This window comes from Methylobacterium planeticum (genome assembly GCF_008806345.1).
GTDB lineage: Bacteria > Pseudomonadota > Alphaproteobacteria > Rhizobiales > Beijerinckiaceae > Methylobacterium > Methylobacterium planeticum.
Genome location: NZ_VZZJ01000001.1, coordinates 222,129 through 279,468, shown reverse-complemented (window position 1 = coordinate 279,468; position 57,340 = coordinate 222,129). Strand labels below are relative to the sequence as shown.

General features: G+C 69.4%; 47 protein-coding genes, 1 tRNA gene and 1 pseudogene (2 of these 49 only partly in view). 25 read left to right on the top strand and 24 right to left on the bottom strand.

Features of this window, described 5'->3' with window-relative positions:
- Positions 1 to 2,016, bottom strand: partial view of a DNA mismatch repair protein MutS gene (gene mutS, locus F6X51_RS01315; RefSeq protein WP_150961211.1) — the 5' portion only. The gene continues 738 nt to the left of window position 1, outside the view; the window shows 2,016 of its 2,754 coding nt (coding positions 1–2,016); it begins with the start codon at positions 2,014 to 2,016; its stop codon lies off the left edge, out of view.
- A 184-nt stretch (positions 2,017 to 2,200) separates the two neighbouring features.
- On the opposite strand from mutS, the gene F6X51_RS01310 reads away from it, so the two are divergent.
- The gene (locus tag F6X51_RS01310; protein ID WP_150961209.1) at positions 2,201 to 4,495 is read left to right on the top strand and encodes an NADP-dependent malic enzyme; all 2,295 of its coding nucleotides are present in this window, start codon (positions 2,201 to 2,203) and stop codon (positions 4,493 to 4,495) included.
- 129 nt (positions 4,496 to 4,624) lie between these two features.
- Here the strand turns inward: F6X51_RS01310 and F6X51_RS01305 are convergent, their stop codons facing one another.
- Positions 4,625 to 4,912, bottom strand: a complete 288-nt coding sequence (locus F6X51_RS01305) for a hypothetical protein (protein ID WP_150961207.1) — start codon at positions 4,910 to 4,912, stop codon at positions 4,625 to 4,627.
- Positions 4,913 to 5,109: 197 nt separating this feature from the next.
- Between F6X51_RS01305 and hrpB the strand changes: the two genes are divergently transcribed.
- Positions 5,110 to 7,620, top strand: coding sequence for an ATP-dependent helicase HrpB (hrpB, locus tag F6X51_RS01300; RefSeq protein WP_150961205.1), 2,511 nt, complete (start codon positions 5,110 to 5,112; stop codon positions 7,618 to 7,620).
- Positions 7,621 to 7,662: 42 nt separating this feature from the next.
- Here hrpB and cmk read toward each other — a convergent pair whose 3' ends face one another.
- Both cmk and aroA read right to left on the bottom strand, forming a co-directional pair.
- Positions 7,663 to 8,289 (bottom strand): (d)CMP kinase, encoded by a 627-nt coding sequence (gene cmk, locus F6X51_RS01295; protein ID WP_150961451.1) that lies wholly within the window; start codon positions 8,287 to 8,289, stop codon positions 7,663 to 7,665.
- A gap of 8 nt (positions 8,290 to 8,297) precedes the next feature.
- The gene (aroA, locus tag F6X51_RS01290; protein ID WP_150961204.1) at positions 8,298 to 9,647 is read right to left on the bottom strand and encodes a 3-phosphoshikimate 1-carboxyvinyltransferase; all 1,350 of its coding nucleotides are present in this window, start codon (positions 9,645 to 9,647) and stop codon (positions 8,298 to 8,300) included.
- 265 nt (positions 9,648 to 9,912) lie between these two features.
- Here aroA and F6X51_RS01285 point away from each other — a divergent pair, with 265 nt between their 5' ends.
- Positions 9,913 to 10,299, top strand: a complete 387-nt coding sequence (locus F6X51_RS01285) for a TIGR02300 family protein (RefSeq protein ID WP_150961202.1) — start codon at positions 9,913 to 9,915, stop codon at positions 10,297 to 10,299.
- Positions 10,300 to 10,518: 219 nt separating this feature from the next.
- Positions 10,519 to 10,594, top strand: a tRNA-Ala gene (locus tag F6X51_RS01280).
- 137 nt (positions 10,595 to 10,731) lie between these two features.
- On the opposite strand, the gene F6X51_RS01275 is transcribed toward F6X51_RS01280, so the two are convergent.
- Positions 10,732 to 11,451 carry an invasion associated locus B family protein gene (locus F6X51_RS01275; RefSeq protein WP_150961200.1) on the bottom strand — a complete coding sequence of 240 codons (720 nt, stop codon included), beginning with the start codon at positions 11,449 to 11,451 and terminating at the stop codon, positions 10,732 to 10,734.
- Positions 11,452 to 11,851: 400 nt separating this feature from the next.
- Between F6X51_RS01275 and F6X51_RS01270 the strand changes: the two genes are divergently transcribed.
- A complete protein-coding gene (locus F6X51_RS01270) occupies positions 11,852 to 12,382 on the top strand; it encodes a hypothetical protein (RefSeq protein WP_322098518.1) in 531 nt (176 codons plus the stop codon).
- A 161-nt stretch (positions 12,383 to 12,543) separates the two neighbouring features.
- Positions 12,544 to 12,969, top strand: a complete 426-nt coding sequence (locus tag F6X51_RS01265; protein ID WP_150961196.1) for a DUF2147 domain-containing protein — start codon at positions 12,544 to 12,546, stop codon at positions 12,967 to 12,969.
- Between the two features lie 40 nt (positions 12,970 to 13,009).
- On the opposite strand, the gene alaS is transcribed toward F6X51_RS01265, so the two are convergent.
- Complete coding sequence (gene alaS / locus F6X51_RS01260) at positions 13,010 to 15,697, bottom strand: alanine--tRNA ligase (RefSeq protein WP_150961194.1); 2,688 nt, start codon at positions 15,695 to 15,697, stop codon at positions 13,010 to 13,012.
- Between the two features lie 177 nt (positions 15,698 to 15,874).
- Between alaS and F6X51_RS01255 the strand changes: the two genes are divergently transcribed.
- Positions 15,875 to 16,291: an MAPEG family protein gene (locus tag F6X51_RS01255; protein WP_150961192.1), complete on the top strand. Its 417-nt coding sequence runs from the start codon at positions 15,875 to 15,877 to the stop codon at positions 16,289 to 16,291.
- 90 nt (positions 16,292 to 16,381) lie between these two features.
- Here the strand turns inward: F6X51_RS01255 and recA are convergent, their stop codons facing one another.
- From recA to flgB, 8 genes are all read right to left on the bottom strand, one after another.
- A complete protein-coding gene (gene recA / locus F6X51_RS01250) occupies positions 16,382 to 17,485 on the bottom strand; it encodes a recombinase RecA (protein WP_150961190.1) in 1,104 nt (367 codons plus the stop codon).
- Between the two features lie 149 nt (positions 17,486 to 17,634).
- The gene (gene cckA, locus F6X51_RS01245) at positions 17,635 to 20,334 is read right to left on the bottom strand and encodes a cell cycle histidine kinase CckA (protein WP_150961188.1); all 2,700 of its coding nucleotides are present in this window, start codon (positions 20,332 to 20,334) and stop codon (positions 17,635 to 17,637) included.
- 132 nt (positions 20,335 to 20,466) lie between these two features.
- The gene (flhB, locus tag F6X51_RS01240; protein ID WP_150961186.1) at positions 20,467 to 21,534 is read right to left on the bottom strand and encodes a flagellar biosynthesis protein FlhB; all 1,068 of its coding nucleotides are present in this window, start codon (positions 21,532 to 21,534) and stop codon (positions 20,467 to 20,469) included.
- A gap of 23 nt (positions 21,535 to 21,557) precedes the next feature.
- On the bottom strand, positions 21,558 to 22,322 hold the full coding sequence (gene fliR / locus F6X51_RS01235) for a flagellar biosynthetic protein FliR (protein ID WP_150961184.1): 765 nt from the start codon (positions 22,320 to 22,322) through the stop codon (positions 21,558 to 21,560).
- Between the two features lie 32 nt (positions 22,323 to 22,354).
- Complete coding sequence (gene fliQ, locus F6X51_RS01230; RefSeq protein ID WP_150961183.1) at positions 22,355 to 22,621, bottom strand: flagellar biosynthesis protein FliQ; 267 nt, start codon at positions 22,619 to 22,621, stop codon at positions 22,355 to 22,357.
- A 78-nt stretch (positions 22,622 to 22,699) separates the two neighbouring features.
- A complete protein-coding gene (gene fliE / locus F6X51_RS01225; protein WP_150961181.1) occupies positions 22,700 to 23,017 on the bottom strand; it encodes a flagellar hook-basal body complex protein FliE in 318 nt (105 codons plus the stop codon).
- 10 nt (positions 23,018 to 23,027) lie between these two features.
- Positions 23,028 to 23,435, bottom strand: a complete 408-nt coding sequence (gene flgC, locus F6X51_RS01220; RefSeq protein ID WP_150961179.1) for a flagellar basal body rod protein FlgC — start codon at positions 23,433 to 23,435, stop codon at positions 23,028 to 23,030.
- Positions 23,436 to 23,470: 35 nt separating this feature from the next.
- A complete protein-coding gene (gene flgB / locus F6X51_RS01215; RefSeq protein ID WP_150961177.1) occupies positions 23,471 to 23,884 on the bottom strand; it encodes a flagellar basal body rod protein FlgB in 414 nt (137 codons plus the stop codon).
- Positions 23,885 to 24,112: 228 nt separating this feature from the next.
- On the opposite strand from flgB, the gene F6X51_RS01210 reads away from it, so the two are divergent.
- A complete protein-coding gene (locus F6X51_RS01210; protein WP_150961175.1) occupies positions 24,113 to 25,462 on the top strand; it encodes a hypothetical protein in 1,350 nt (449 codons plus the stop codon).
- 34 nt (positions 25,463 to 25,496) lie between these two features.
- Here the strand turns inward: F6X51_RS01210 and F6X51_RS01205 are convergent, their stop codons facing one another.
- Positions 25,497 to 26,780 carry an MFS transporter gene (locus tag F6X51_RS01205; protein ID WP_150961173.1) on the bottom strand — a complete coding sequence of 428 codons (1,284 nt, stop codon included), beginning with the start codon at positions 26,778 to 26,780 and terminating at the stop codon, positions 25,497 to 25,499.
- 201 nt (positions 26,781 to 26,981) lie between these two features.
- Between F6X51_RS01205 and F6X51_RS01200 the strand changes: the two are divergent.
- From F6X51_RS01200 to F6X51_RS01180, 5 genes and pseudogenes are all read left to right on the top strand, one after another.
- Positions 26,982 to 27,236 (top strand): annotated as a pseudogene (locus F6X51_RS01200) (alcohol dehydrogenase catalytic domain-containing protein); the annotation flags it as partial.
- A 403-nt stretch (positions 27,237 to 27,639) separates the two neighbouring features.
- A complete protein-coding gene (locus F6X51_RS01195; protein WP_407658400.1) occupies positions 27,640 to 28,929 on the top strand; it encodes a CmpA/NrtA family ABC transporter substrate-binding protein in 1,290 nt (429 codons plus the stop codon).
- Positions 28,929 to 29,813, top strand: coding sequence for a nitrate ABC transporter permease (ntrB, locus tag F6X51_RS01190; RefSeq protein ID WP_407658406.1), 885 nt, complete (start codon positions 28,929 to 28,931; stop codon positions 29,811 to 29,813). The genes F6X51_RS01195 and ntrB overlap by 1 nt, the downstream gene beginning before the upstream one ends.
- Positions 29,814 to 29,824: 11 nt before the next feature.
- Positions 29,825 to 30,619, top strand: coding sequence for an ABC transporter ATP-binding protein (locus F6X51_RS01185; RefSeq protein WP_150961166.1), 795 nt, complete (start codon positions 29,825 to 29,827; stop codon positions 30,617 to 30,619).
- 22 nt (positions 30,620 to 30,641) lie between these two features.
- A complete protein-coding gene (locus tag F6X51_RS01180; protein ID WP_150961164.1) occupies positions 30,642 to 31,565 on the top strand; it encodes a GAF domain-containing protein in 924 nt (307 codons plus the stop codon).
- Positions 31,566 to 31,637: 72 nt separating this feature from the next.
- Here F6X51_RS01180 and F6X51_RS01175 read toward each other — a convergent pair whose 3' ends face one another.
- Positions 31,638 to 32,918 (bottom strand): O-acetylhomoserine aminocarboxypropyltransferase, encoded by a 1,281-nt coding sequence (locus tag F6X51_RS01175; RefSeq protein ID WP_150961162.1) that lies wholly within the window; start codon positions 32,916 to 32,918, stop codon positions 31,638 to 31,640.
- A 211-nt stretch (positions 32,919 to 33,129) separates the two neighbouring features.
- On the opposite strand from F6X51_RS01175, the gene F6X51_RS01170 reads away from it, so the two are divergent.
- From F6X51_RS01170 to F6X51_RS01160, 3 genes are all read left to right on the top strand, one after another.
- Positions 33,130 to 34,761, top strand: coding sequence for an ABC1 kinase family protein (locus F6X51_RS01170; protein ID WP_150961160.1), 1,632 nt, complete (start codon positions 33,130 to 33,132; stop codon positions 34,759 to 34,761).
- 444 nt (positions 34,762 to 35,205) lie between these two features.
- The gene (locus F6X51_RS01165; protein WP_150961158.1) at positions 35,206 to 35,592 is read left to right on the top strand and encodes a response regulator; all 387 of its coding nucleotides are present in this window, start codon (positions 35,206 to 35,208) and stop codon (positions 35,590 to 35,592) included.
- A 37-nt stretch (positions 35,593 to 35,629) separates the two neighbouring features.
- Positions 35,630 to 36,919, top strand: a complete 1,290-nt coding sequence (locus F6X51_RS01160; protein ID WP_150961156.1) for an O-acetylhomoserine aminocarboxypropyltransferase/cysteine synthase family protein — start codon at positions 35,630 to 35,632, stop codon at positions 36,917 to 36,919.
- Positions 36,920 to 36,934: 15 nt separating this feature from the next.
- On the opposite strand, the gene F6X51_RS28840 is transcribed toward F6X51_RS01160, so the two are convergent.
- Together F6X51_RS28840 and F6X51_RS01150 are read right to left on the bottom strand one after the other, a co-directional pair.
- Positions 36,935 to 39,280, bottom strand: coding sequence for a putative bifunctional diguanylate cyclase/phosphodiesterase (locus F6X51_RS28840; protein ID WP_150961154.1), 2,346 nt, complete (start codon positions 39,278 to 39,280; stop codon positions 36,935 to 36,937).
- Between the two features lie 70 nt (positions 39,281 to 39,350).
- Positions 39,351 to 40,109, bottom strand: a complete 759-nt coding sequence (locus F6X51_RS01150; protein WP_150961152.1) for an RNA methyltransferase — start codon at positions 40,107 to 40,109, stop codon at positions 39,351 to 39,353.
- Between the two features lie 379 nt (positions 40,110 to 40,488).
- On the opposite strand from F6X51_RS01150, the gene F6X51_RS01145 reads away from it, so the two are divergent.
- The 8 genes from F6X51_RS01145 (at position 40,489) to F6X51_RS01110 (ending at position 47,342) form a co-directional block, all read left to right on the top strand.
- Entirely contained in the window at positions 40,489 to 41,703 is a 1,215-nt protein-coding gene (locus F6X51_RS01145; RefSeq protein ID WP_150961150.1) for an NADP-dependent isocitrate dehydrogenase, read from the top strand.
- A 204-nt stretch (positions 41,704 to 41,907) separates the two neighbouring features.
- Positions 41,908 to 42,702: an inositol monophosphatase family protein gene (locus F6X51_RS01140; RefSeq protein ID WP_150961148.1), complete on the top strand. Its 795-nt coding sequence runs from the start codon at positions 41,908 to 41,910 to the stop codon at positions 42,700 to 42,702.
- 208 nt (positions 42,703 to 42,910) lie between these two features.
- A complete protein-coding gene (locus tag F6X51_RS01135) occupies positions 42,911 to 43,456 on the top strand; it encodes an adenine phosphoribosyltransferase (protein WP_150961146.1) in 546 nt (181 codons plus the stop codon).
- 188 nt (positions 43,457 to 43,644) lie between these two features.
- On the top strand, positions 43,645 to 43,779 hold the full coding sequence (gene rpmH / locus F6X51_RS01130) for a 50S ribosomal protein L34 (protein WP_012253788.1): 135 nt from the start codon (positions 43,645 to 43,647) through the stop codon (positions 43,777 to 43,779).
- A 74-nt stretch (positions 43,780 to 43,853) separates the two neighbouring features.
- Positions 43,854 to 44,426, top strand: coding sequence for a ribonuclease P protein component (gene rnpA / locus F6X51_RS01125; protein WP_150961144.1), 573 nt, complete (start codon positions 43,854 to 43,856; stop codon positions 44,424 to 44,426).
- Entirely contained in the window at positions 44,416 to 46,257 is a 1,842-nt protein-coding gene (gene yidC, locus F6X51_RS01120) for a membrane protein insertase YidC (RefSeq protein WP_150961142.1), read from the top strand. The genes rnpA and yidC overlap by 11 nt, the downstream gene beginning before the upstream one ends.
- Positions 46,258 to 46,311: 54 nt before the next feature.
- Positions 46,312 to 46,965: a ribosome biogenesis GTP-binding protein YihA/YsxC gene (yihA, locus tag F6X51_RS01115; RefSeq protein WP_150961140.1), complete on the top strand. Its 654-nt coding sequence runs from the start codon at positions 46,312 to 46,314 to the stop codon at positions 46,963 to 46,965.
- Entirely contained in the window at positions 46,962 to 47,342 is a 381-nt protein-coding gene (locus F6X51_RS01110) for a DUF423 domain-containing protein (RefSeq protein WP_407658397.1), read from the top strand. Before yihA ends, F6X51_RS01110 begins: the two co-directional genes overlap by 4 nt.
- Before the next feature lie 13 nt (positions 47,343 to 47,355).
- Here the strand turns inward: F6X51_RS01110 and F6X51_RS01105 are convergent, their stop codons facing one another.
- The 5 genes from F6X51_RS01105 to clpB all read right to left on the bottom strand — a co-directional run bounded on the left by F6X51_RS01105 (position 47,356) and on the right by clpB (position 56,129).
- Complete coding sequence (locus tag F6X51_RS01105) at positions 47,356 to 49,320, bottom strand: putative bifunctional diguanylate cyclase/phosphodiesterase (protein ID WP_150961138.1); 1,965 nt, start codon at positions 49,318 to 49,320, stop codon at positions 47,356 to 47,358.
- A 415-nt stretch (positions 49,321 to 49,735) separates the two neighbouring features.
- Positions 49,736 to 51,208: a short-chain fatty acid transporter gene (locus F6X51_RS01100; RefSeq protein ID WP_150961136.1), complete on the bottom strand. Its 1,473-nt coding sequence runs from the start codon at positions 51,206 to 51,208 to the stop codon at positions 49,736 to 49,738.
- Positions 51,209 to 51,389: 181 nt separating this feature from the next.
- A complete protein-coding gene (locus F6X51_RS01095; RefSeq protein WP_150961134.1) occupies positions 51,390 to 52,520 on the bottom strand; it encodes an endo alpha-1,4 polygalactosaminidase in 1,131 nt (376 codons plus the stop codon).
- A 210-nt stretch (positions 52,521 to 52,730) separates the two neighbouring features.
- A complete protein-coding gene (locus tag F6X51_RS01090) occupies positions 52,731 to 53,414 on the bottom strand; it encodes a metallophosphoesterase family protein (RefSeq protein ID WP_150961132.1) in 684 nt (227 codons plus the stop codon).
- Between the two features lie 84 nt (positions 53,415 to 53,498).
- Complete coding sequence (gene clpB / locus F6X51_RS01085; RefSeq protein ID WP_150961130.1) at positions 53,499 to 56,129, bottom strand: ATP-dependent chaperone ClpB; 2,631 nt, start codon at positions 56,127 to 56,129, stop codon at positions 53,499 to 53,501.
- Between the two features lie 202 nt (positions 56,130 to 56,331).
- Here clpB and F6X51_RS01080 point away from each other — a divergent pair, with 202 nt between their 5' ends.
- Entirely contained in the window at positions 56,332 to 57,111 is a 780-nt protein-coding gene (locus tag F6X51_RS01080; RefSeq protein ID WP_150961128.1) for an MOSC domain-containing protein, read from the top strand.
- A gap of 54 nt (positions 57,112 to 57,165) precedes the next feature.
- Here F6X51_RS01080 and F6X51_RS01075 read toward each other — a convergent pair whose 3' ends face one another.
- Positions 57,166 to 57,340, bottom strand: the 3' portion of a protein-coding gene (locus F6X51_RS01075) for a hypothetical protein (protein ID WP_150961126.1). It continues 74 nt past the right edge of the window; the window shows 175 of its 249 coding nt (coding positions 75–249); its start codon lies beyond the right edge, outside the window; it ends in the stop codon at positions 57,166 to 57,168.

Here is a 57,340-nt window from a genome sequence, read left to right as displayed (position 1 = left end):
GGTCGACTTGCCGCCCATGTTCGGACCGGTGATCAACCGGATCCGGCCGCGACCCTCGCCGGACAGATCGCACTCGTTGGCGATGAACGGCTCGCCAGAGCGCCGCAGCGCCGCCTCGACGACCGGATGGCGCCCGCCTTCCACCTGAAAGGCGAGGCCGTCGTCGACCCGGGGGCGCGTCCAGTTCTGCTCCACCGCGAGCTCGGCATGGCTGCCCGCGACGTCGAGCCCGGCGAGCGCCTCGGCCACGGACGCCACGGTCTCCGTCTGTGCCAGGACCTGGGCGGCGAGATCATCGAAAACCGCTGTCTCGAGGGCGAGGGCCCGGTCCGAGGCGCCGGAGATCTTCGTCTCCAGCTCGCCGAGCTCGACGCTCGTGAAGCGCATCGCGTCGACCATGGTCTGGCGATGTACGAAGGTCTCGCGCATGATCCCCTTGAGGCAGGCCTCGCCGACGGCCTGCGGCACCTCGATATAATAGCCGAGCAGGTTGTTGTGCTTGATGCGCAGCGTCCGGCAGCCGGTCTCCTCCGCGTAGCGGGCCTGAAGGGCCGCGATGACCTTGCGCGAATCCTGGCCGAGGAGGCGCGCCTCGTCGATCCCGGGATGATGGCCCGCACGCACGAACCCGCCGTCGCGACGGCTCAACGGAAGGTCGTCGGCGAGCGCCGCCCGCAGGCTCTCGACGAGGGCGGGGTCGGCCGCGCGCAGATGCTCGCCGAGGATCTCCAGATTGGCCGGCAGAGCCTCGGCGCCAGCGAGCAGGTCCGAGATCGCCGCCGCGGCATCGAGCCCATCGCGGATCGCCGCGAGGTCGCGCGGGCCGGACCGGCCGAGCCCGATCCGGGACAGCGCCCGCGCCAGATCCGGGGCCCGCGCCAGCGCGTCGCGCAGGGCCCGCCGAAGCCCATGGTCGTCGGCCAGCCACGTGACCGCATCCTGGCGGTGTCCGATGGCCGTCAGGTCCATCAGCGGTCCGGACAGGTGCTCGGCCAGCAGGCGGGCGCCGCTCGCCGAGACCGTCCGGTCGATCGTGTCGAGGAGGCTTCCGGTGCGCCCCCCGGAGAGGGTGCGGGTGAGTTCGAGGTTGGCCCGCGTCGCCGCATCGATCGCGAGCGTCGCGCCGTTCGCCTCGCGGGTCGGCGGATTCAGCGGCGGACGCGCGCCGATCTGCGTGCGCTCGATATAGAGGAGGACCGCGCCGGCGGCGGCGACTTCCGCGCGGGTGAAGCTTCCGAAGCCTTCGAGGGTCGCGACGCCGAACTGCTCCTTGATGCGTCGCTCGGCCGCGTGCGGCTCCAGTTCGGCCTGCGCCAGGGGCGTCACCGGGGCGGTGACGTCCTGCCAGACGCGGGCCAGCGCCGGATCCGCGTGGATCGCCTCGGAGAGGACGATCTCGCGCGGATCGTGCCGGGCGATCGCGCCGCCGAGTTCCACCCCCGGCACCTCGCTCAAGGAGAAGCGGCCCGTCGAGATGTCGACGGCGGCGAGCCCGTAGGCGAAAGCCTCCTCCGACAGCTTGCGCCGGCCGATGGCCAGCAGCAGGTTCGCCCGGCCCGGCTCGAGCAGGCGATCCTCCGTGATGGTGCCGGGGGTGACGAGGCGCACAACCTCGCGGCGCACCACCGATTTCGGGCCGCGCCGCTTGGCCTCGGCCGGATCCTCGGTCTGCTCGCAGACGGCGACCCGATGCCCGAGAGCGATCAGACGGTTGAGGTAGTCGTCGGAGCGCTCCACCGGGACGCCGCACATGGCGATGTCGGCGCCCGCGTGCTTGCCGCGCTTCGTCAGGACGATGCCGAGCGCCCGAGAGGCGATCTCCGCGTCGCCGAAGAACAGCTCGTAGAAGTCGCCCATCCGGTAGAACAGGAGGCAATCCGGATTGGCGGCCTTGATCTCGATGTACTGCGCCATCATCGGCGTCGCGCCGGACCGGTCGAGCGCGGGCGAACTCACGCTGTCGGCGGCCGGCTTCGGATTGGCTTTCGCGACGGAACGAGCAGGGGCATGGGCCATCCCGGCTTCATAGCAGAGCCGCCGCGCCGAATCAGGCTGGCGCCCGGACTCGCTTGGGGAGAAGCTTCACCCGCATGGTCGGACGGAGCTGACGCCTTGTAACCGGACCGCCGGTCCGGTGGTGGCCACGGCCTTGAGTGTTTTGTGCACAATCGATAGGCGGCGAGCGGGAGAGGAGCACGCCATGACCGACCCGACGAATTCCCCGCGCCGCGCCAAGCGCCCGACCTTCACCGACGCGGAGGCGCTGCAATTCCACGCGCAGGGCCGACCCGGCAAGCTCGAGGTGGTGGCCACCAAGCCGATGGCGACGCAGCGCGACCTCTCCCTCGCCTACTCGCCGGGCGTCGCCGTGCCGGTCCTGGCCATCGCGGAGGATCCTGGCAAGGCCTACGACTACACGGCGAAGGGGAACCTCGTCGCGGTCATCTCGAACGGCACCGCCATCCTCGGCCTGGGGAATCGCGGCGCGCTCGCCTCGAAGCCCGTGATGGAGGGCAAGGCGGTGCTGTTCAAGCGCTTCGCCGACATCGATTCCTTCGATCTCGAGGTCGGCACCGAGGACCCCGAGGCCTTCATCAACTGCGTGCGCTACCTCGGGCCGACCTTCGGCGGCATCAACCTCGAGGACATCAAGGCGCCCGAGTGCTTCATCATCGAGGATCGTTTGCGGGAGCTGATGGACATCCCGGTCTTCCATGACGATCAGCACGGCACCGCCATCATCGCCACCGCCGCCCTGATCAACGCGCTGCATCTCACCGGCCGCCATATCCAGGAGGCCAAGCTCGTCGTGAACGGCGCCGGCGCGGCCGGCATCGCCTGCATCGAGCTCCTGAAGGCGCTCGGGTTCCGCTCGGTGAACGTGATCCTGTGCGACACGAAGGGGGTGGTCTACGAGGGCCGTCAGGATGGCATGAACCAGTGGAAGTCCGCGCACGCGGTGCGCACGGACAAGCGCACCCTGGCGGAGGCCATGGCGGGGGCGGACATCGTCTACGGTCTCTCCGTCAAGGGTGCCTTCTCGGCCGAGATGATCCGCTCGATGGCTCCGAACCCGATCATCTTCGCGATGGCCAATCCCGATCCCGAGATCACCGTCGAGGAGGTCGGGCAGATCCGCACCGACGCCATCGTGGCGACCGGCCGTTCGGATTATCCGAACCAGGTCAACAACGTGCTGGGGTTTCCCTACATCTTCCGCGGTGCCCTCGACGTGCGCGCGACGACGATCAACATGGAAATGAAGATCGCGGCGGCCGAGGCCCTGGCGCACCTCGCCCGCGAGGACGTGCCGGACGAGGTCGCGGCGGCCTACCAGGGCGAGCGCCCGCGCTTCGGACGCGACTACATCATCCCGGTTCCCTTCGATCCGCGCCTGATCCACACGGTGCCGCCCGCGGTCGCCAAGGCCGCGATGGAGACGGGCGTGGCCCGCGCGCCCATCACCGACATGGCGGCCTACCGAGACCGTCTCTCGGCCCGGCGCGATCCCGTGGCCGGCATCCTCAACCGGGTCTTCGAGGAGGTTCGCCAGGCGCCGAAGCGCGTCGTCTTCGCCGAGGGCGAGGAGGAAATCGTCATCCGGGCGGCCGTCACCTTCGCGAACCAGGGGCTCGGCACCGCGATTCTGGTCGGGCGGGAGGACCGGGTCGCGCAGAACGCCAGCGCCATGGGCATCGATCTCGCGAAGCGCGACAACATCGAGATCCACAATGCCGCGCTCTCGCATCGCAACGCCGAGTACGCCCAGTACCTGTATGAGCGGATGCAGCGGCAAGGCTACCTGTTCCGCGATTGCCAGCGCCTGATCAATCAGGACCGCAACCACTTCGCCGCCACCATGGTCGCCCTGGGCGATGCCGACGCCATGGTGACCGGCGTGACCCGCAGCTACTCGATCGCGCTCGAGGATGTCCGGCGCGTCATCGACGAGCGGCCCGGTCACCGGGTCATCGGTCTGTCGGTCTGCGTCGCCCGTGACCGGACGGTGCTCGTCGCGGATACGGCCATCACCGAGATGCCCTCGGCGCAGGAGCTTGCGGGGATCGCCATCGAGGCGGCCGGCGCGGCGCGGCGCCTCGGGACGGAGCCTCGGGTGGCGCTGCTCTCCTTCTCGACCTTCGGGCATCCGCGCGGCGAGCGCATGGAGAAGGTGCGCGAGGCCGTGCGCCTCCTCGATGCCATGCAGGTCGATTTCGCCTACGAGGGCGAGATGGCGGCCGACGTCGCCCTCGATAAGGATCTGATGGCGCAGTACCCCTTCAGCCGCCTGAAGGAACCGGCCAATGTCCTCGTCATGCCGGCGTTCCATTCGGCGGCCATCTCTACCAAGATGCTGCAGGAACTCGGCGGCGCCATGGTGCTGGGGCCCCTCCTCTGCGGTCTCGGAAAGGCGGTGCAGATCGTGCCGCTCGGCGCCACGGACGCCGATCTCGTCAACATGGCGGCCCTCGCGGCCTTCGACATCGGGGCCTGAGACCCGGGATGCCGGCATGAAAAGGTCCCCTCGCCCGTCCGGGCGTGGGGACCCGTCGAGGATCGCGCTGTCAGGTCGTCTCGGACGATCGCCGAGCCCGCTTCATGGGGAAGCCGTCGGGGCTCGTGCTCAGTAGCGCGGCCCGCCCGAGGTGTTGCCCTTCTGCTGCGCGTAACCGGGCATGGCGGGGTTGCGGGCGTTCGGATCCCCGTGGCGCATCCGGTTGCGCATGTGGTGACGGCGCCAGGACCGGTGATGGTGGATCGACCGGTGGTGCTTGCGGTAAGCCACCTGGATGGGCGCAGCATCGGCGGCGACGAGCGCGACGGAGGGCATGGCGGGCGCAGCCGAGGCGGCAGTGAGGCCGAAGCCTCCGAGCATCACGCCGGCCGCGAGAGTGAGAGCTAACTTCGTCATTCGGTCCATCCGTTCGGGCACGCCCTCGGCGCGCCGACCCGACAAGCCGCCGAAAGCCTTTATGTTCCGCAGGATAGACTGAATTTCTGTGCCTTTCCCGGCGAACAGGACTTGGGATTTTTTTGGTTCGATGAACGTACTCGATCAAATTCTTGTGATCGACAGAATGAGATCATGCAAATTCGATTTAAAGTTGCATGCCTGTGATCGGGACCGGTCGGGGGCCGCCCGTGCCTGAGGCTGGCCGTCACGCACCGTCCGGATTGCCCATCGACGCGGTGCTGCCGTCGCTGGAGCAGGCCCTCGCTCGCGGGTCATCCGCGGTGCTGGTTGCGCCGCCGGGCGCCGGCAAGACCACCCGGGTGCCGCTCGCGCTCCTCGATGCGGGCTGGCTCGAGAACCGCAAGATCCTCGTGCTCGAACCGCGCCGGCTCGCCGCCCGGGGAGCTGCCGAGCGCATGGCGCAGATCCTCCGCGAGCGTGTCGGCGAGACGGTCGGACTGCGCGTCCGCCTCGGCTCGAAGGTCTCGGGCCGGACCCGGATCGAGGTCGTCACCGAGGGGGTGTTCACCCGCATGATCCTCGACGATCCCGAATTGTCGGGGGTCGGCGCGGTCCTGTTCGACGAGTTTCACGAGCGCTCCCTCGACGCCGATCTGGGGCTCGCTCTCGCGCTGGACGCGCAGGGAGCGCTGCGCGAGGACCTGCGCCTCCTCGTGATGTCGGCGACCCTCGACGGTGCCCGCGTCGCCCGCCTCCTCGGCGACGCGCCCGTCATCGCATCGGAGGGACGCGCCTTCCCGGTCGAGACGCGCCATGTGGTGCGTGATCCGAACCGCCGGATCGAGGAGGCCATGACGGACGCGATCCTGCGGGCCCTGCGGGCGGATCCAGGCTCCGTCCTGGCCTTCCTGCCGGGACAGGGCGAGATCCGCCGCGTGGCCGAGATGCTGGCCGGGCGCGTGGATGACGCCACGGAGGTCGCTCCCCTGTACGGCGCCCTGACCCAGGCCGAGCAGGACCGCGCGGTCTCCCCGGCCGCGGCGGGCCGGCGCAAGGTCGTGCTCGCGACGAGCATCGCCGAGACCTCGCTGACGATCGAGGGCGTGCGGATCGTGGTCGATTCCGGGCTCTCGCGCGTGCCGGTCTACGAACCCGGCATCGGGCTGACGCGCCTCGTCACGGCGCGGGCGTCCCGGGCGTCGGTCGATCAGCGCCGCGGGCGCGCGGGCCGGACCGAGCCCGGCATCTGCTGGCGGCTGTGGTCGGAAGCCGCCACGAACTCCCTCGATCCCTTCACGCGACCCGAGATCCTCGCGGCCGACCTCGCCGGGCTCGTCCTCGACAGCGCGGCCTGGGGCGTCACCGATCCGGCCAGCCTCCGCTTCCTCGACCCGCCGCCGATCCCTGCCCTGACGGAGGCGCGGGCCATGCTGCGCGACCTCTCCGCCATCGATGCCGACGGCCGTCTGACGCCGACCGGCCGGCGCCTCAGGGCGCTGCCCCTGCCACCGCGCCTCGCCCGCATGGTGGTGAGCGCTGCCGAGACCGGACAGGCGCCCGCTGCGGCCGAGCTCGCGGCGGTCCTCGTCGAGCGCGGCCTCGGAGGTGATGGCGTCGATGTCGCCGACCGGGTCGAGCGCTTCGGGCGCGACCGCGGCACGCGCGCGACCGACATGCGCCGCCTGGCGCTCGGCTGGGCACGCCAAGCGGGGATTGAGGTCGTGGCCGCCGAGGCGATGGACATCGGCGCGCTCCTGGCCCTTGCCTATCCGGACCGGGTGGCGCGGGCGCGGGGCCGCGACGGCGAGTTCGTGATGGCGAATGGCCGGGCCGGACGCCTGGATCCGGCGTCCGCGCTCTCGCGCGCGCCCTTCCTCGTCGTGGCCGATATCGCGGGCGCGGCCGGCAATGCCCGCATTCTCTCCGCCGCCGCCATCAGCGTCGAGGCGATCGAGACCCTGTTCGGGGACCGGATCGTGTCGGGGACGAGCGTCGCCTTCGATCGCGATGCGCGGGCGCTGCGGGCGCGCGCCGTGCGCCGGCTCGGCGCGGTCAGCCTCGGGGAACGCACCCTGCCCGTCCCGGCCGACGACGCGAGTGCCGAGATCCTGGCCGGCGGCATCGCCGAGATCGGCCTCGACGCCCTGCCCTGGACGTCGTCCCTGAGCCAGTGGCGCGCCCGCATCCGCTTCCTGCGCGCGGCCGAGGAGGCGGACTGGCCGGACCTGTCGGACGAGGCCCTGACCGCCGGCATCTCCGCGTGGCTCGCCCCCGCGATCGTCGGGCGAACGAGCCTCGCGGCCGTGACGGCGAACGACCTCGCCCAGGGGCTCCAAGCCTTGCTGCCCTGGTCGCTGCGGAGCCGACTCGAGGCCGAGGCACCGACGCATGTCGAGGTGCCGACCGGCTCGCGCATCCCGGTCGATTACGGCAGCGAGGGTGAGCCGGTCCTGGCCGTGCGCGTTCAGGAACTCTTCGGTCTCGACCGGCACCCCGTCATCGGCGGTGGGCGCGTTCCCCTCGTGCTTCACCTGCTCTCGCCGGCCTCGCGCCCGATCCAGATCACCCGCGATCTGCCGGGATTCTGGCGCGGCTCCTGGAACGCCGTTCGGGCCGAGATGCGCGGGCGCTATCCGCGTCATCCCTGGCCCGAGGACCCCCTCGCGGAGGCGCCGACGCGCCGGGCGAAGCCGCGGGGGACCTGAGACGACCTGCCATGGCGGCAGAGGCCAGTTCCCGATCGGGGCTCAGTGCAGAATGGCGCGCTCCACGACGGCACGGGCCGCCTCGAAGGCCTCGTCCGCGTCGAGCTCCGTGGTGTCGAGAACCACCGCATCCGCCGCAGCCTTGAGCGGTGCCGTCGCCCGGGACGCGTCCCTGGCGTCCCGGGCCTTGATGTCGGCCAGGATGACGTCGAACGTCGCGGTCTCGCCGCGGTCCGCGAGCTCGCGATGGCGCCGCCGTGCCCGCTCCTCCGGGGCTGCCGTGATGAAGAGCTTCACCCGCGCGTCCGGGCAGACGACGGTGCCGATGTCACGCCCGTCGAGGACGGCCCCGACCGCATTGCCGGCGAAGCGTTGCTGCCAGGCGAGAAGTGCCGCGCGCACGGCCGGCACCGCCGAGATGCGGGAGGCCGCCTCGCCCATGGCCCGCTCGCGCAGGCGCGGGTCGGCGAGCCGGTCGGCGATCAAGGCCTCCGCCGCGCGGGCCGCGGCCCGCTCGTCGTCGAGCGGGAAGCCCGCGTCGAGCAGGGTCAGGGCCACGGCGCGGTAGAGGAGCCCGGTATCGAGGTGCGGAAGGCCGTAATGCGCCGCGAGGCGCTTCGCCAGCGTCCCCTTGCCCGAAGCCGCGGGGCCATCGATCGCGATCACCATCAGCGCGCTCAACCCTGGATCGCCCCGCCGAGCGCCCGCATGGTCGGCAGGAAGCTCGGGAAGCTCGTGGCGATCATGGCGCCGTCGTCGACCGTGACGGGCGCGCGCGTCGCGAGCCCCATGACGAGGAAGGACATGGCGATGCGGTGATCGAGATGGGTCGCCACCGTGCCGGCCCCATGCGGCGCCTGCCCGTCGCCGTGCACGATGAGGTCGTCGCCCTCGATCAGGTGCGCCACGCCGTTGGCCGCGAGGCCGTCGGCGACCGCCGCGAGACGGTCGGATTCCTTCACCCGCAGCTCGTGCAGGCCGTTCATCCGGGTGGTACCCTCCGCGAAGGCGGCGGCGACGGCCAGGATCGGGTACTCGTCGATCATCGCGGGGGCGCGCTCGGGCGGCACGTCGACGCCCTTGAGGCGGCTCGCGCGGACCCGGAGATCCGCCACGGTCTCGCCGCCCTCCTCCCGCTCGCGCAGGCGCTCGATCTCGGCGCCCATCTCGATCAGCGTCGTGATCAGGCCGGTGCGCAGCGGGTTCATCATCACGCCCTCGAGCGTCACCTCCGAGCCCGGCACGATCAGTGCGGCGACGAGCGGGAAGGCGGCCGAGGACGGGTCGGCCGGCACGATGACGTCGGTTCCCCGCAGCGTCGGCTGGCCGGTCAGGGCGATGGAGCGGCCGTGGCCGCCCTCGCCGTGGCGCGTGACGCTGATCTCCGCACCGAACAGCCGCAGCATGCGCTCGGTATGATCGCGGGTGGCCTCGCGCTCGATCACCGTGGTGATTCCGGGCGCGTTCAGGCCCGCCAGCAGCACCGCCGACTTGATCTGCGCCGAGGCGGCGGGCGTCTCGTAGGTGATCGGGATCGTCTCGCGCGGTCCGCGCAGCGTCAGTGGCACGCGCCCGCCCTCCGCCTCGCTGAGAACCTGCGTTCCCATGCGCATGAGCGGATCGAGGATCCGGCGCATCGGGCGCTTGCGCAGGCTGGCGTCGCCGTCGAACGTCGCGGTCACGGGCTGCCCGCCGACGACGCCCATCATCAGTCGCGAGCCGGTGCCCGCATTGGCGAAATCGAGAGTCTCGGCCGGGTCGCTCAGCCCTCCGATTCCGACCCCGCGTACGACCCAGCGCCCTTCGCCGAGGCGTTCCATGCCGGCGCCGAGCGCCTTCGCGGCGGCGGCCGTACGCAGCACGTCGTCCCCCTCCAGCAGACCCTCGACGCGGGTCTCCCCGATGGCCAGGAGGCCGAGGATCATGGCGCGATGCGAGATCGACTTGTCGCCCGGCGGTCGAAGCGAGCCGCGCAGGGGCGTGCCGGGCGATGCGGTGAGGGGTTGCGGCTCGGAATCGTGCGACACGGGCGGAGACTTCTTACACGGTTGGGCGGCCTCGAACCGAGGGCTTGGCATGCGGCTTGGCGTGCGGCCCGGCTCGTCTCGTGGCGGCCGGTTATCACGGGCGCCGGTCCCCGTCATCCGCCAGCCGCGCGAGCGCCGGCCCGGATCCATTCCAAAAGCCCGCGAAATCGATGCTGTGTCGCGGAAAATCCAGGCGATTTGACACGAGCGCGCGCCTTGACTAACGGGGCGCCTCTCCCAGACCCCACCTTAGAGGTTTTCGCCCGTGGCCAGACCGGAACTCGGCTTGAAGCGTCAATGCATGAGCTGCGGCGCGAAATTCTACGATCTCGATCGCGACCCGGCGACCTGCCCGAAATGCGGCACCGTCTACCAGGCCACCGCGACGAGCCGTGTCGCCGCCCCGGCACTCGCGGCGCGTGCCGCGGACGAGGAGGACGAGACGGAGGACAAGACCGGCCCGGAGCTCGTCTCCCTCGATGAGGTCGAGGCGGCCGAGGACGACGCCGAGGCCACCACGGACGACGACACGGACGCCGAGGCCGAGACGACCGACGGCGACGACGACACCTTCCTCGAAGAGGAGGATTCAGGCGACGACGACGTCTCCGATCTCATCGACGGCGACATCGAGAACGACGAGGAAACCTGAGGCTCCGGCACGGCACCGGCGGTCCGGCGGCCTTCGCGCTGGCCATGGGACGGGGTGGCGTGCCCCGCCCGGAGTGAACCGGAAAAACTCTCCGAGCCGACGAAAAAAGGGGTTGAGTCCGGGCTGAGGCCCGCCTATAGAACCGGCCTCGCCGACGGACATCAGCCCGCTGGCGAGACGAACTCCGCGGACGTGACCAGCAACCGCGGTGGATAGAGTGGGGCCTTAGCTCAGCTGGGAGAGCGCTTCCATGGCATGGAAGAGGTCATCGGTTCGATCCCGTTAGGCTCCACCATCCCACTCCTTCAATCCCACATCGACTGACAGGCCCCGCGGAATCCCGTGCGGGCCTCCGCGTGCCGAGGCCGTGCGGCCTGGGCGTTCCGAGGCGCGCCCGAGGCCGCGAGGGACCCCGGACCGCCTGGCGCCGGTTCAGGGCTTCGTGGCGGCCTCGCCGGCCCCGGCGGGGGCGCCCTCAGCCTCGGACTTCTTGCGCAGATCCTCGTCGCGCTGATCGATCTCGGTGTCCAGTTTCTTGGACTGGTCCGCCAGCACCTTCGGGTCGAGCGCCGGCCCGTCGAAGCTCTTGCCGAACCCCGCGAGCGGAACCAGGAAGGTGACTTCGCGCTGCGTCTGGTTCTGGGCCTGGATGCGCAGCGTCGTGCCCTTCTTAATCGCCTCGACGATGTCGCCGCTGAAGCCGGTCGCATCCGCGAAGCAGCCGACCGTGTTGCAGGTCGAGAATTTGCCCGTGTTCCCCTGCTGGCTGTCGATGTTGAAGCGGACGCCCGGCTGCACCTGCATACCGAGCGGCATCAGGAAGCGCAGGGCGTAGACGTCCCGCTTCGCCTTCGGATCCTTCGTTGCGAAGACCGCGATCGCGAGCAGGGGCTGCCCGCTTTCCGTGACGAAGTCGCGGGTGACGTTGCAGAGCTCGCCGCCGCTCTCCGTCTCCTTGTTGCAGACCTTGACCCAGGCCGGCTGCTTCGGGTCCGCCTTGACGCTGATCGTGATCGGTCCCGTCTGCGGCGCGGCAGCCGGGGTCTGCGCGGCCGGGGTGCCGTTCGGCTGCGCGCGAGCGGGGCCGTTCGCGAGGGCCCCTGCGGCCAGGACGAGGAGCAGCGCGCGGGCGCGGGTTGGAGCGGAGAACATCGACACTGACCCCTTGGACGAGACCGATAGGACGGATGAGACGCTGACCCTGCGGAGGACGGATCGAAGCAGGCGGCGAACGACGCCGGATACGGCAGGTCCGGCGATCGAGAACGACCAGCACGCGATGCCGGCCCGGCGCGGCGCGGTTCTCACCGCGGGGCCGGTTGCTTCCCCGCCGAATGCGGCGAAGGCATGACAGGTCTGCTGGCGCTGCCAAGCCTCGGATCGGTGCCAAACCGATGGACGTTCCCGTGAGCACCTTATATCGCGGTGCGTCATGGACCGCGCAGGCACTCCCATGCGATGGGCTTCCCTCGTTCGAGCTGTGACAGCGATGCTTCTGCCGGTCTTGCCTGTGCGCGCCGAAGCCCCCGCCGTCGCGAGTCCAGGAGCGTGGGTGGAACCCGAGACGGCGAGCGTGATCGAGACCCTGCGTACGCGCCTCCTTGCCGGCCCGAGCGCCACCGCGGTTCTCGAAGCGTGGTGTGCCGAGCGCGGCCTCTCCGAGGACCCGCGCCTCGTGGCGCGACGCGTCTCGGCGGCCGATAAGCCTTTGACCGCCATCCAGCGCCAGCGGCTCGGGCTCGGTCCGGATGAGGCGGTGCGGTACCGGCGGGTCCGTCTCACCTGCGGCGCCTACGTCCTCTCGGAAGCCGACAACTGGTACGTCCCCTCCCGCCTGACGCCTGGGATGAACGCGACGCTCGACACGACGGAGACGCCCTTCGGCCGCGTCGTGCGGCTTCTCGGTCCGACGCGGCGCAACCTCGGCGTGCGGACGATCTGGGAGCCGAAGGCAGGGTACCCGCCCGCGCTCACGGAGGCGCTATTCGCGGTCGAGGCCGTGCTCTCGACCGCCGAGGGCGTGCCGTTCTGCGAGGTTGCGGAGACCTACACGGGTGCCGTCCTGGCCCAGGGCCGGCCGTGACCGGCTCGTCGCCGGTCCCATACCCAACTCGCGAAAATTGGATCGCCGTCCTCAGACAAGCAGGCGTTGAACTCGGTTCCGTCGGCTTGCCCAAGGCGAACCGAAGCCGCTAAAACGGCTGGAACGATGTCCGTACGGATGCGGACGGGAGGGGACCCAACATGACGACGATCCGCACGCGCCTGTGCCTGGCCGCGGCAATCCTCGGTGCCGTCACGATCGGCGGCACGGCGCTCGCACAGAAGGGCGGCGACCCGAGCGGGGTGTGGTTGACCGAGACCGGCGATTCGAAGGTACGCCTCGCCCGCTGCGGCGGCGGCTTTTGCGGCACCATCGTCAGCACCTCGGGCAAGGGCCTCGATCAGAACAATCCGGACCCGGCGCTCCGCACGCGCAGCGTGGTCGGCGTTCAGATCGTGAACGCCACCCGGGCGACCGCGGATGGATTCGAGGGCACCCTCTACAATCCGAAGGACGGAAAGACCTATTCGGGCTCCCTCAAGATGACGGGTCCGTCCACCCTCGAGGTTTCGGGCTGCGTCATGAGCGTCTTCTGCAAGCGCCAGACCTGGAAGCGCGTGAACTGAGAGCCGATCCGGCGGCGCATGCGCGCCGCCGCACCGCCCCTCACGCGGCGGTCGCGAGCGCGTCGGCGATGGCGGCCAAGGCCGCTTCCGCTCCCGCACCGTTCGGGCCGCCCGCCTGCGCCATGTCACGGCGCCCGCCGCCGCCCTTGCCGCCGAGATGTCCGGCGCCCGCGCGGACGAGGCCGACCGCGTCGTAGCGCTCGGTCAGGTCCTCCGTCACGCCGACCACGAGGCCGGCCTTGCCGTCCGAGGCAACGCCGACGATCGCCACGATGCCGGAGCCGAGGCGCGTCTTGCCCTCGTCCGCGAGGCTCTTGAGGTCGCGCATCTCCACGCCCTCGACCACGCGGGCCATCAGCTTCACGCCGTTGACCTCGCGGGCGGCGTCCTCCTGCGCGCTGGAGCCGCTGCTCCCCATCGCGAGCTTCTTGCGGGCCTCGGTCAACTCGCGCTCGAGGCGCCGACGATCCTCCAGCAATGTCGCCAGGCGCTCCGGGACGTCCATGACGGGCGCCCTCAGGAGCCCGGCGAGCGCGCCGAGCGTGCGGCTCTCCTCGGCCCTGTGGCGGCGCGCGGCGTTGGCCGTCATCGCCTCGATGCGTCGCACGCCGGCGCCGACCGCACTCTCGCCGATGACCGAGATCACCCCGATATCGCCGGTCCTGGCCGCGTGGGTGCCGCCGCACAACTCGATCGAGAAGTTCGGCAGGCGCCCGCCCTCGATATCGGATCCGGCATCGTCCACCGGACGGCCCATCGAGACGACGCGGACCTCGTCGCCGTATTTCTCGCCGAACAGCGCACGGGCGCCCGACTCGATGGCCTCGTCGACCGCCATCAACTTGGTGACGACCGGCGCATTCTGGAGGAGCACCGCGTTGGCGATGTCCTCGACCGCGCGGATCTCGGTCTCGTCCATCGGCTTCGGATGGCTGAAATCGAAGCGGAGGCGATCGGGGGAGACCAGAGAGCCCTTCTGCGCCACGTGCTCGCCGAGCACCTGGCGCAGAGCCTCGTGCAGGAGGTGCGTCGCCGAGTGGTTCGCCCGAATCGCGCTGCGGCGCGCGTGATCGACCTGCAGATCGACCGCCTGGCCGCTGCTGAGGCGTCCCTCGTCGACGCTGACATGGTGGACGAAGAGGTCGCCGAGCTTCTTCTCCGTCGCCGTGATCCGTGCCCTCAGCCCGTTCGCCAGGATCGTGCCCGTATCACCGACCTGACCGCCCGATTCAGCGTAGAACGGCGTCTGATTGACGAGCAGGAGCCCGGATTCGCCGGCCGCGATCGCCTCGACCTCGGACCCATCGCGCAGGAGGGCGGTCACGATGCCCTCGGCCTGCTCGGTCTCGTATCCGAGGAATTCGGTGGCGCCGACCCGGTCCCTGACGGAGAACCAGACCGTCTCGGTCGCCGCCTCGCCGGAGCCCGACCAGGCGGCGCGCGCGGCCTGACGCTGGCGCTCCATCGCCTGCCCGAACGCCTCGGTATCGACGCCGATGCCGCGGCCCTTGAGCGCGTCCTGTGTCAGGTCCAGGGGGAAGCCATAGGTGTCGTAGAGCGTGAAGGCGGTCTCACCCGAGAGATTCTGCCCGGCCTTGAGATCACGGCTCTCGGTGTCGAGGATCGCGAGGCCGCGCTCCAGAGTGCGGCGGAACCGTGTCTCCTCGAGGCGCAGGGTCTCGCCGATCAGGCTCTCGGCCCGCATCAGTTCGGGATAGGCCTGTCCCATCTCGCGGACCAGCGTCGGCACGAGGCGGTACATCATTGGATCGCGCGAGCCGAGCAGCTCCGCGTGCCGCATGGCGCGGCGCATGATCCGGCGCAGCACGTAGCCGCGGCCCTCGTTGCCCGGCAGGACGCCGTCCGCCACCAGGAAGGCGGAGGCGCGCAGGTGATCGGCGATGACGCGGTAGGACGCGACGGTGCCGGGCTCCGGCGCGCGGCCGACCGCGTGGCTGACGGCATCGATCAGCGTGCGGAACAGGTCGGTGTCGTAGTTGCTGGTGACGCCCTGGAGGATCGCGGCGATGCGCTCCAGCCCCATCCCGGTGTCGATGGACGGGCGCGGCAGGGCAAGGCGGTTCCCCGGCTCGATCTGCTCGTACTGCATGAAGACGAGGTTCCAGAACTCGAGGAACCGGTCGCCGTCCTCATCCGCGGACCCGGGCGGCCCACCCTGCAAAGCCGGGCCTTGATCGATGAAGATCTCCGAGCAGGGACCGCAGGGGCCCGTATCGCCCATCTGCCAGAAATTGTCGGAGGTGCCGATGCGGATGATCTTGTCGTCGCCGAAGCCCGCAACCTTGCGCCAGAGGTCGGCAGCCTCGTCGTCCGCGTCGTAGACGGTCACCAGGAGCCTGTCCTTCGACAGGCCGAACTCGCGGGTGATCAGGTTCCAGGCGAGCTCGATCGCCTCGGCCTTGAAGTAATCGCCGAAGGAGAAATTCCCGAGCATCTCGAAGAAGGTGTGATGGCGGGCGGTGTACCCGACATTGTCGAGGTCGTTGTGCTTGCCGCCGGCCCGGACACATTTCTGCGCCGTGGTCGCCTTGGTGTAGGGACGCTTCTCGACCCCCGTGAAGACGTTCTTGAACTGGACCATGCCGGCATTGGTGAACATCAACGTCGGGTCGTTCTTCGGCACGAGCGAGGACGAGGGCTGGACGGAATGGCCCGCCTTGGCAAAGTAGTCGAGGAAGGTCGACCGGATCTCGTTGACGCCGCTCATCGAAATTGACTCTGTTCAGGCCTGGACTTGGTGGGCTGGGCCTCCGACGGAAGCCTGACCGCGTCATCCGCCCTCATAAGGACCGGCGCGCCGTAAGTCACGGCTCACTTCATCGCGGCGGCGAGGCGGGCTAGGTACGGTCCGGTTCGATCCCTGATTCCGCAAGGTTGCCCCGTTATGCCGGTTGAAGTCCGCCTTCTCGCCTGGTCGTGCCTGCTCGGGCTCGTCCACATCATCGCGGCTTCCGCGAGCGGCCTCCAGCAGCGTGGTGGCCTGCAATGGGCCGCGAGCAACCGGGACGGGCCGTCGCCGAACGTGACCGGCGCCGCGGCCCGGCTCGAGAAGGCGTCGAAGAACTTCCTCGAGACGTTCCCGATCTTCGCCGCCCTCGTCCTCGCCTGCGTGGCGTCGGGCCGGCACAACACCGCCGTGGTGATCGGCGCCTACCTCTATTTCTTCGGACGCCTCGTCTACCTGCCGGTCTACGGCTTCGGCGTCCCCCGGATCCGCACCCTGGTCTGGGGCGTCTCGATCGTCGGCATCCTGCTGGTGTTCTGGGGGCTGTTCATCAAGATCCTGCCCTACGGCGCTTGAGATCGAGCGCGCGAGGCGCTCCGACGACAAGGAAGCCCGCCGCGTTTGCGCGCGGCGGGCTTCGTCGAGGGCAGCGCGGTGCCGGTGCGATCAGGCTTCGCCCTCGTCGAGATCGTCGTCGGTCGGCTGGGCGGTCTCGAGGATGCGTTCGGCCACGAGGCCGGAATTCTGGCGGATCGCGGCCTCGATCTTGTTGGCGATCTCAGGATTGTCGCGCAGGAAGCCCTTGGCGTTCTCGCGGCCCTGGCCGAGGCGCTGGCTCGCATGCGAGAACCACGCGCCGGACTTCTCGACGATCCCGGCCTTGACCCCGAGGTCGACGAGCTCGCCGACCTTCGAGACGCCCTCGCCGAACATGATGTCGAACTCGACCTGCTTGAAGGGCGGCGCGACCTTGTTCTTGACGACCTTCACGCGGACCTGGTTGCCGATGGCCTCATCCCGATCCTTGAGCGTCGAGATGCGGCGGATGTCGAGGCGGACCGAGGCGTAGAACTTCAGCGCGTTGCCGCCGGTGGTCGTCTCGGGCGAGCCGTACATCACGCCGATCTTCATGCGGATCTGATTGATGAAGATCACCATGCACTTCGAGCGGGAGATCGAGCCCGTCAGCTTGCGCAGGGCCTGGCTCATCAGGCGGGCCTGAAGACCGGGCTGCGAATCGCCCATCTCGCCCTCGATCTCGGCCCGGGGCGTCAGCGCCGCGACCGAATCGACGACCAGCACGTCGATCGCGCCGGAGCGCACGAGCGTGTCGGTGATCTCGAGGGCCTGCTCGCCGGTATCCGGCTGCGAGATCAGAAGATCGTCGAGGTTGACGCCGAGCTTGCGCGCATAGATCGGATCGAGGGCGTGCTCCGCGTCCACGAAGGCACAGACGCCGCCCTTCTTCTGCGCTTCCGCGATGGTGTGGAGCGCGAGCGTGGTCTTGCCCGAGGATTCTGGCCCGTAGATCTCGATCACGCGACCGCGCGGCAGGCCGCCGACGCCGAGGGCGATGTCGAGACCGAGGGAGCCGGTCGAGACCGTCTCCACCTCGGCCACCTTCTCGTTCTTGCCCAGCCGCATGATCGAGCCCTTGCCGAAGGCACGCTCGATCTGGGAGAGGGCGGCATCGATCGCCTTAGACTTGTCCTTGTCCATGCTGGGCGTATCCACCACTCTCAATGCAGATTGGGCCGTATCGCGGGCCATGGGCGGCTTCCTTATGCAGGGGAAAGGCGCCGTTCTCAATGCGCCTCGGATGCCGATGATGTACCTGTTTTGTTCTCATCCGGCAAGGGCCAGCGCGGGCGCTCCACCGCTTTTCGCGCGGGTTGGAGGCGCCGACGCCGGGGGTCGCGTCAGGACGCCATCGTGCGCTTCACGGTCTCGACGAGTTGTTTCAGGCTGAAGGGCTTGGGCAGGAAGTTGAAGGCCTCGCCCTCGGGCAGGTTCTTGCGGAACGCGTCCTCCGCATAGCCCGAGACGAAGATCACCTTCAGGTCCGGCCGGTGCTTGCGGATTTCCCGCAGCAGGGTCGGCCCGTCCATCTCCGGCATCACCACGTCCGAGACGACGAGGTCGATCACATGGCCGCCCTCGCCGACGATGCGCAGGGCCTCGAGGCCCGAGGCCGCCTCCAGCACCGTGTAGCCGCGGGCCGAGAGGGCCCGGCTGTTGACCGCCCGGACCGGGTCCTCGTCCTCCACCAGCAGGATGGTGCCCTGCCCGGTATGGTCGGCCGAGGGCTTGCGGGGCTCGGGCGCCTTGGCGTCCGAGCTTTCCGCCGTGGTGCCGCGAGCCGGCTTCTGCGCGGCGTCGTCACCGGTGTCGATGCCGGCCTTGCCGGCGATGCGCGGCATCGTGGCCGGCGGCAGGGCCGGGACGGGCTCGGCCTCCGGCTCGGCGGCGGGCTCGTGGCGCGGCAGGTAGATCCGGAAGGCGGTGCCCTCGCCGACCGTCGAGCGCACGTCGACGGTGCCGCCGCTCTGCTTGACGATGCCGAACACCGTGGACAGGCCGAGACCGGTGCCCTTGCCGATCTCCTTGGTGGTGAAGAACGGCTCGAAGATCTTCTCCATCAGCTCGGGCGGGATGCCCTCGCCGGTGTCGAGCACCTCGATCAACACGTGGTCGCCGGCCGGTGCGCCGGCGCGAGCCTCCGCGTCCTCGCTCGTCGCCGGCACGTTGGCGGTGCGCACGAGCAGGCGGCCGCCCTCCGGCATGGCGTCCCGGGCGTTGACCGCGAGGTTGACGATGACCTGCTCGAACTGGTTCACGTCGGCCTTGACCGGCCAGATGTCGCGCCCGTGCTTGAGCTCGAGGTCGACCCGCTCGCCGAGCAGGCGCTTCAGGAGGAGCGTCAGTTCGGACAAGGCCTCGCCGACATTCATGACCTCGGGGCGCAGGGTCTGGCGGCGCGAGAACGCGAGGAGCTGGCGCACGAGGCCCGCCGCCCGGTTCGCGTTCTGCTTGATCTGCATGATGTCCTGGAAGGCCGGATCCGTCGGCTTATGGCTGGCCAGGAGCAGGTCGGAATAGCCGATGATCGCCTGCAGGACGTTGTTGAAGTCGTGCGCGATGCCGCCGGCGAGCTGGCCGACCGTGTCCATCTTCTGCGTCTGCGCGACCTGCTGCTCCAGCTGGCGCTGGGCCGTGGTGTCGAGGGCGTAGAGGATCACGCATTCGCGGTCGGCCTCGTCCGCCGCCTGGTCGGAGGCGGGTCCTTCGCCGCCGGCGGGGCTGAGCCAGACCCGCGCCGAGCGGCTGCCGTTGCCCTTGAGGGATACCTCGATCGGCTCGATGTCGCCGAGGCCGCTCGCCGCGCGAACCAGGGAGGCATCGAGCGCCGCGCGGTCCCGCTCGATCACGGTCTCGCTCATGGTCGGCTCTGGGCCGGCCTCGCCGGTGCTGTCCTCGATGGCCTGGCGCGGCATGGCGCCGAACAGGCGAGCGAAGGAGGTGTTCGCCCGGGCGATATGGCCGGACCGGTCGAGGGTGGCGATGGCGATCGGCGAATTGTTGAGAAAACGCGCGAGCCGCACCTCGGCGGCCCGCTGGGGCTCGTCGAACTCCGCCCCCGCCGAACGATTGATCACGAAGGTGCGCGAGGAGCCCGGCTTGCCGTCCTTGCCGAAGGCGATACGGTGGTAGAGGCGGGCGGGAAGCGAGTGCCCGTTGCGGCGGCGCAGGTCGAGATCGAAGCGGTCCGTGCGAACCTCGCCGGGCAGGCCCGCCGTGCTCGTCAGCATGTCGGCGCCGGGCGCGATCTCGGACAGGTGGGGCCCCCCGGGGCCGACCGTCGCGAGGTCGTATCCGAGCCACGAGGCCAGCGTCGCGTTCATGTAGACGATCGTCCCGGCCGGATCGATCGAGAGGAAGCCTGCGGGCGCGTGATCGAGGTAGTCGATCGCGTGCTGAAGCTCCTGGAAGACGTTCTCCTGCCGCTCGCGTTCGTGGGTGATGTCGCTGACAGTCCACAGGGCCGCCCCGCGCCGCGGCCGGCTCAGCGCCCGGACGGAGATCCGAAACCACGCGAATTCCCGCTCCGCGGTGCCGCTCGGCGGCGGCGCCATGCGGATCTCCTCGATATGGCTGCGGCCGTCGCGGGCGGCCTGGGCGAGCCGGTAGATCGCCTCGGACACCTCCGGCGAGCCGACGAAGATGCGCTCCACCGAGCGCAGGTTCGAGAAGCTGTCGCCACCGGCGATCCGCAGGTAGGCTTCGTTGGCGTAGATCAGCCGGCCCCCCTCCTCGACCACCGTCGTGGCCTCGGGCGCAGCATCGACGATGCTCTTCGTGATGTCGTCGCGGGCACCCTGCCCGCTCAGCTGGATCGCCCCGATCGCGAGGGCGAACAGGAAGAAGACGCCCGCCATGGCGAGGAGCGCCAGCAGCCAGACGATCAGCGACTGCGCCTGCTCGTTGGCGACGAAGGACAAGCCGATCGCCGCGCCGACGAGAAGGCCCGCCAGCACGAGCAGCAGCCCGACGCGGCCCGGCCGCTCGGATCGGTCGATCGAGCCCGAAACCGGTGCCGTAGGTCCACTCAACTCAGCCATCGGGCCCCATCCAGCCGCACGGGCATCGGTTATCCCCGGGCCCGCTCGCGCAGCAAGGGGATTGTCTCGGGAAGTCTTAGAAAAGTCTCGCGAAAGAAGGTGGACAAACCGTGGCTATCCGGGCGTACCCTATCACGCCGCCCGGCGGCGCAGGCGCATGACGAAGCCGATCACCTCCGCGACCGCCCGGTAATGCTCCGCCGGGATCTCGTCGTCGATCTCGACGGTGGCGTGGAGGGCACGCGCGAGCGGCGGATTCTCCAGCACCGGAACGTCGTGCTCGGCCGCCACGGCGCGGATGCGCAGGGCGAGCGAATCGACACCCTTGGCGACGCAGATCGGTGCGGCCATGCCGGCCTCGTAGCGCAGCGCCACGGCGTAGTGGGTCGGGTTCGTCACGACGACGGTCGCCCCTGGGATCGCCGCCATCATGCGCTTCTTCACGCGGGCGGCGCGCAGCTGACGCATGCGGCCCTTCACCTCCGGGCTGCCCTCGCTCTCCTTCATCTCCTGCTTCATCTCCTCCTTCGACATGCGCAGGCGCTGGCGCCAGCGGAAGCGCTGGTAGAGGGCATCCGCCAGGGTGATGACGACGTAGATCGCCAGCACGCCCCCCATCAGCTTCAGGGCGATGCCGAGGATCGCCGGCAGGCAGGCAGCGGGGGACAGCCGGACGAAGACTTCGAGGCGGTCCCGGTCGCTCCACAGGATCGTCCCGACGACGACCCCCACCACGGCCATCTTGGCGAGACCCTTGCCGAACTGGAACAGCGCCTCGATGCCGAAGATGCGCTTGATGCCGGCCATCGGCGAGACCCGCTCGAACTTGAAGCCGAGGGTCTCGGTGGTGAAGACCAGGGGATGCTGCAGGAACCCGGCGGCGAGCACCGCCACCACGACGAGGCCGGTCGGGATCGCCAGGGCCTGCGCCCAGATCAGCAGGGAGCGGCTCGCGATGCCCGCATAGGCATGCGGGTCGGAGGGCACTGCGTGCGCGTTCATCAGGAAGCCGCGCATCTCGGTGAACAATCCCCCGGCGATCGGCCCCGAGGCGAGGAGCAGCGCCAGGGTGAAGGCCGCGAGGACGAAGAAGGTGTTGATCTCGACGCTGTTGGCGACTTCGCCGCGCTCGATCGCCTGATCGAGGCGTCGCTGGGTCGGCTCTTCTGTTTTGTCTTCCTGCTCGGTCCCCTCGGCCACGGCTCAGGCCTCCGCGACGCGGGTCAACGGCCGGTGAACTCGGCGAGATAGCGGCCGAGGTCGTCCAGGAACACGCCCATCATCACGCCGACGGATCCGAACAGGATCAGCATGCCGATGAGGATCGAGGCCGGCACGGCGACGAAGAACACCTGCAGCTGCGGCATCAGGCGCGAGAGCACGCCGAGGCCGAGGTTGAACAGGATCCCGAAGGCGATGAAGGGCGAGGAGATCTGCACGGCGAGGGTGAAGCCGCGTCCGATCGCCTTGACCGCCAGCATCGCGGCCTCGCCCATGCCCGGGACCGCGTTCGGCGGCAGCACCTCGTAGCTGCGCCCGATCGCGTCGAGGGCGAGATGATGCAGGTCCGCCGCGAGGATCAGGGTGACGCCGAGGAGCGACAGGAAGTTGCCGAGCGCGGCCTGCTGGCCGCCCATCGTGGGGTCGACGGTCATGGCGTAGGACAGGCCGAGCTGCTGCGACACGATGAGGCCGGCGGTCTGCAGCGCGGCCAGGACCATTCTCACGGTGAGGCCGAGCACCAGCCCGACCAGCGTCTCGCCGAACAGCAGCGCGACCAGCCCCGGCCCGGCGAGCGTGCCGTTCTGCAGCGGCAGGAGCGGGCGCACCATCGGGAACAGGACGAGCGAGACGAGAAGCGCGAAGCTCAGCCGCAGGCGGGCGGAGACGAGCTGCTCGCCGATGCCCGGCATCAACATGATCAGGGTGCCGACCCGCGCGAAGGTGAGCAGGTAGGCTGCCGCGACGGCCGGCAGGAGCAGGTTCATGCGGCTTCATAGCAGGGCCGGATTCCGCCGTCTCAGCCCCCGGCCACGATGCGGGCGGCGATGCGCGTCATGTAGCCCGCGAGCGCGTCGCCCATGAACGGCAGCATCAGCAGGAGTGCGGCGAAGACCGCCACGATCTTGGGCACGTAGATGAGGGTCTGCTCCTGGATCTGCGTCAGCGCCTGGATCAGAGACACCACGAGGCCGACGACGAGGGCGATGATCATCAGCGGGCCGGCCACCTTCAGAAAGACGAAGATGCCGTCGCGCGCGACGTCGAGGATGGCGAGGCCGGTCATGGGCTTCAGGGGTCTCGGGGACGGAGGCGGATGGGAAGGACTGAGCGCGGTGGGATCGTGCACGGCGGAGGGAGCGGCTCAGATCTGCATCCGCATGATTTCCTCGTAGGCCGAGATCATCCGGTCGCGCACGGCCACGAGGGTCTGGAGCGCCGTCTCGCTCTCGGCGACCGCCGTGACGACATCGACCACGTTGGCCTTGCCGGCGGCCACCGACAGGGCTTGCGCGTCCGCGTTCCGCCCGGTCTCTCCTACGGAATCGAGGGCCGAGGTGAGGAGCGACTGGAAGTTGCTGCCTGTCGCGTTCTGCGCCTGCTGGACCTTGGGCGCACCTTTGAGGCCGCCGATGTTCTGGACGGAGGCGTAGGCTCCGGCCGCAAAGTTGCTCGATGCCATGGCGCGGCCCCTACTTCAGGATCTCGAGGGTGCGGGAGATCATCCGGCGCGTCGTCGTCACCATGTTGAGGTTCGCCTCGTAGGAGCGCTGAGCCTCGCGCATGTCCATGTTCTCGATCAGGGCGTTGACGTTGGGCATCCGCACCTCGCCCTTGGCGTCGGCGGCGGGGTTGCCCGGATCGTACTTGGTGCGGAACGCCGTCGGGTCGCGGCGCACGCGCCCGGCCTCGACGAGGCTCGCGCCCGTCTCCCGGTCGACGTGCTGGGTGAAGGTCGCGATCTTCCGGCGGTAGGGCTCGACATTCGAGGACGTCGCCACGGAATCGGCGTTGGCGATGTTCTCGGCGATGATGCGCATCCGGCCGGACTGGGCCTTCAGTCCGGAGGCGGCGATGCTGAGGGATTTCAGGAAGTCCATGACGCGGTCTCCGGCAGCGCGGGCTATGTCCGGGGTCAGCGCTTGCCGACCGCGATCTTCAGGGCATCGAGGCTCTTCTGGTAGAGCGAGGCGGCGAGCTGATAATCCGACTGGTTGTCGCCGGCCTTCAGCATCTCCTCCTCGAGGTTCACCCCGTTCCCGCTCGGGCTGACCTCGAAGCTCTTGACCCGCCGCGGATCCGCCCCGACGCCGTCGCCGCTGCCTGCCGTCGCGATGTGCGTCCCGCTGGTCAGCGTCAGGGAGACACCGGAGCTGCCCTGCGCGAGCTCGCCCGTCGCGGTGTTGAAGCGCGGCGCGGTGAGGTCGCGCGGCCTGAAGCCCGGCATGTCGGCATTGGCCACGTTCTCGGCGATCAGCTTCTGCCGGGCCTGATGCCACTGCATCTTGGTCCGGAGCATGCTGAGGATCGGCAGGTCGGTGACGGCCACGGCGGTCGCGCCTCGGTTCGGCAACCCGGCCGGAACAGTTCCGCTCGGTCGGCAAAATCTGCCGGCTTCATGGTTAACGTCGAGTTAAGGTGTCGCCCCGCGACGCGCCCCCGCGGTATGCTGTTAACGAAGTCTTAAGGTTGATTGCCCGGTTCGTGCCCGGCCATGATATTCAGGGTCCGAGTTGGGCCGGACCGTGCGGCCTGCGTAAAAAGCGAGACTTCCGCCTTGTCAGCGTTCTTCGGCTCGGATGGCTCCTTCGTCCTCCAGTTCGCCATCATCTTCCTCGTCATCCTCGCCGTCCTGACGGCGATCGTGCTCGTCGTGCGGCGGTTCTCCGGCAGGGGGCTCTCCCTCTCGTCCAAGGGCACGCCGCGCGGGCGTCAGCCGCGGCTCGGGATCGTCGACGTCTACGAACTCGACAGGCAGCGGCAGCTGATTCTCCTGCGACGCGACAACGTCGAGCACCTCCTGCTCGTCGGCGGACCGAACGATGTCGTCATCGAGCGCCACATCCAGCGCGGCCTGCGCGCCGGCGCCGACCCGATCCTGCGGACGGAGCCGCTCCCTGAAGCCCAACCCGAATCCCTCGACGAACCGGCGCTGGAAACCCCGGAGATCGCGGCGCGCCGGGCCGAGCAGCCCCGGTTCGAGCCGGACTTCCCGATTCCCCTCGTGGTGCCTCCCGCTGCGCCGGAGCCGAGCGCGCCCGCGCCGGCTCCTGACGGGGCCATGTCGGATGCCGAGCCGCGACGTGCGCAGGCCGAGGATGCGCCCGAGCCCCCGCGCCGCGCCGAGGCGGCCCCGAAGCGCCCGCTGAGCCGGTCCACGCCGCCCCTGATCAATCCACGCCCCGACGTCGCCTCCGAGCGGGCGCGGACCGAGCCGTCCTTCGCGGACGCGCTCGCGGCCAAGCCGGTGGTCACGCCGCCTCAGCCGCCGCTTCCCCCCTCCCCCGTGACGGCTCCGGCCGAACCGCGCGCCGTGGATGCCGGCATCCTGTCCGACATGGCGCGGCAACTCGAGATCGCGCTGGCCCGCCCGGCCTCGGCGGTGACGCCCCCGCCCGGTGCCACCCAGGCGGCGCGCCCGGTGCCTGGGCCGACGCCTCCGACGCCTCCGGCGGCTTCCGCGCCGCCGACGCCGCCCCGCCCGGCCCCGTCCTTCGAGCCGCCGCGTCCCGCCGCTCGGACCTCGCCTGCGCCCGCTGAACCGGCGACCGACCCGATGGCGGCCGCAATGGCCGCTTCGCAAACGAGCGTTCCCGCAGCGGGGCAAGCGGAGGCGGCGGCCGTCGCTCCTCCGGTCATCACCCCGGCGCCCGAGCCGAAGCCGGTCGTGACGGCGCCGCCGAAGCCCTTCCTGCCGCAGCCCCCGGCCGCTCCGGCGCCGGGCCCTCAGGCGCAGACGCCGGCGCCCGCGCCGCCCGTCGGTGCATCTCCCGCGCAAGCGGCCCCCCCGGCGCCCGCGCAGGCACCGTCATCCAGCACGAAGCCGGCGCCGAACCCCTTCTCCGTCGAGGAGATCGAGGCCGAGTTCGCCCGGCTGCTCGGCCGGCCCCTCGACAAGAAGGGCTGATCGCAGCGCGTGACCCGCGGCGCGAGCGAGGGGTTCAGACGGCGCGCCGTGCCGTCTCCGGCATCAGGAACACGGCGACGAAACTGATCGCCGCCGCGATCCCCAGATAGACGCCGACCCAGGCGATTCCGCCCCACTCGACCAGGCGTTGCGCCAGGTAGGGCGCGCCCGAGGCGCCGAGAATGCCCGCGAGGTTGTAGGTGACGGACGCCCCCGTGTAGCGGACGCGGGTCGGAAAAAGCTCCGGCAGCAGCGCTCCCATCGGGCCGAACAGCCAGCCCATCGCCAGGAGGCCGAGGCAGAGGAAGCCGAGGACGAGGCCGGCCTGCCCGCTGCCGAGCATCGGTCCGAGCAGGAAGCCGAGGGCGATCGTCGCCAGGAGCCCCGACAGCAGGACCGGGCGGCGCCCGAACCGGTCCGCCGCGGCGCCGGAGAGCGGGATGCCGAGCGCCATGAAGCAGACGGCGACGCACTCGAACAGCAGGAAGGTCGGGCGGGAATAGCCGAGGGCGGTGGTTCCGTAGCCGAGTGCGAAGACGGTCGAGAGGTAGAACACCGCGTAGCAGGCGACCATCGCGAGGGTGCCGAGGAGCGTGGCGCGCCCGTGCCGGGTGAGGATGGTGGCGAGCGGCACGCGCTCCGGCGCCTCGCGGGCGAGAGCGGCCTTGAACAGCGGCGTCTCGGTCAGTTTCAACCGCACGTAGAGACCGACGCCGACGAGGCCCGCGGATGCGAGAAACGGCAGCCGCCAGCCCCAGGCCTGGAAGCTCTCGGCATCGAGCCCGAGGCTCAGCGCCAGGAAGCAGAGATTCGCCGAGATGAAGCCCACCGGGGCTCCGAGCTGCGGGAAGATGCCGTACCACGCGCGCCGGCCGGGCGGTGCGTTCTCGACCGCGAGCAGCGCCGCGCCGCCCCACTCGCCGCCGAACCCGAGGCCCTGCCCGAACCGCAGCAGGCAGAGCGCCGCCGGCGCGAACCATCCGGCCGTCTGGTAGGAGGGCAGGCAGCCGATCAGGACGGTCGAGATCCCCATGATCATCAGCGAGGCGACGAGCGTCGCCTTGCGGCCGATGCGATCGCCGAAATGCCCGAAGAGCGCCGCCCCGATCGGCCGCGCCACGAAGGCGATCGCGAAGGTCGCGAAGGCGCTCAGGAGCTGCACCCCGGGTTCGCCCGGCGGGAAGAAGATCGGTCCGATCACCAGGGCGGCCGCGGTCGCGTAGACGTAGAAATCGTAGAACTCGATCGCCGTGCCGACGAAGCTCGCCACGAGGATGCGACGGGCGGATGCGCCGCCGGGCGGAGGGATCTCAGGCATGGACTCGGGTTGGTCTCGCGGGTTCGGCGCGTCTCGTTAGAGCAGCCTCGCCCGTTTGGACAGCCTCGCCCCTCCCGAGACCGCGCCGAAATGCTCGCTTAACATTATCCTATGTGAATCTCAATAATTCCCGCAAGCCGAAGGAATTCTGGTGGGTTTGATGGAGAAAATTGCCTCGTTGCAGCAGCCGGAGGAATGATGATGCGAGCACTGGTCTGGCACGGAACGCAGGACATTCGCCGCGACACCGTTTCAGATCCTCAGATCGAGCATGAGCGCGACGCGATCATCAAGATCACGGCCTGCGCGATCTGCGGCTCCGACCCCCACCTCTGCGATCACGTCATGCCCGGAAGGAAGTCCGGGGACATCATGGGCCACGAGAGGATGAGCGAGGTCGTCGAAACCGGCCGCGGCGTCGGCGGTGCCCTGAAGGAGGGCGACCGCATCGTCGTGGCTATCCGCGGGGCGTCCCGGGGTGCGACCCGCGATTTCGTGATTGCCAAAGGCTTCCGGAGCTCGGACGCCCTGAATCGCTTCAAGGCCTGACGCCCCCGGCTGCGGCGGCCGGATGCCGTTTCGCGGGCACAGCGCACAACAATTGTGCGAAGCAGCATCCGGGCCGCCGAGCGCGCCTTCGGGCGCGCTCGTGCGGTCTGCGTAGGGTTTGCGGAGCCGCCATCGCCGGTTCGGTCTGGCACAATTCCTGCTCGCTCTGCCTCGCCCATCAATGGCGACGGGCAGCCTCCACCAGCAATGGCGCTGAACCGACCTGTCGTCCCCGCACTCGCGGACGGCCGGGGCATGGGTTCGCGCGGCGGAGTGGAGGCGAGCGAACGAGAGCAGGATTCAGGTGTCGATGCAGAACGGTGAGCTCAAGACCCGGCGGACCCTCCTGAAGGGAGCGGCTGCCGCCCTGTCGCTGACGGCCGCCGCGCGGCTGGCCCTACCGGGCGGAGCCTTCGCGCAGGGCGCGGGCCCCGAGGTCAAGGGAGCCAAGCTCGGCTTCATCGCGCTCACCGACGCGGCGCCCCTCTTCGTCGCCAAGGAGAAGGGCATCTTCGCCAAGCACGGCATGCCCGACGTCGAGGTCCTGAAGCAGGCGTCCTGGGGCACCACCCGCGACAACCTCGTGCTCGGATCCGAGGGCAACGGCATCGACGGCGCCCATATCCTGACCCCCATGCCCTACCTGATCAGCGCCGGGCGGGTCACCCAGAACAACGTTCCGGTGCCGATGTACATCATGGCCCGGCTCAACCTCGCCGGCCAGTGCATCTCGGTGGCGAAGGAGCATATGGGCGACAAGGTCGCCCTCGACGCGAGGCCCTTCAAGGCGGCGCTCGAGAAGAAGAAGGCCTCCGGCAAGTCCGTGAAGGCTGCCATGACCTTCCCGGGGGGCACCCACGACCTCTGGATCCGCTACTGGCTCGCCGCCGGCGGCATCGACCCCGACAAGGATATCGAGACCATCGTCGTGCCGCCGCCCCAGATGGTGGCGAACATGAAGGTCGGCACGATGGATTGCTTCTGCGTCTGCGAGCCTTGGAACGCGCAGCTCATCAGCCAGGGCATCGGCTACACGGCGCTGACCACCGGCGAACTCTGGAAGGACCATCCGGAGAAGGCCTTCGCGATGCGGGCCTCCTTCGTCGACAAGTACCCGAACGCCTCCAAGGCCCTGCTGATGGCCGTGATGGAAGCGCAGCAATGGTGCGACAGGCCCGAGAACCGGGATGAACTCGCCGGGATCGTCGCAAAGCGCCAATGGATCAACGTGACGGTCGGCGACGTGGTCGAGCGCATGAAGGGCAATTTCGATTACGGCGACGGCCGCAAGGTCGAGAACAGCCCGCACATCATGAAGTACTGGGCCGACAACGCTTCCTACCCGTACCAGTCGCATGACCTCTGGTTCCTCACCGAGGATATCCGCTGGGGCAAGTTCGACCCGACGACGGACACCAAGGCGCTCATCGCCAAGGTCAACCGCGAGGACCTGTGGCGCGACGCGGCCAAGACCCTCGGGGTCTCGGCCATCCCGACATCCACGTCGCGGGGCAAGGAAACCCTGTTCGACGGCAAGGTCTTCGATCCGGCCGACCCGAGCGCCTACCTCGCCAGCCTCGGCATCAAGAGGGTTGCATGATGGCCTCCACCACGACCCTCGACGGGAAGGTCAGCCTCGGCACCGCCGGCCGCGACGCGGCCGGCGTGAAGGCGCGCGGCCTTCCCCGGATCTCGAGCAAGAGCCTCTCGAAGATCGTCGCGATCGTCCTGCCGCCCCTCGTCGTTCTGACGGCCTTCCTGCTGTTCTGGGAAGTCGCCTGCTCGCGCCCGGGCGCCGGTCTGCCGCCGCCCTCCCGCGTCGTGAGCGAGGCCTGGCCGATCATCGTCGATCCGTTCTTCGACAACGGCGGCACGGACAAGGGGCTCTTCTGGCATATCTCCGCGAGCCTTCAGCGGGTGGCGCTCGGCTTCGCCCTCGCGGCGATCGGCGGGATCCTGATGGGGACCCTCGTGGGTCAGTCGGAATGGGCCATGCGCGGGCTTGACCCGATCTTCCAGGTGCTCCGCACCATCCCGCCGCTCGCGTGGCTGCCGCTGTCGCTCGCGGCCTTCCGCGACGGGCAGCCCTCGGCGATCTTCGTGATCTTCATCACGTCGATCTGGCCGATCATCATCAACACCGCGGTCGGCATCCGGAACATTCCGCAGGATTACCGCAACGTCGCCGCGGTGGTGCGCCTCAACCCGCTCGAGTTCTTCTTCAAGATCATGCTGCCCTCGGCCGCCCCCTACATCTTCACGGGCCTGCGGATCGGCGTCGGCCTGTCCTGGCTCGCCATCGTGGCGGCGGAGATGCTGATCGGCGGCGTCGGCATCGGGTTCTTCATCTGGGATGCCTGGAACTCCTCGCACATCAGCGAGATCATCGTGGCGCTCGTCTATGTCGGCGTCATCGGCTTCATCCTCGACCGTCTGGTGGCAGGGCTCGGACGCCTCGTCACCCGCGGCACCAGCGCGGCGTAGGGGGATTGTCCATGGCCCATCTCGATCTCTCACAGGTCGGCATCAGCTTCACGCGCGCCGGCAAGACGACGGAAGTCCTGCGGGACGTGAACCTGAAGATCGCCAAGGGCGAGTTCGTCTCGATCATCGGGCATTCCGGCTGCGGCAAGTCGACGGTGCTCAACATCGTGGCGGGCCTCCTGAAGGCCTCGACGGGCGTCGTGCTCCTCGACGGCAAGGAAGTCTCGAGCCCCGGCCCCGAACGGGCGGTGGTGTTCCAGAACCACTCGCTCCTGCCCTGGCTCACGGTCCGCGAGAACGTGGCGCTCGCCGTCGACAAGGTACTGGCGAAGAAGAAGTCCAGGGCGGAGCGGAGCGCCTGGATCGAGCACAACCTCGCCCTCGTGAACATGATGCATGCGGCAGACAAGCGTCCGAACGAGATCTCGGGCGGCATGAAGCAGCGCGTCGGCATCGCCCGGGCGCTCGCCATGGAGCCGACCGTGCTCCTCATGGACGAGCCCTTCGGCGCCCTCGACGCGCTGACGCGCGCCCATCTCCAGGACCAGCTCATGGAGATCCAGATGCGGTTGAAGAACACCGTCATCATGATCACCCACGACGTGGACGAGGCGGTGCTCCTCTCCGACCGGATCGTCATGATGACGAACGGCCCCTCGGCGACGATCGGCGAGGTCCTGACCGTGCCGATGGCCCGGCCGCGCAAGCGCCTCGAACTCGTCGAGGACAAGGACTACGTGCACTGCCGGGCGGAGGTGCTGGAATTCCTCTACGCAAGACACGCCCGGCCGGCGCTCGCCGCCTGACACCGGCCGCCGCCGAATGGCCATGCGCTCCTTCATCCGCGCCGCCGAGATCTGGCTTCCGAGCCCGGACGGCGCGGAGCTGGTCTTCGGCGACGGCCTCTACGGCGCGCTCGATGCGTTCCGCGAGCACAGCCGGGCCGTCCGCTTCCGCAAGGGCGAGGGATTGCCCGGCGCGGCCTGGGCTGCCCGTCATCCGATCGTGATCAAGAGCCTGAAGGATTCGTCCTTCCTGCGCATCGCGAAGGCCTCCGAGGCCGGCCTGACCTCCGGGATCGCGATGCCGATCTTCGCCGGGGACGCCATCAAGGCCGTCGTCGTGCTGCTGTGCGGCGACGATGCCGGGCATGTCGGCGCGATCGAGGTCTGGAAGAACGATCCGGAGGAGGACGCCCAGATCGGCCTCCACGACGGGTATTACGGGGCTGCCGAACTCTTCGAGACGATCTCGCGGATGAAGCGGTTCGGAAGGGGCTTCGGCCTGCCCGGAAGCGTCTGGGCGGCGGATATGCCCATCGTCCTGCGGGAGATCTACCGGTCGGAGCGTTTCCTGCGCCAGGAGGAGGCGCAGCAGGTCGGGCTGACCCTCGGGCTCGGCCTCCCGTGCAACTACGATCCCGGCCGGACCTGGGTGATGGTGTTCCTTTCCGCCCGCGGCACCCCGATCGCCCGAAGCTTCGAGATCTGGCGCCCGGACGCGGAGGGCCGGCACCTCGTCTACGACGCGGGCCTGTCCGAGGATGAGGCCGCGCGCCCGGCCCGCATCGGGCTCGGCGAAGGGCTCCTCGGGAAGCTGCTGAGCACCGGCGTCCCGGCGATCAGCGAGGATTGTGCCGCCGACGCGCCCTGGCTCGCCGGACCTGATGGGCAAGGCGGCCGTGCCGCCCTCGCGATCCCGACCCTCGACCCGGAGGGCCGGCTGAAAGCCATCACGGCTTGGTGCTTCTGAATTCGACGACCCGAGGGACGGCGCGGACAATGCGCGCGCCGGCGTCGGTTGTGACCAGCTGAGGAGCCGGCTTCACGCCGTCAGGGCGGCGTCGAGGTCCTCGATCAGGTCCGCGGGATCTTCCAGGCCGATGGAGAGGCGAACCACCTCCGGCCCGGCGCCCGCCGCGGTCTTCTGCGCATCCGTCAGCTGCCGATGCGTGGTCGAGGCCGGGTGGATCACGAGCGAGCGGGTATCGCCGATATTGGCGAGGTGCGAGAACAACTGCAGGTTGGAGACGAGCTTCACGCCCGCCTCGTAGCCATCCGTGAGGCCGAATGTGAAGACGGCGCCGGCGCCATGCGGCGTGTAGCGCTTCGCGAGCTGATGGTAGCGATCGGTCTCGAGCCCCGGATAGCTGACCCAAGCGACCGCCGGGTGCTGCGACAGATGGGTCGCGACCACGAGCGCGTTGTCCGAATGGCGCTGCATGCGCAGGGGCAGCGTCTCGATGCCGTTGAGGATCAGGAAGGCGTTGAAGGGCGAGAGCGCCGGGCCGAGGTCGCGCAGGCCGAGCACGCGGCAGGCGATGGCGAAGCCGAAATTGCCGAACGTCTCGGAGAGCACCATCCCGGCATATTCCGGCCGCGGCTGGCTCAACATCGGGTAGCGGTCGTCGCCAGCCCATTTGAAGCTGCCGCCATCGACGATCAATCCGCCGATCGAGTTGCCGTGGCCGCCGAGGAACTTGGTCGCCGAATGCACGATGATGTCGGCCCCGTGCTCGAAGGGGCGGATCAGGTACGGCGTCGCCATGGTGTTGTCGACGATGAGCGGGATCTTGTGGCGCTTGGCGACCTGAGCGATCGCCGCGATATCGGTGATCACGCCGCCCGGATTGGCGATCGACTCGCAGAAGATCGCCTTGGTGCGGGGCGTGATCGCCCGCTCGAACGAGGACGGATCGTCGGTGTCGGCCCAGACCACCGACCAGCCGAAATTCTTGTAGGAGTGGTTGAACTGGTTGATCGAGCCGCCGTAGAGCTTGTTCGCCGCCACGAACTCGTCGCCGGGCTGCATCAGCGCGTGCATGGTCAGGAACTCGGCCGCGTGACCCGACGCCACCGCGACCGCCGCGGTGCCGCCCTCGAGAGCCGCGATCCGCTCTTCCAGGACCGCGTTCGTCGGGTTGGTGATCCGCGAATAGATGTTGCCGAAGGCTTGCAGCCCGAACAGGGAGGCCGCATGGTCGACATCGTCGAACACGAAGCTGGTGGTCTGATAGATCGGGGTCGCCCGCGCGCCGGTCGCCGCGTCGGGGGCGGCGCCCGCGTGGATCGCCAGCGTGTTGAAGCCGGGCAGGCGGTCGGTCATCGGTGTCTCCTCGGGCTGGCCATGCGGAGCCGTGTACGCCCGGGCGCGAGAGCGGCGCAAGGCGTTGCCGGCGGGTGCGGCACGGCGCGCGAAGGGCGTGGGCGCCATTCCGTACGGACGTTTGCGCAGCCCCGACCCTAAAAAAGTCGGAACCGCGTGATGTCCCCGGGGCCTGGCTGCCTCACTGCGCCTCTACGGGTCGAACCGCTCAATGCTGAAAACCGCCTTCGTTGCCGCGCGCGATCGTCAGCGCCTGTCCGAGATCGCCACGATCCTGATCGGCTTCGGCGTCAACAAGGTCGTGGACCGCCTCGGGCTCCGCTACATCCCGCTGCTTCCCCGGCGCAAGCCGCGGGTCGATGTCACGCGGCTGTCCCAGCCCGAGCGCCTGCGCCGCGCGATCGAGGCGTTGGGACCGACTTTCATCAAGTTCGGGCAGGTCCTCGCGAGCCGGCCGGACCTGCTCTCCCCCGCCTGGACCGAGGAACTGGAGAAGCTGCACAGCCAGGTCTCGCCGGTGCCCTGGGACCTGATCCGGCCGCAGCTCGAAGCCGATCTCGGTGCCTCGCCGAACGAGATCTTCGCCGAGTTCGACCTCAACCCGATCGCGTCCGCGTCGATCGCGCAGGTGTACCGGGCCCGGCTCCATTCCGGCGAGGAGGTCGTGGTCAAGGTGCTGCGGCCGGGCCTGCGCAAGATCATCGAGGCGGATCTGCGCCTGATGGCGCACGGCGCGCGCATCGTCGAATCCGAATGGCCCGACATGGCGCGCTACCAGCCGCGCGAGCAGATGCGTCACCTCGCGGCGGGTCTGAACGGCGAGCTCGACCTTCTCAACGAGGCTCGCAACTGCGAGTTGCTTGCCGCGATCTTCGAGGGTCGCGATGACATCGTCTTCCCGAAAATCTTCTGGGAATGGTGCTCGGAACGCGTCCTCGTTCAAGAATTCATCCACGGCATCTCCCCGAACGACGAGGTCGGCTTGCAGGCCGCCGGGGTCGACAAGAAGCTTCTCGCCCAGAAGGGAACGGATGCCTTCCTGCGGATGGCGCTGATCGAGGGCGTGTTCCACGCCGATCCGCATCCCGGCAACCTGCTGGCGATGTCGGGCGATCGCATCGGCTTCATCGATTTCGGCATCATCGGCCGCCTGTCGCAGAAGCGCCGGAACCAGCTCCTCGTGCTGATCGGCGCCATGCTCAAGCAGGACGCCGACGGCCTCATGGCGGTCCTCCTCGACTGGACCGGAACGAGCAATCCCGATCTGACCAAACTCGAAGCCTCGGCCCAGGCCTTCGTCGAGAGCCATTCCTCGATCCCGCTCAATCTCGGGCTCGTGCTCACCGACTTCATGACGATGGCCCGCGAGAACGACCTCGCGATGCCGACCGACCTCGCCATCCTGTTCAAGGGACTCGTCACCGCGGACGGCGTGATGCGCCAGCTCGACCCGAACTTCGATCTCTTCGCCGCTGCCGGCCCGACGGTGCGCTCGACGATGCAGACGCAGTTCTCCCTCAAGGGGATCAAGCGCAAGGCCGAAGCGCTCAGCGTTGGTCTCTTCGGCGCGGCCTCCGAGCTGCCGACCCTGATTCACCTGATGCTGGTGCGCCTGAAGCAGGGGCGCGTCACCGTCGAGATCGAGGTGAAGGGGCTCGACAAGGTGACGCGCGGCATCGAGCGCGCGGCCGCGCGCGTCGCCGTCGCCCTCGTGGTCGCCGCCTTCGCGACCCAGCTCGCCCCCCGGCTGATCGACCTCGGGACGCCGGTCTTCATCACGATCGGCATGATGGTGTTCACGATCGGTGTCGGCTGGCTCGTATTGCTTGGCCGAAACAAATGAGAAGTTTCACCGAGCCGGATTCGCTCAAGTCGTCACCTGAATGAACATCGATATTCCGTAGCCGGATATTGGTGGCTCCGACGCGGCGTGTCGACGGCCGGCTGGCAGCGGATCGTGAGGCGTCGAGCCGGCGGTCGATGGTCCGCCCGGTCGCGTCCCGACGCGGACCGGGTTCGGAACCCGCCTGTTCGAGCGCGGCTTGAGCCAGAGCTTCGACGGCATGGTCCGCCGCAGGATCCGAGCACGGGCGTCGTCCTGACCCTCGACGCACCGCTCACGGCCCACTTCGACAACGCCGTCTCGGGGTTCGATCGACGACGCGATGTCGGTCCAGGTTGCGACGAGGGGCGAGCCACCGGTGGACCCGAGCCCCGCCGGTCCTTGACGGGGCGTGGCGCGGGGAATAGGCCCCGGACTCCTGTTCAAGGGATCGCCTCAGGCCTGATGACTGACACTCCGTCCGAGCAACCCGTCGTTCTCCTCGTGGAAGATGACGGCCTTCTCCTGATGGAAGCGTCCGACACGCTGACGGATGCGGGCTTCACGGTGGTCGAGGCGACCCATGCGGACAAGGCCCTGAAGGTTCTGGAAAATCGCGACGATGTCGGCCTGCTCATGACCGATGTCGACATGCCGCAGGGCTCGATGGACGGGTTCGCGCTGGCGCGCCTCGTCGCCGATCGCTGGCCCGCCATTCCGGTTCTGGTGGTCTCCGGGATGGGTACGCCGGGCCCGCACGACATGCCGGACGGCGCTCGCTTCATTCCCAAGCCCTACGAGCCCAAGACGCTGGTCCGAACGTTGCGGGCCTTCGTCCGGCGCGCGGCCTGAATCGCCGGTCGCCCCACCGACCCAAGAAGTCGAGCCGATGTCAGACACCCGTTCCCACCGCTTCGCCACCCAGGCGATCCACGCGGGCGCCGCGCCCGATCCCGCCACCGGCGCGCGGGTGCAGCCGATCTACTTCACCAATGGCTTCGTGTTCGACTCGACCGAGCAGGCGGCCGACATCTTCGCGATGCGCCGTACCGGCTTCTCCTACTCGCGCGGCTCGAACCCGACCGTCGCGGCCCTGGAGCGCCGCGTGGCCGCCCTGGAGGGCGCCAAGGCCGCGGTCGCTGTCTCATCCGGGCAGTCGGCGGTGCTCCTCGTCCTCCTGACCCTGATGAGGAGCGGGGACGCCTACGTCGCCTCCTCGCGCCTGTTCGGTGGATCGCTCGGGCTCATGCGCCGTCTCGACGGGCGCTACAACCTCAAGCCTCAGTTCACGAAGGGACTGACCCCGGAGGATTTCGAGGCGGCGATCACGCCGGAGACGCGCGCGATCGTCTGCGAGTCGATCGTGAACCCCTGCGCCACCGTGATGGACCTCGAGGGCATCGCCGCGGTGGCGCGGCGCCACGGCCTGCCGCTGATCGTCGACAACACCCTGGCGTCTCCGGCGCTCATCCGGCCGATCGAGCACGGGGCCGACATCGTGGTGCACTCGACGTCGAAATTCCTCGGCGGGTCCGGCCAGACCATCGGGGGCGTCATCTGCGACGCGGGCTCGTTCGAATGGACGAAGCACGGGCATTACAATCTCATCACCGACCCTTGGCCCGATTACGATGGGCTCGTGATCACCGAGCGCTTCCCGGACATCAGCTTCGCGGTCGCGTGCCGTCTGTTCGGCCTGCGCGACCTCGGTCCGGGCCTCTCGCCGATGAACGCCTTCCTGACCCTGACCGGCATCGAGACGCTGCCGCTGCGCATGGCGCGGCATTGTGCGAACGCGCGGGCGGTGGCGGCCCATCTCAAGGACCATGCGAAGGTCGCCTGGGTCAGCTATCCGGATTTGCCGGGCCAGACCGGAGAGGCTTTGGCCAAGCGCTACGTGCCGCAGGGTCCGGGCTCGATCTTCACCTTCGCGCTCAAGGCTGGCAAGACCTCGGCGCTGAAGTTCATCACCAGCCTGGAGCTGATCTCGCACCTCGTGAATATCGGCGAGATCAAGTCACTGGCGATCCATCCGGCGACGACCACGCACCGCCAACTCGATGACAGCGACAAGGCGGCTGCCTGCGTTGGCCCCGATACGGTGCGCCTCTCGATCGGTCTTGAGAACGTCGAGGATCTGATCGCCGATATCGATCAGGCCCTCGCTCAGGTCGACTGAGCGAAACGGAGGGCGTCACCCCGCGGCAGCGAGATCTGCGAACTCCGCGGACGGTGTGGCGAGGGCGCCGACACCCTTCTGCAGAAGCCGGGGAATGCGGCTCGACGCGATCGGCTTGGCGTAGAGGTAGCCCTGGGCGAAGGTGCAGCCGCCCGCCTGCAGGAAGCGCGCCTGCTCGACCGTCTCGACACCTTCGGCCGTGACGTCGAGACCGAGGCTGCGACCGAGCTGCAGCACGGCCGTCACGATGGCGGCGTCGTTGACGTCGCGTGTCAGGTCGTTGACGAAGCTGCGGTCCACTTTGATTTCATCCACGGGAAACCGCTTCAGGTGGGTGAGGGACGCGTAGCCCGTCCCGAAATCGTCGAGGGCGACGCGGATCCCGGCGGCATGAAGGCGCTCGAGGACCTCGGCCACCCGCTCGCCGCGCCCACCGAGCAGGACGGTCTCGGTGACTTCGACCCCGAGACGGGCCGTCGGCAGCCCGGACGCCTCGAGCATGGTGAGGAACGTTTCGGCAAGGTCGCGTTCGACGAACTGCGCGGTCGAGAGGTTCACGAAGATCCTGCCGGGATCGAGACCGCTGGTGAGCCAGCTGCGCAGGTCGAGCGCAACTTGCTGCGCGATCCGCGTCCCGAGGGCCGCGCCGATTTCCGGATCGTCGAAGGCCGAGGCGAAGGCCGCAGGTGCCAGCAACCCGCGCGCCGGGTGGTGCCAGCGTGCCAGAGCCTCGAATCCGACGATCGCGCCCGTGTCGAGATTGACCTTCGGCTGATAGAACGGAACGATGCCGCCCTCCTCCAAAGCCGTCCGGATCTCGCGGGCGATCGTGACGCGCTCCTCGATGTTCGCGCGCAGCGCCGGCTTGAAAAGGGCGGCCTGGTTTCGTCCCGCGGCCTTGGCTGCGTAAAGCGCGAGATCCGCGTTGGTGAGGAGATCGGCCGCGTTGCGGGCGTGCTCCGGGTAGAGTGAGAGGCCGAGGCTCGCACGCGGTGAAACGCTGCGGCCACCGATCGCCACGGCCGGGGCCAGCACATCCGGGATCGCGGCCGCAACGGCGTGAATGCGCTGGCTCTGTTCCCGGGTTCCCGAATCCCCAGCGAGGATCAGCACGAACTCGTCGCCACCGAGCCGCGCCACAAGGTCCCCGGGTCCCACCAGGGTCGAGAGACGCTGTGCGACCTCCTTGAGGAGCATGTCCCCGGCATCGTGCCCGAGGGTGTCGTTCACCTCCTTGAAGGCGTCGAGATCGAGCAGGATCAGGCCGATATGGGACTGCTCACGCTCGGCACGCGCCAGCGAGGCATCGAGGGTCGCCTGGAACAGGGCGCGATTGGGAAGGCCCGTCAGCACGTCGTGGTGGGCGGCATCGCGGATCATCTCCTCGGCCGCCTTGCGGCTGGTGATGTCGACGAGGCTTGTGATCACGCAGGGACGGCTTCCGATCTGAACGGAATCGGCAGACAGCAGGACGTCCCGGCGGTCACCCTCGACGGTTCTCAACGCGATCTCGATGTCGCGCACCGTCGCGTGGCGATCGAGTTCGGCCTGGACGCGCTTGCGTTCCGCGATGCCGATCAGATCCCGCGTGCTCAGAACCTCCAGATCGCCCGGGGTGCCGATCTCGAAGAACGAGCGGGCGGCATCGTTCATGTTCACGAAGCGACCGTCGCGCTGATCGGACACGACCACCGGGATCGGAACCGCCTTGAAGAGGGCCTCGAAGAGCTGGCGACTATCCTGAAGCTCCTGGTTGGCGCGCCGCTCGGCCTGCATGGCGATCCACTCGAGGCGACGAAGCCGGTTCGAGCGCACGACGACGAGGAGCAGCGCAACGTTCGCCATGACGGCCGCCAGCCCGAGGCCGATACTCGTCGCGGGCAGGGGCGGCGGCAGCGCGTAGCCGGCGAGGAGCAGGCCCGATGTCCCAACGCCGACCATCACGGTCCACCGGAAGCTCGTCGGCACAACGAGAAGGAAGATCGCAGGCAACATCAGGACGACGAACAGGGCGATATCAGAGCGGGACGACACGAGGAGCGCGACGCAGACCGCAGTGGCCATTTCCCAGCCGAGGATGAGCCGCTGAAGCCACGGAAAATTTTGCGCCCGCGGGGCGAGGCCGAGGCAGAGCAGCGAGACCACGACCACGCCGAGACGCGCCGGAACCGCCACGACGAAGTGGGGATCACCCGCGAAGCGCCAATCGCTCGCGAGAAACAGGAAGTTGAGGATCGCCGCGAGCCCAAACAGCAATCGGGCGTGCCGAAGCGTCTCGGGCAGGCGCTCCGCCTGAAAGGCCGCTTCGCGGAGTGGATCCGCGAACTCGCCGCCGATGGTGCTGAGTGAGTTGGGTTGCATGGGCCGGCATGCTCGCAGCCAAAGCTGTGGAGGTTGTTAATGCGTGCCGACTCCGTTCTCGCGCATTCGCTCAATCGTTCGATGGCGCCGCCGCGTGCCGGCTCAGCGCACGCAGCGCCCCCCGGAAGGTCCGGACATCCTGCTCCGTCATCGCCATCCGGTGGAGCATGTCACGCATGTTGCGGGCGATGATCTCCCGCTTCTCGGGCGGGTAGAAACCCGCCGCCGCGAGCCCCTCCTCGAGGCTCGCGAAGAGCGACAGCATGGCTTGCCGCGTCGCGGGGGGCGACAGCAGCTCGCCGGTGAACGGAAGCGCGGCCCGGCCGGTGGCCCGGCGCCATTCATACCCCATCAGCAACACGCCCTGGGCGAGGTTGAGCGATGGGAAATCGGCTGAGACCGGGAAGGTCACGATCGCATCGGCCAGCGACACCTCGTCGTTGGTCAGGCCCACGCGCTCGCGTCCGAACATCACGCCGACACCTTGGCCCTCGCGCCGCGCGACTTCGGTCATCGCGGCCTCCGGTGCGAGCACGCGCTTCATCTGGCCGCGCTCGCGGGCCGTCGTGGCGAGCACGTAATGCAGATCGGCGATGGCCTCGGGAACGCTGTCGAAGATCCTGGCCGCATCGAGGACGTGGGTGGCGCCGGAGGCCGCCTCGCGCACGCCCTTCTTCGGCCAGCCGTTCTTCGGATTGACGAGGCGCAACTCCGACAAGCCGAAATTCGCCATCGCGCGGGCGGTCATCCCGATATTCTCGGCCAGTTGCGGCTCCACCAGGATGATGGCCGGCGCGACGCCCGGAGAGATCTCGATCTGCTTGGACATGAACCGCGTGGGACGAGCGAACCGACGTTGCTCTTAGCCCGCCGGCGATCCGGTTTTCCAGGCCGTTCTTCCGAAACGCACGCGACAACCCGTGTGCCCGTTGAAGTCCGAAACTCGGCGCATCCGGACTTGGACCGCGGGCTCCTGCGAGGGGATTGGCTGGGCGCGAGATCGCGCGCGCCCGGAGACCGCGCAGTCGTCCACGCGCAGCGCAGACGTTCGGTCCCGGCCTGACAGGAGGCTGCCTCTGTCAGCCAAACCCGAGGGGCCGAAGCCTTTTCCCGCCGGACCCTCCACGCTATGACCCGCATCCGCGGGCGCACGCACCTTGCATGGGATCGTGCCCGCGGACGTAGGGCATCAGGGAAGGCATCGGCTTATGGGCAAGATCAAGGTGGCGAACCCCGTCGTCGAACTCGACGGCGACGAGATGACCCGGATCATCTGGGCCGAGATCAAGAACAAGCTGATCCACCCCTATCTCGACGTCGATCTGGACTACTACGACCTCGGCGTCGAGCATCGGGACGCCACGAACGATCAGGTCACGGTCGATGCCGCCAATGCGATCAAGCGGCACGGCGTCGGCGTGAAGTGCGCGACCATCACCCCCGATGAGGCGCGCGTGAAGGAATTCAACCTGAAAGAGATGTGGAAGTCGCCCAACGGCACCATCCGCAACATCCTCGGCGGCGTCATCTTCCGCGAGCCCATCATCTGCAAGAACGTGCCCCGCCTGGTCCCGGGCTGGACGCAGCCGATCGTCGTCGGGCGCCATGCCTACGGCGACCAGTACAAGGCGACCGACTTCAAGGTGCCGGGCAAGGGCCGCCTGACCATCAAGTTCGAGGGTGATGACGGGACCGTCATCGAGAAGGAGGTCTTCACGTTCCCGGACGCCGGCGTGGCCCAGGCGATGTACAACCTCGATGCGTCGATCCGCGACTTCGCCCGCGCCTCGATGAATTACGGCCTGAACCGCAAGTACCCGGTCTACCTGTCGACCAAGAACACGATCCTCAAGGCCTATGACGGTCGCTTCAAGGACCTGTTCGAAGAGGTCTACCAGAACGAATTCAAGTCGCGCTTCGATGCGGCCGGCATCACCTACGAGCACCGCCTCATCGACGACATGGTGGCCTCGGCCCTCAAGTGGTCCGGCGGCTATGTCTGGGCGTGCAAGAACTACGACGGCGACGTGCAGTCCGACACCGTGGCGCAGGGCTTCGGCTCCCTCGGCCTGATGACCTCGGTACTGCTCACCCCCGATGGCCAGACGGTCGAGGCGGAGGCCGCCCACGGTACCGTGACGCGCCACTACCGCGAGCACCAGAAGGGCAAGGAGACCTCGACGAACTCGATCGCGTCGATCTTCGCCTGGAGCCGCGGCCTCGCGCACCGGGCGAAGCTCGACGACAACGCGGATCTGGCGAAGTTCGCCACCAAGATCGAGACGGTCTGCGTCGACACCGTCGAGGCGGGCTTCATGACCAAGGACCTCGCGCTCCTCGTCGGGCCGGACCAGAAATGGCTCTCGACCACGGGCTTCCTCGACAAGGTCGACGAGAACCTGAAGGCCGCGATGGCCCTCTGACGGGGTCGCGTGGGCTGCGCCACGGCGCAGCCCGTTCCGGATAGCGCGCGTCCGATGCGTCCCCGTGCCCGAGCGCGGAGGCCGCGATTGCGGACGCGTTGGACGCTCCGCGAATGTCCGCCCGGCATCGCATCGGGGTCGATCTTTTCGCGCATTGCTTTAAACCCCGGCGCAAATCAGCGATCCGGACGAGCCAAGACACCGATGATCTCCTCTCCCCTCATGACCGTCATGGTCGACGCCGTGCGCAAGGCTGCGCGCGGTCTCAAGCGCGATTTCGGCGAGGTCGAGAACCTCCAGGTATCCCGCAAGGGGCCCGGCAACTTCGTGTCTGCGGCGGACCGGAAGGCTGAGGAAGTCCTGCGCGACGCGCTGATGAAGGCCCGGCCCGGCTACGGTCTGGTGCTCGAGGAGAACGGCGTCATCGAGGGTCAGGACAAGAGCCACACCTGGCATGTCGACCCCCTCGACGGCACGACGAACTTCCTGCACGGCATCCCGCATTTCGCCATCTCGGTGGGGCTTGAGCGCGACGGCCAGATCGTCGCCGGCGTGATCTATGATCCGATCAAGGACGAACTGTTCGTGGCCGAGCGCGGCAAGGGCGCCTACCTCAACAACCGTCGCCTTCGCGTCTCCGGCCGCACCGACATGGCCGACGCGCTCGCGGCCTACGGCACGCCCTATCTCGGTCGCGGCAACCACCCGCGCCTCTTGAAGGAGGTCGCCGCCGTGATGGCGGTCTCCGGGGGCACGCGCCGTCTCGGATCGGCTGCCCTCGACCTCGCTTATGTCGCCTGCGGCCGCCTCGACCTCTACTGGGAGCGCGACCTTCAGACCTGGGACATGGCCGCCGGCATCATCCTGGTTCGCGAATCCGGCGGCTTCGTGAGCTCCGCCGACGGTGCCTCCGAGGCACTGGCCACACGCTCGGTCGCCTGCGGCAACGAGATCCTGCACCGGGAACTCGTCGCCATCCTGCGCAAGTGCAACGGATGATCGGCGGGCCCTTGACGGCCGTCGAGGCGGCCGGTGCAGGAATGCCGATGATATCGGCACTCACGACGCGCCCCTGGCTTTCTCGACGCCGCTGATCGGACATGGAGCGCGGCTCGCGACGCCGTGACCTGCCCGGGGGCACGACGCTGGCCAGTGGACCGGGCTTCTGCTTAAAACCGCCCTGCTCTCGTCTCAGAAGGCCATCCGCATGGACGCCCGCCGCCACATCGCATTGAAGGAATCGATCCGTTCGATTCCGGATTACCCGAAGCCGGGGATCATCTTCCGCGATATCACCACGCTCCTGAGCGACCCCCGCGCCTTCCGGCGCGCCGTCGACGCCCTGGTTCACCCCTACGCGGGCGGGCGCATCGATCAGGTCGCCGGCATCGAGGCGCGCGGGTTCATCCTCGGCGGCGCCGTCGCGCACCAGCTGTCCTCCGGCTTCGTCCCGATCCGCAAGAAGGGCAAGCTCCCGCACAAGACGGTCTCGATCGCCTACGCTCTCGAGTACGGAACTGACGAGATCGAGATCCATGTCGACGCGATCAAGCCGGGCGACCGCGTCCTCCTCGTCGACGATCTGATCGCCACCGGCGGCACCGCGATGGCGGCGGTCAACCTGCTGCGCCGCATTGGCGCCGAGGTGGTGGCAGCCTGCTTCGTGATCGACCTGCCCGAGATCGGCGGCGCGCAGCGCCTTCGCGATCTCGACGTTCCGGTCCGCACCCTGATGGAGTTCGACGGGCATTGAGCGCCGCGGGCACGGCCGCCTGTCGACGAAACGTTGACTCTGGCAGACCCTTCCGCCATAAGCCGGCTCGTCGCGACGTGGCGCCCCTTTCGGGCGCCCTTCGCGCTTGCAGACAATCTCAGGACGCGAAGGTCCGGCGCGGATTTAGCCGCCCGCGATCGCGCCTCGACCTTTGGAGGCCTTGAGCCATGAAGAGAACCTATCAACCGAGCAAGCTCGTGCGCAAGCGCCGCCACGGTTTCCGCGCCCGCATGGCGACCGCCGGCGGCCGCAAGGTGATCGCGGCGCGCCGCGCCCACGGCCGCAAGCGCCTCTCGGCGTAAGCTTGATCGACGCGCCGCTTCCGCGTGGCGCGCAGCCGGTCCTTCCTGGGAGGGGCCGTAGGATCGAACCGCCAGTGTCGACGATCGAACGGCTGAAGCGGCGATCCGATTTCCTGGCGGCGGCCAACGGGCGCCGCTTCCACACCGAGCGCATGACCGCGCAAGGTCGCCTGCGGGATGCGGGCGAGCAGCGCGACGGTGCCCCGGCGGAGGGGCTGCATCTCGGGTTCACGATCACGAAGCGGGTTGGCCATGCCACCGAGCGAAACCGCATCCGGCGCCGCCTGCGCGAGGCCGTCGATGCCGTCGCTGAGGACGCCCCGGTGATCGCGGCAGACATCGTGCTGATCGCGCGCCGTCCGGCGCTGACCGCGCCCTTCGAGATCCTGAAGGACGACCTGCGCCGTGCGCTCTCCACGGTGACGAAGCCCCGTGGGCCCAAGCCCTTCGCGAAGCCGGCCCCGAAAGCCGCACGCGGCGGCCCTGGCGCGCCGAGGGGCGGGCCCACACCTTCGGGAGGTGCGGAGCGCCGCACCCGTTCGGGTGAGGCTGAGGCGACGACCGGAATCCCTGCGGAGGATGCGGGCTCTGCCCGCACCACCACCCTCGACAGACACGCGTGCGACGGATCCAGTGATGGGCAATGACAAGACCAACATGATCGTGGCGATCGCGCTGTCGCTCGTGGTTCTGCTCGGCTGGAATTACTTCATCGCGGCTCCCCGCGTGGAGCAGCAGCGGCAGACCGCGGCGCAGAATCAGGCTGCGAACCAGAGCCCCGGCACGACCCCGGACGGGGTTGTGTCCCCGAGCCCGAAGGAGGGCGGCCCCGCCGCACCCGTGGCCGGGACGCTGCCGTCCGGAGCCCCGATCTCCCGCGAGGCGGCCCTCGCGCGCTCGCCGCGGATCCGCATCGAGACCCCGGCGATCTCGGGATCGGTGGCTCTGAAGGGCGGTCGCATCGACGACGTGTCCCTGAAGAACTACCACGAGACGGTGGACGACAAGAGCCCGCACATCGTGCTGTTCTCGCCGGCCGGGACCGAGACGCCCTACTACGCCGAGTTCGGCTGGGTCGGGCAGAATGCCGGCCCGCTGCCGAACAACGAGACGCTCTGGAAGGCCGACGGCGAGACCCTCTCCCCCGGCAAGCCCGTGACGTTGAGCTGGGACAACGGCGCGGGTCTGGTGTTCCGCCGCATTCTCGCAGTCGACGACAAGTTCATGTTCACCGTCCGCGACGAGGTGGAGAACAAGGGCTCGGGCGCGATCACGCTCTACCCGTACAGCTTGGTGTCGCGCTGGGGTAAGCCGCATACCCAGGGCTATTACGTCCTGCACGAGGGCATGATCGGCGTGCTCGGCGGCGACGGATTGCAGGAATACACCTACGATCACCTGGCCAAGGAGCCCGCCTACGGTGGGCCGGCCACCAAGGGCAAGGCCTGGCCGAACGTAACCGGCGGCTTCGTCGGCATCACCGACAAGTATTGGGCCGCCGCCGCGATCCCCGACCAGGCGACCGCCTATACGGGCGCGTTCACCGAACGCACCGACGGTGCGACCAAGGTTTACCAGGCGAGCGTCCGGGCCGACGCACGCAACGTCGAGCCGGGCGCCAGTGTCGCGATGACCCAGCGCCTGTTCGCGGGCGCCAAGGAAGTCAACGCCATCAACGCCTACGAGCGGGACCTCGGGATCAAGCAGTTCGATCTGATGATCGACTGGGGCTGGTTCCACTTCATCACCAAGCCGATGTTCCGGGCCCTCGATTTCTTCTTCCACCTGTTCGGCAATTTCGGCGTCTCGATCCTCGTCGTGACGGCGATCCTGAAGATCTTCTTCCTGCCGATCGCCAATCGATCCTACGTCTCCATGGCCAAGATGAAGGCCGTGCAGCCGGAGATGCAGTCGATCCGCACGCGCTATGCTGATGACAAGGTGAAGCAGCAGCAGGCGATGATGGAACTCTACAAGAAGGAGAAGATCAACCCGGTGGCCGGTTGCTGGCCGGTGTTGATCCAGATCCCGGTCTTCTTCGCGCTCTACAAGGTCTTGTTCATCACCATCGAGATGCGGCATGCGCCCTTCTTCGGCTGGATCCAGGATCTGGCCGCGCCCGATCCGACCAGCATCCTGAATCTGTTCGGTCTCCTGCCCTTCGCCGCCCCGGATTTCATCCATCTCGGCATCTGGCCGCTGATCATGGGCGTGACGATGTTCGTGCAGATGAAGATGAACCCCGCGCCGCCGGACCCGGTGCAGGCTCAGATCTTCACCTTCATGCCGATCATCTTCACCTTCATGCTCGGCTCGTTCCCAGCCGGACTGGTGATCTACTGGGCCTGGAACAATACGCTCTCGGTGATCCAGCAATACGTCATCATGCGCCGCAACGGCGTGAAGGTGGAGCTGTGGGATAACCTGCGGGGGACCTTCCGAAAGGGCGCCTCCGAGAAGGCGACTGCCAAAAGCTGATCGTCCGATCGGCCCGTGAGGGGCCGGGCGGTGCGCCCGGCCCTGGAAGAAATCATGAACGATTCCACCGAAATCGACCCGGCCCTGCTCGAGGCGGGCCGCCTGCTCTTCGCCGGCAGCGCGGACTTCATCTCGGCCGCTCCGTCGCTCGGCAGCCTGCCGGCGATGAACGGCGTCGAGATCGCGTTCGCGGGCCGCTCGAACGTCGGCAAGTCGAGCCTCGTCAACGCGCTGACCGGCCGCAACACGCTGGCGCGCACCTCGCACACGCCGGGGCGGACGCAGCAGCTGAACTTCTTCGACATCGGCGGGCGCCTGACCCTGGTCGACATGCCGGGCTACGGCTTCGCGGCGGTGGAGAAGGCCAAGGTCGCGGCCTGGACCGAGCTGATCCACGCCTACCTGAAGGGCCGGGCGAACCTCGCGCGGGTCTTCATGCTGATCGATTCGCGCCACGGGCTGAAGGCGATCGACACGGACGTGCTCGACGGCTTGGACAAGGCGGCGGTGAGCTACCAGATCGTGCTGACCAAGGCCGACGCCCTGAAGAAGTCCGAGATGGAGGCGCGCGTCCGCGGCGTCGAGGCGGCCCTCGCCAAGCGCCCGGCCGCCTACCCGGTGGTCCTGCTGACCTCGAGCCGCGACGACCGCGGCGTGCCGGAATTGCGGGCCACCATCGCCCGGCTCCTGGCCGAGCACGGCGGGTGAGGCCGGGCCTGGCGCTGCCCGAGCGCCTGATCCTGGGCCTTGCGGGGTTGGCCGGGCTCCTCGGCGTCGCGGCGAGCGCGGCGGCGGCCCACCGGGCCGAAGCCGAATCGCTGCGGATTGCCGCGCAGTTCCTGCTGTTCCATGCCCCGGCCCTGGTCGGCCTCGCGGCGCTGGCGGGCGGCGGCCTGATCCGGGTGCCGCTCACGCGCATCGCCGCCGCCGCGCTCGGCCTCGGCCTCGTGCTGTTCTGCGGCGACTTGTCGATGCGGGCACTGGCGCGGACGCCCCTGTTCCCGATGGCGGCGCCGAGCGGCGGCCTCCTGCTGATGGCGGGCTGGCTCCTCGTGGCCGTGAGCGGCCTCCTGCGGACCCGCTGAGGCGAGCGGCCCCTCACGCCACCGAGGCGACGCCGGGGCCCGGCGCCTCGATCCGGCGGGCGGCGTCCCGGGTCGCCAGGAGGCGGGCTTCCTCCTGCGGCACCGGGTTCGAGAAGTAGTAGCCCTGCATGGTGCGGCAGCCGAGATGGCCGAGGAGGAGCATCTGCTCCCGGGTCTCCACCCCCTCGGCCACGCAGGCGATCCCGAGCGTGCGGCACATGCCGATGACCGAGCGGACGATGTCCCGGCAGGTCCGGCTCGTTTCCATCTCCTGGATGAAGGAGCGGTCGAGCTTCAGCTTGTCGATCGGCAGCCGGTGGACGTAGCTCAGGCTCGAGAAGCCGGTCCCGAAATCGTCGAGCGCGATGGCGACGCCCATCTCCTTGAGGGCGTCCAGGGTCTTCTTCGCCTCGGGGAAGTCGCGGATGATCGCCGTCTCGGTGACTTCGAAGGCGATCCGGTTCGGGGCGATCCCGCTCGCCGTGATGATCTCGGAGAGGCGCTGCGCGAAGTCCGGCGTCGCGACATCGCAGGCCGACAGGTTGAAGAAGAGCTGCACCTCCGGCGGCCAGGTGGCGGCGGCCGCCAGCGCCTTGGTGAGCAGGACGTCGGTGAGCAGGTTGGTCAGGCCGGCATTCTCCGCCGCCGCGATGAACTCGGTCGGCAGCACCGCGCCGATCTCCGGGCTGGTCCAGCGCGCCAGCGCCTCGAAGGCGATGATGCTGTTGCGGGAGGCGTCGACGACGGGTTGGAACACCACCGACAGCTCGCGCTGGAGGTCGGCCATCCGGAGGGCGCGCGCGACCCCGTCGCGCCGCCGCATGCTGCTCGCGAAGGCGCCGGTGAAGCGGACGCAGCCGCCCCGCTTGCCCGCTTTCCCCTGGTGGAGGGCGAAGTAGGCCTGCTCCTTCAGGTCGCCGGTCGCCGCGCGGCCCGTGACCAGGCTCGCGAGCCCGATCGTGGCGCTCACGCGCACGCTCCGGGCGGCGACGTGGTAGGGCTCGCGCAGCGCCTCGGCGATCTCCCGGCACAGCGCCAGGGCATCCTCGGCCGACTCGCCGTCGGCCAGGATCAGCCCGAACTCGTCGCCCCCGAGCCGCCCGAGGCGGCTCCGGTCGCCGACGTGCTCGGACAGGCGCAGGGCCACCTCGCGCAGAACCAGGTTGCCCGAGGCCTGCCCCAAGACCTCGTTCACGCCCCCGAATCCGTCGAGGTCGATCAGCGCGAGATGTACCTCGGCGCCGACCGTCGCCTGCGCGATCCGCTCACGAAGCCGCGCGAAGAAGACGGCCCGGTTCGGCAGGTCGGTCAGGATGTCGCTGTGGGCGAGGTGGACGTTGGCCTCGTGCAGGCGCTTCAGCTCGGCGTGCTGCTGCACGAGGTCGACGAAGCTCTTCGAGCTCATCCGCACGAGGTGGAAGATCGCGGCGCCGCTCACCATGAAGGTCACGGCCGTGATCCGGAGGACGTCCTCGCCTCCGGTGAGCAGGGACAGGATGCCGATCGGCGGGATCGCCACGAGCGAGAACAGGCTGGCCGAGCGCACGTGCATCAGGCTCACGGCGCACACGATGATCGTGTCGGCCATGAAGAACAGGCTGTGCACGCGCAGGGCCGCCGTGCCCTCGGCGGCGAGGGCGAAGGCCCAGGCGCTGGTGGTCCCCACCAGCAGCGGCGCCAGCACGTTGATGGAGCGGATCTGGCGCTTGGCGATCTCCGGCGACATCGGCGCGCGGGCGATCCGGCGGCACTTCCGGCTCTGCCAGAGATAGCCCGACAGCAGCAGCACCAGCGGTCCGACGACGAGGGCCGTCGGTGCGGCGCCGCGGTAGGCGGCGGCCATCAGGAGGGCGTTGCAGGCATGCACGGCGTAGAAGGGCTGCGCGTTGCGGACGATCACCCTCGCCTGCGCGCTCTGGATCCGCTCCCGGTCGAGCCGGGGCGGATCCATGTCGAAGAACTTCGGAATCGCGATCATGTCCACACCAACCGCCGGCCCGCCACGATTCGCGCGCCGATCCCAGGTTGGCATCCATGCGTGATCTTGTGTTGGCACCTTTTTATTTGATGTTTTTCTATTCAATGTGACGGGGATCTCGTCTCGGTTCGATGGAAATCTAGCAAATATTAACGCACAAGTTGCGTTCATGGGTGTGATGCAGGTTCTGAGGCCGAGGAGACGCCGTGTCGGGCGCCCCCTCGTTCGGCCGCGCGCACGGTTCGGGGGCGGCCTCGGGCGCATCGCACCTGAGCAGGAATTGTCCCGCGCCCCGGGCTCGGCGCGGCGTCCGAAGCGGGCCGGGGCTGCTTTGCTCGGTCCGAGGCGCCGCGATCCGGAGCGGCCCAGCCGGCCGCCCCGTTCTGCGGCCGGTGCGGCCGGTGCGGCCTGCGCCTCAGCCCGGCATCACCGGCGGATGGTAGGTCAGCGTGAGGGCGAGCGCCCAGAGCAGGAACAGCACCACCGGGAGGTGGACCAGGAGCTGGAGGAAGCTGAAGCCGACGATGTCGCGGGCCTTGAGGCCGAGGATGCCGACCAGCGGCAGCATCCAGAACGGGTTGATCAGGTTCGGCAGCGCCTCGGCGGCGTTGTAGACCATCACGGCCCAGCCGAGATGCACCTTCAGCTCGTTGGCCGCCTGCATCACGTAGGGGGCCTCGAGGAGCCACTTGCCCCCGCCGGAGGGCACGAAGAAGCCGAGCACCGCCGAGTAGACGCCCATCGAGAGCGGGAAGCTGCCCGTGGTGTTGAGGCTGACGAAGGCGTGGGTGATAACGTCCGAGGTCGAGGTGCCGGCACCGTTCTTGGCGTTCGTCAGCATGGAGCTGATCGCCGCGTAGAGCGGGTACTGGATCAGGATGCCGGCGGTGGCCGGGACGGAGCGCGCCACCGCCACGAGGAAGCGCTTCGGGCGCCAGTGCAGCAGCAGGCCGAGGGTGAGGAACAGGAGGTTGTATGTGTTCAGGTTCGAGATCGCGGTGATCCAGGATTGGCGCGCGAATTCCTGCACCACCCAGCCCATGGCCAGCAGGACGAGCAGGATCGTCAGGATCGGCGAATGCTCCAGCCACTCGCCGGGCTGCTGGGGACGCCCGACATCCTCGCTCTCGCGGGCGACGTCGATCCCGAGATCCGCCGCCGTGACGGCCGCGGTCTGCCCCGGCGCCGAGGCGTAGGCGATGACGACCGAGATCACGAACAGGATCAGGGCGACGAGCATCGACTGCCACAGGAAGATCGTCTCGCTGAAGGGGATCACCCCGGTGATCGCCAGGAGGTTCTTCGGCAGGCTCGCGGGGTTCGCCTGGAGCTGGGCCGCGGAGGAACTGAGGCCGAGGGCCCAGGTGGCGCCGAGGCCGAGATAGGCGGCGGCCCCGGCCGCCCTGTAATCCATGCGCAGGTCCGTGCGGCGCGCCAGCGCCCGGGCGAGGAGGCCGCCGAAGATCAGGCTCAGGCCCCAGCTCAGGAAGGACGAGACCATGGTGGCGGCGGCCACGAACCCGACCGCGCCGCGCCCGGTCTTCGGCAGCGCCGCCATGCGGTCGATCAGCGCCTGGACCGGGGGCGAGGTCGCCACCACGTAGCCGCCGATCGTCACGAAGGCCATCTGCATGGTGAAGGGGATCAGGCTCCAGAAGCCGTCGCCGAAGCTCTTGGCGATGGCGGGCGCCGGCGCCCCGTTGGCGAAGGCCCCGAGGGCCACGATCACCACCGCGATGGCGACGAAGATGAAGGCGTCCGGGAACCAGCGCTCGGCCCAGGCGGTGAAGCGGATGCCGAGCCGCGCCAGCGAGCCCTCGGTCAGCGCGGCGCCGGGCGCCGGCGGCGCTCCTGCGGGGCGGGTGGTGTCGACCGGCTTCGTTGGCATGGGAGCGTCCTCGCGGGCGGGTTCGTCCCTCCCCACCCGTTTCTTGCGCAGGCCCGGACGCGGCTCAAGCCGCGCGGGCACCCGCCGCGAGATCAACCCACGGACAATGTCAGGCGCGCGGCCGCGCGGCGGACGCCGCCGCGCCGGGCCTGGACCTCCTCACGGGTCGTGCGGGCGCGCCTCAGGCCGCGAAGGCCGGATGGTCCGCCCCGCAGAGGCGCTGCAGGTAGAGCGCCATCGGGTCGCTGAGGGCGGCGTCCCGTGCGGGCCGGGGCGCCGAAGCCGCGCCGCGCTCCCGCTGGGCCAGGGCCTCGACGAGCTCCGGCCGGAAGTTGAAGGCATCGAGAGACCCGGCGGACGGGACGGCCGGATTCCGCGGTCCCTCGGCGGCGAGCTGCTGGCGGTCGCGCGGCGTCGGGCGCGGCGGGGCGCCCGGGCCGGCGCCCGCCGCCGCCGCGCTGGGCCGGGCCGGCGCCGCCGCAGGGGCCCGTTTGGGCGCCGCGGCGAGACGGGCGGGCGCCGCCGGGGCGGGACGGGCAGGCTTGATCCGGGTGACGTAGCTGCCGAGGCCGTCGCGCTCGGCCTGGGCGTGGACGTCGTCGATCTGCGCGGCGCCGCCGACCTGCTCGATCGCGATCACATCCTTCCCGGCCGCCAGCATCCGCTGGAGCAGGCGCAGGCACTTGCGCGTCGCCGCGACGGGCTGCCTCTCGCCGGCGGCCGTGTAGTAGAGGTTCTCCCGGAACAGGCCGTCGATCGCCGCGAGGTAGCGGTCGTCCCCGAGCAGCGCCTCGCCGTTGCCGGCCCAGACCTTGAAGGCCGGGTTCCTGGCCCGGGCAGCCCCCGCGAGGGCGGTCACGAGGTCGATCATGGCGGCGGCCGGATCGGTCTGCCCGCTGGCCGCGAGCGCCGCACGGCCCCGCTCCGAAACGGTCCGGCAGGCCTCGACCCCGTCGAGGTAGACGCCGTCGTAGCCGTCGCGGACCAGGGTCGCCACCGCGCGCATCAGCCACGCCTGCCAGTTGCTCGACCAGAAGGCGGTCTCGACCTGTCCGGAGCGGTGCGGCACGAGGCTGTCGCGCGGGTCGCGCGGGGCGGTGGGCTGGATGGCGCCGAGATCGGCCTCGCCGATGGAGAGATAGGCGAGCAGCAGGTGCGGGTCGGCGGGGCCGCCCCCCATGCGCGCCACCTGCCCGCGGGTCCACGGGATTCCGGCCGGATCCCTCGGGGACACCACCCGCACGTCGAAGGGGGACGCCGCGATCTGCGCCGGATCGAGGCCGTGAAGCAGGTGGAGGCCAGTTCTCGGCATATAATCCTCAGATCACCGAATGCTATTTCCCTTAAACAAAAGTAAACCATGACCAAAAGGTGGCGAACGCGCCTCGAACTGGGTCTGTACTGATCCATACCGGCACCGCCGGAATGCCCAATACGCTATTCGGGTGAGGCGCTTGGGGGCCGTTTACTCGCGGACGAGACGGGCTCTGGCGCCGTGGAAACGTTGTGGCCGGGCCCGCGGTCAGGTCCCGTAGCGCCGCGCCGGGATGCCGAGGAACGCGACGGCCGGGCCCTGGCCCTCCGTGAACACGCCCGCCGTCAGGGCCCCGCCATAGACCGCGCCGGTGTCGAGGTTGGTGCGGTGGCGCCGCACCTCCGGCTCGCCGGCGGGCAGCGGCGTGTGGCCGTGGACGACGTGGCGGCCGAAATCGCACTCGTCCGACAGGAAGGGCTCGCGGATCCAGAGGCGGTTCTGCAGGTCGGGGTCGGGGGGCGTGCAGCCCGGGCGGAAGCCCGCATGGACGTACCAATGCGCCGCGTCCGCATGCACGCTCGGCAGCGCCTCGAGCCAGTCGAGCACGTCGCCCGGCACGTCCTCGATCGCGTCGAGGCCGAAGGAGGCGAGCGTCGCGCCGCCGCCGTTGCGCAGCCAGTGCTCGGCGGCACCCGGGGTCTGCAGCGAGGCGAGCAGCATCGCCTCGTGGTTGCCGATCAGGCAGGTGACGCGCTCGGGGTCGTTCCAGTGCAGCCGCCGCACGATGCGCAGCACCCCGGCGCTGTCCGGGCCGCGGTCGATGTAGTCGCCGAGGAAGACGAGCCGGTGTGGGCGCCCGGCGCTGTGGGCCTCGATCCGCGCGAGCAGCGCCTCGAGGAGGTTGGCGCAGCCGTGGATGTCGCCGATCGCGTAGGTGAGGTCGTGGGTCATCGCCCCCCAATCTCCGCGGGCGGGGGCGCAAAGAAAAGCCCCGGCGCTCCCGCCAGCGGGAGCGCCGGGGCCGTCGGGCCACGATCAGTTCAGGGTGACGTTCGCCGGGCGGCGCTCGGCCCCCACCGCGACGTCGCCGATCATCAGCCCCATCGGGCCGAGATGGACCGGGACGGTCTCCCCGTCATGGACCTTGCCGGACAGGATCAGCTCGGCGAGCGGGTCCTGCACGTTCTTCTGGATGACGCGCTTGAGGGGGCGCGCGCCGTAGGCCGGGTCGTAGCCCTTGTCGGCGAGCCAGGCGCGGGCCTCCCCGTCGACCTCGAGGGCGAGTTTCCGGTCCTCCAGGAGCTTCTCCAGGCGATGGAGCTGGATGTCGACGATCGCCCCCATCTCGCCGCGTGCGAGGCGGTGGAACAGGATGATCTCGTCGACCCGGTTGAGGAATTCCGGGCGGAAGTGGCTGCGCACCACGCCCATCACCTCGTCCCGCACCGCGTCGCTGTCCTCGCCCTCGCGCTGGTTGACCAGGTACTCGGCCCCGAGATTGGAGGTCATGATCAGCAGCGTGTTGCGGAAGTCGACCGTGCGCCCCTGCCCGTCCGTCAGGCGCCCGTCGTCGAGCACCTGGAGGAGGACGTTGAACACGTCCGGATGCGCCTTCTCGACCTCGTCGAACAGCACGACCTGATAGGGCCGGCGCCGCACGGCCTCGGTCAGCGCCCCGCCCTCCTCGTAGCCGACATAGCCCGGGGGGGCGCCGATGAGGCGGGCCACCGCGTGCTTCTCCATGTACTCGGACATGTCGATGCGCACGAGGGCGGTGTCGTCGTCGAACAGGAAGCCGGCGAGCGCCTTCGTCAGCTCGGTCTTGCCGACGCCGGTCGGCCCGAGGAACATGAACGAGCCGATCGGCCGGTTCGGGTCCTGCAGGCCGGCGCGCGCCCGCCGCACCGCCGTCGAGACCGCCTCGACGGCCTCGCGCTGGCCGACGACGCGCCGCGACAGGGCGTCCTCCATGGCGAGCAGCTTCTCGCGCTCGCCCTCCAGCATCTTGTCGACCGGCACACCGGTCCAGCGCGAGACGACCCCCGCGATGTGGGCCGGCGTCACCGCCTCCTCGACCATGCCGTCGCGCGCGACCGCGCTCTCGGCCTGCGCCTCGATCGCGCCGAGCTGCTTCTCGAGCCCGGGGATCACCCCGTAGGCGAGCTCGCCCGCGCGCTGGTACTGGCCCTGGCGCTGCGCGCCGGCCAGCTCCGTCCGGGCCTCGTCGAGCTTCTTCTTCAGCTCGGCCGCGGCCCCGAGCTTGTCCTTCTCGGCCTTCCAGCGGGCGGTGATCGAGGCGGATTGCTCCTCGAGGTCGGCGAGCTCCTTCTCGAGCCGCACGAGGCGGTCGCGGGAGGCGGAATCCGGCTCCTTCTTCAGGGCCTCGGCCTCGATCTTCAGCCGCACGATCTCGCGGTCGACATTGTCGAGCTCCTCGGGCTTCGAATCGACCTGCATGCGCAGGCGCGATCCGGCCTCGTCCACGAGGTCGATCGCCTTGTCGGGCAGGAAGCGGTCGGTGATGTAGCGGTTCGACAGGGTCGCGGCCGCGACGAGCGCCGAATCCTGGATGCGCACGCCGTGGTGCTGCTCGTACTTCTCCTTGATGCCGCGCAGGATCGAGACCGTGTCCTCGACGGTGGGCTCGGACACGAAGACGGGCTGGAAGCGCCGCGCGAGCGCCGCGTCCTTCTCGACGTGCTTGCGGTACTCGTCTAGGGTGGTGGCGCCGACGCAATGCAGCTCGCCCCGCGCAAGGGCCGGCTTGAGCAGGTTCGAGGCGTCCATCGCCCCGTCCGCCTTGCCGGCCCCCACGAGGGTGTGCATCTCGTCGATGAACAGGATGATGCCGCCCTCGGCCGCCGTGACCTCGGAGAGCACGCCCTTCAGCCGCTCCTCGAACTCGCCGCGATATTTCGCGCCCGCGATCAGCGAGCCCATGTCGAGGGCGAGCAGGGACTTTTCGCGAAGCGATTCCGGCACGTCGCCGTTGATGATGCGAAGCGCCAGGCCCTCGACGATCGCGGTCTTGCCGACGCCGGGCTCGCCGATCAGCACGGGATTGTTCTTGGTGCGCCGGGACAGGACCTGGATGGTGCGGCGGATCTCCTCGTCGCGCCCGATCACCGGGTCGAGCTTGCCCTCGCGCGCCGCCTCCGTCAGGTCGCGAGCGTATTTCTTCAGGGCGTCGTAGGCGTTCTCGGCGCTGGCATTGTCGGCGGTGCGGCCCTTGCGCAGGGCGTTGATGGCCGCGTTGAGGGAGGCCGGGGTGACGCCGGCCGCCGCGAGCGCCCGCCCCGCCTCGGTCTCCTTCTCGACCGCGAGCGCGAGGAGCAGCCGCTCCACCGTGACGTAGGAATCGCCCGCCTTCTCGGCGGCCTTCTCGGCGGTGTCGAACAGGCGCACGAGCTCGCGCGTCGCCTGGGGGGGCGCCGCGTTCCCGGAGACCTTCGGCTGCTTGGCGAGCCAGCCCTCCGTCTGCGCCAGCGCCACGCGGGACTGCCCGCCGGCGCCGTCGATCAGGCCGGCGCAGAGCCCTTCGGGATCGTCGAGCAGCACCTTGAGCAGGTGGCCCGGCTGCAATTGCGGATGGCCCTCGCGCATCGCGAGGTTCTGCGCCGCCTGGACGAAGCCGCGGGCGCGTTCGGTGTACTTCTCGAAATTCACTGGATCTCACCTCCCCGTACCGGCGATCCGCCGCCCGCCTCGCGGCACGGCCTCGCCGAAACAGCGCCCCCCGGCCCTGAGGACCGCCGAGAGCCCCGGCGCCCTGGGGCCGCCGGTCCACCGAATGTGGTGTTGTAAATCGGCACCACAAGGGGCTGCCGGGGGCTTGCGCCGCGGGGAATTTCCGGGTCACGCTCCGTGCATGACCGAACGCCCGAGCCTCCGCCTCTCCGCCCTCTACCGCTACCCGGTGAAGGGCCTCAGCCCCGAGCGGCTCGAAACCGCGATGCTCGAGACGAGCGGCTACTTCCCGGGCGACCGGCTCTACGCCATCGAGAACGGCCCCTCGGGCTTCAACCCGGTGGCGCCGCGCCACCAGCCCAAGACCAAGTACCTGATGCTGATGCGCGACGAGGCCCTGGCGCGCCTGCGCACCCGCTACGACGACGCCAGCGCGACGCTCACGGTCGAGACCGGCGACGGCACCCGGCTCGAGGCCGACCTCGGCACGCCGGACGGCCGGGGCGCGCTCGAGGACCTGATGCGCGCCTACCTGCCGGAGGCCCTGCGCGGGGAGCCGCGCGTGCTCACGGCGCCGCCGCAATACCGCTTCACGGATTCGCGCATCGGCTACGTCTCGCTGATCAACCTCGCCAGCGTGCGCGCCATCGAGGACCTCGTCGGCGCGCCGGTCGATCCGCTGCGCTTCCGCGGCAACCTGCTGGTCGAGGGCCTGGAGCCCTGGGCCGAGCTCGCGATGGTCGGGTCGGTCCTCGAGGGAGCGGACGGCCTGTGCCTGCGCCTGACCCAGCGCACGCAGCGCTGCGCCGCGACCAACGTCGACCCGGTCAGCGGCCTGCGCGACCTCGAGATCCCCTGGATCCTCGATGCGCGCCTGGGCCACCGGGATTGCGGGATCTACGCGGAGGTCCTGGCCGGCGGCCGCCTGCGCACGGGGGATGTCCTCAGGATCGCCGCCTGACCGGCGATCCTGAGGCGGCCTTGCTCATCCGGCACCGGTTCACGGATCACCGGTTCAGAAGGCGTGGCCGCCGGCGGTACGGACCGGGGCGGATTCGGCGTGGCGGCGCTCGCAGGTGATCTTCAGGTAGCGCTGGTCGCCGCCGGGAAAACCCGCCGCCGCCGCCATCGTCTGGGCGTGCAGCATGCATTCCATCGGCGTGCGGGCCGGAGCGACGATGACGTCGAGG

What these genes read in the sequence shown, in the direction of transcription:
- F6X51_RS01310 (WP_150961209.1), top strand. Translation starts at nt 2,201, where the DNA reads ATGACCGACCCGACGAATTCCCCGCGCCGCGCCAAGCGCCCGACCTTC.
- F6X51_RS01305 (WP_150961207.1), bottom strand. Translation starts at nt 4,912, where the DNA reads ATGACGAAGTTAGCTCTCACTCTCGCGGCCGGCGTGATGCTCGGAGGC.
- hrpB (WP_150961205.1), top strand. Translation starts at nt 5,110, where the DNA reads ATGCCTGTGATCGGGACCGGTCGGGGGCCGCCCGTGCCTGAGGCTGGC.
- cmk (WP_150961451.1), bottom strand. Translation starts at nt 8,289, where the DNA reads ATGGTGATCGCGATCGATGGCCCCGCGGCTTCGGGCAAGGGGACGCTG.
- F6X51_RS01275 (WP_150961200.1), bottom strand. Translation starts at nt 11,451, where the DNA reads ATGTTCTCCGCTCCAACCCGCGCCCGCGCGCTGCTCCTCGTCCTGGCC.
- F6X51_RS01265 (WP_150961196.1), top strand. Translation starts at nt 12,544, where the DNA reads ATGACGACGATCCGCACGCGCCTGTGCCTGGCCGCGGCAATCCTCGGT.
- alaS (WP_150961194.1), bottom strand. Translation starts at nt 15,697, where the DNA reads ATGAGCGGCGTCAACGAGATCCGGTCGACCTTCCTCGACTACTTTGCC.
- F6X51_RS01255 (WP_150961192.1), top strand. Translation starts at nt 15,875, where the DNA reads ATGCCGGTTGAAGTCCGCCTTCTCGCCTGGTCGTGCCTGCTCGGGCTC.
- recA (WP_150961190.1), bottom strand. Translation starts at nt 17,485, where the DNA reads ATGGCCCGCGATACGGCCCAATCTGCATTGAGAGTGGTGGATACGCCC.
- cckA (WP_150961188.1), bottom strand. Translation starts at nt 20,334, where the DNA reads ATGGCTGAGTTGAGTGGACCTACGGCACCGGTTTCGGGCTCGATCGAC.
- fliR (WP_150961184.1), bottom strand. Translation starts at nt 22,322, where the DNA reads ATGAACCTGCTCCTGCCGGCCGTCGCGGCAGCCTACCTGCTCACCTTC.
- fliQ (WP_150961183.1), bottom strand. Translation starts at nt 22,621, where the DNA reads ATGACCGGCCTCGCCATCCTCGACGTCGCGCGCGACGGCATCTTCGTC.
- fliE (WP_150961181.1), bottom strand. Translation starts at nt 23,017, where the DNA reads ATGGCATCGAGCAACTTTGCGGCCGGAGCCTACGCCTCCGTCCAGAAC.
- flgC (WP_150961179.1), bottom strand. Translation starts at nt 23,435, where the DNA reads ATGGACTTCCTGAAATCCCTCAGCATCGCCGCCTCCGGACTGAAGGCC.
- F6X51_RS01205 (WP_150961173.1), bottom strand. Translation starts at nt 26,780, where the DNA reads ATGCCTGAGATCCCTCCGCCCGGCGGCGCATCCGCCCGTCGCATCCTC.
- F6X51_RS01195 (WP_407658400.1), top strand. Translation starts at nt 27,640, where the DNA reads ATGCAGAACGGTGAGCTCAAGACCCGGCGGACCCTCCTGAAGGGAGCG.
- ntrB (WP_407658406.1), top strand. Translation starts at nt 28,929, where the DNA reads ATGGCCTCCACCACGACCCTCGACGGGAAGGTCAGCCTCGGCACCGCC.
- F6X51_RS01185 (WP_150961166.1), top strand. Translation starts at nt 29,825, where the DNA reads ATGGCCCATCTCGATCTCTCACAGGTCGGCATCAGCTTCACGCGCGCC.
- F6X51_RS01180 (WP_150961164.1), top strand. Translation starts at nt 30,642, where the DNA reads ATGCGCTCCTTCATCCGCGCCGCCGAGATCTGGCTTCCGAGCCCGGAC.
- F6X51_RS01175 (WP_150961162.1), bottom strand. Translation starts at nt 32,918, where the DNA reads ATGACCGACCGCCTGCCCGGCTTCAACACGCTGGCGATCCACGCGGGC.
- F6X51_RS01170 (WP_150961160.1), top strand. Translation starts at nt 33,130, where the DNA reads ATGCTGAAAACCGCCTTCGTTGCCGCGCGCGATCGTCAGCGCCTGTCC.
- F6X51_RS01165 (WP_150961158.1), top strand. Translation starts at nt 35,206, where the DNA reads ATGACTGACACTCCGTCCGAGCAACCCGTCGTTCTCCTCGTGGAAGAT.
- F6X51_RS01160 (WP_150961156.1), top strand. Translation starts at nt 35,630, where the DNA reads ATGTCAGACACCCGTTCCCACCGCTTCGCCACCCAGGCGATCCACGCG.
- F6X51_RS28840 (WP_150961154.1), bottom strand. Translation starts at nt 39,280, where the DNA reads ATGCAACCCAACTCACTCAGCACCATCGGCGGCGAGTTCGCGGATCCA.
- F6X51_RS01150 (WP_150961152.1), bottom strand. Translation starts at nt 40,109, where the DNA reads ATGTCCAAGCAGATCGAGATCTCTCCGGGCGTCGCGCCGGCCATCATC.
- F6X51_RS01145 (WP_150961150.1), top strand. Translation starts at nt 40,489, where the DNA reads ATGGGCAAGATCAAGGTGGCGAACCCCGTCGTCGAACTCGACGGCGAC.
- F6X51_RS01140 (WP_150961148.1), top strand. Translation starts at nt 41,908, where the DNA reads ATGATCTCCTCTCCCCTCATGACCGTCATGGTCGACGCCGTGCGCAAG.
- F6X51_RS01135 (WP_150961146.1), top strand. Translation starts at nt 42,911, where the DNA reads ATGGACGCCCGCCGCCACATCGCATTGAAGGAATCGATCCGTTCGATT.
- rpmH (WP_012253788.1), top strand. Translation starts at nt 43,645, where the DNA reads ATGAAGAGAACCTATCAACCGAGCAAGCTCGTGCGCAAGCGCCGCCAC.
- yidC (WP_150961142.1), top strand. Translation starts at nt 44,416, where the DNA reads ATGGGCAATGACAAGACCAACATGATCGTGGCGATCGCGCTGTCGCTC.
- yihA (WP_150961140.1), top strand. Translation starts at nt 46,312, where the DNA reads ATGAACGATTCCACCGAAATCGACCCGGCCCTGCTCGAGGCGGGCCGC.
- F6X51_RS01105 (WP_150961138.1), bottom strand. Translation starts at nt 49,320, where the DNA reads ATGATCGCGATTCCGAAGTTCTTCGACATGGATCCGCCCCGGCTCGAC.
- F6X51_RS01100 (WP_150961136.1), bottom strand. Translation starts at nt 51,208, where the DNA reads ATGCCAACGAAGCCGGTCGACACCACCCGCCCCGCAGGAGCGCCGCCG.
- F6X51_RS01095 (WP_150961134.1), bottom strand. Translation starts at nt 52,520, where the DNA reads ATGCCGAGAACTGGCCTCCACCTGCTTCACGGCCTCGATCCGGCGCAG.
- F6X51_RS01090 (WP_150961132.1), bottom strand. Translation starts at nt 53,414, where the DNA reads ATGACCCACGACCTCACCTACGCGATCGGCGACATCCACGGCTGCGCC.
- F6X51_RS01080 (WP_150961128.1), top strand. Translation starts at nt 56,332, where the DNA reads ATGACCGAACGCCCGAGCCTCCGCCTCTCCGCCCTCTACCGCTACCCG.